44 protein-coding genes are annotated in these 43,547 nt (G+C 76.9%); 15 read left to right on the top strand and 29 right to left on the bottom strand.

Annotated features, from left to right (window positions below; translation table 11 throughout):
- Positions 1–69 precede the first annotated feature (69 nt).
- The 11 genes from WDZ17_RS00735 to WDZ17_RS00685 all read right to left on the bottom strand — a co-directional run bounded on the left by WDZ17_RS00735 (position 70) and on the right by WDZ17_RS00685 (position 6,187).
- On the bottom strand, positions 70–1,515 hold the full coding sequence (locus tag WDZ17_RS00735) for a sensor histidine kinase (RefSeq protein WP_339573211.1): 1,446 nt from the start codon (positions 1,513–1,515) through the stop codon (positions 70–72).
- Positions 1,512–2,183 (bottom strand): response regulator transcription factor, encoded by a 672-nt coding sequence (locus WDZ17_RS00730; RefSeq protein WP_339573210.1) that lies wholly within the window; start codon positions 2,181–2,183, stop codon positions 1,512–1,514. The genes WDZ17_RS00735 and WDZ17_RS00730 overlap by 4 nt, the downstream gene beginning before the upstream one ends.
- Before the next feature lie 53 nt (positions 2,184–2,236).
- Positions 2,237–2,512, bottom strand: coding sequence for a hypothetical protein (locus tag WDZ17_RS00725; RefSeq protein WP_339573209.1), 276 nt, complete (start codon positions 2,510–2,512; stop codon positions 2,237–2,239).
- A gap of 188 nt (positions 2,513–2,700) precedes the next feature.
- A complete protein-coding gene (locus WDZ17_RS00720) occupies positions 2,701–2,961 on the bottom strand; it encodes a GlsB/YeaQ/YmgE family stress response membrane protein (RefSeq protein WP_339573208.1) in 261 nt (86 codons plus the stop codon).
- An 85-nt stretch (positions 2,962–3,046) separates the two neighbouring features.
- Positions 3,047–3,241: a hypothetical protein gene (locus tag WDZ17_RS00715; protein ID WP_339573207.1), complete on the bottom strand. Its 195-nt coding sequence runs from the start codon at positions 3,239–3,241 to the stop codon at positions 3,047–3,049.
- Between the two features lie 87 nt (positions 3,242–3,328).
- Positions 3,329–3,910, bottom strand: a complete 582-nt coding sequence (locus WDZ17_RS00710) for an Asp23/Gls24 family envelope stress response protein (RefSeq protein ID WP_339573206.1) — start codon at positions 3,908–3,910, stop codon at positions 3,329–3,331.
- On the bottom strand, positions 3,907–4,488 hold the full coding sequence (locus WDZ17_RS00705) for a DUF6286 domain-containing protein (RefSeq protein WP_339573205.1): 582 nt from the start codon (positions 4,486–4,488) through the stop codon (positions 3,907–3,909). The genes WDZ17_RS00710 and WDZ17_RS00705 overlap by 4 nt, the downstream gene beginning before the upstream one ends.
- Positions 4,485–4,925 (bottom strand): Asp23/Gls24 family envelope stress response protein, encoded by a 441-nt coding sequence (locus tag WDZ17_RS00700; RefSeq protein WP_339573204.1) that lies wholly within the window; start codon positions 4,923–4,925, stop codon positions 4,485–4,487. The genes WDZ17_RS00705 and WDZ17_RS00700 overlap by 4 nt, the downstream gene beginning before the upstream one ends.
- Complete coding sequence (locus WDZ17_RS00695; RefSeq protein WP_339573203.1) at positions 4,918–5,094, bottom strand: DUF2273 domain-containing protein; 177 nt, start codon at positions 5,092–5,094, stop codon at positions 4,918–4,920. Before WDZ17_RS00695 ends, WDZ17_RS00700 begins: the two co-directional genes overlap by 8 nt.
- A gap of 161 nt (positions 5,095–5,255) precedes the next feature.
- Positions 5,256–5,702 (bottom strand): hypothetical protein, encoded by a 447-nt coding sequence (locus WDZ17_RS00690; RefSeq protein WP_339573202.1) that lies wholly within the window; start codon positions 5,700–5,702, stop codon positions 5,256–5,258.
- A complete protein-coding gene (locus WDZ17_RS00685; protein ID WP_339573201.1) occupies positions 5,699–6,187 on the bottom strand; it encodes an Asp23/Gls24 family envelope stress response protein in 489 nt (162 codons plus the stop codon). Before WDZ17_RS00685 ends, WDZ17_RS00690 begins: the two co-directional genes overlap by 4 nt.
- Positions 6,188–6,421: 234 nt before the next feature.
- Here WDZ17_RS00685 and WDZ17_RS00680 point away from each other — a divergent pair, with 234 nt between their 5' ends.
- The 4 genes from WDZ17_RS00680 to WDZ17_RS00665 all read left to right on the top strand — a co-directional run bounded on the left by WDZ17_RS00680 (position 6,422) and on the right by WDZ17_RS00665 (position 9,043).
- Positions 6,422–7,015: an RNA polymerase sigma factor gene (locus WDZ17_RS00680; RefSeq protein ID WP_339573200.1), complete on the top strand. Its 594-nt coding sequence runs from the start codon at positions 6,422–6,424 to the stop codon at positions 7,013–7,015.
- Positions 7,012–7,632 (top strand): Asp23/Gls24 family envelope stress response protein, encoded by a 621-nt coding sequence (locus WDZ17_RS00675; RefSeq protein ID WP_339573199.1) that lies wholly within the window; start codon positions 7,012–7,014, stop codon positions 7,630–7,632. The genes WDZ17_RS00680 and WDZ17_RS00675 overlap by 4 nt, the downstream gene beginning before the upstream one ends.
- 166 nt (positions 7,633–7,798) lie before the next feature.
- On the top strand, positions 7,799–8,443 hold the full coding sequence (locus WDZ17_RS00670; RefSeq protein ID WP_339573198.1) for a hypothetical protein: 645 nt from the start codon (positions 7,799–7,801) through the stop codon (positions 8,441–8,443).
- Between the two features lie 27 nt (positions 8,444–8,470).
- Positions 8,471–9,043 (top strand): CvpA family protein, encoded by a 573-nt coding sequence (locus WDZ17_RS00665; RefSeq protein WP_339573197.1) that lies wholly within the window; start codon positions 8,471–8,473, stop codon positions 9,041–9,043.
- A 64-nt stretch (positions 9,044–9,107) separates the two neighbouring features.
- Here WDZ17_RS00665 and WDZ17_RS00660 read toward each other — a convergent pair whose 3' ends face one another.
- On the bottom strand, positions 9,108–9,839 hold the full coding sequence (locus WDZ17_RS00660; protein WP_339573196.1) for a CHRD domain-containing protein: 732 nt from the start codon (positions 9,837–9,839) through the stop codon (positions 9,108–9,110).
- Between the two features lie 268 nt (positions 9,840–10,107).
- On the opposite strand from WDZ17_RS00660, the gene WDZ17_RS00655 reads away from it, so the two are divergent.
- Both WDZ17_RS00655 and WDZ17_RS00650 read left to right on the top strand, forming a co-directional pair.
- Positions 10,108–10,743, top strand: a complete 636-nt coding sequence (locus tag WDZ17_RS00655; protein WP_339573195.1) for a sigma-70 family RNA polymerase sigma factor — start codon at positions 10,108–10,110, stop codon at positions 10,741–10,743.
- Positions 10,736–11,443 (top strand): anti-sigma factor, encoded by a 708-nt coding sequence (locus tag WDZ17_RS00650; RefSeq protein WP_339573194.1) that lies wholly within the window; start codon positions 10,736–10,738, stop codon positions 11,441–11,443. Before WDZ17_RS00655 ends, WDZ17_RS00650 begins: the two co-directional genes overlap by 8 nt.
- A 51-nt stretch (positions 11,444–11,494) precedes the next feature.
- On the opposite strand, the gene WDZ17_RS00645 is transcribed toward WDZ17_RS00650, so the two are convergent.
- On the bottom strand, positions 11,495–12,151 hold the full coding sequence (locus WDZ17_RS00645) for a nucleoside/nucleotide kinase family protein (protein ID WP_339573193.1): 657 nt from the start codon (positions 12,149–12,151) through the stop codon (positions 11,495–11,497).
- A 142-nt stretch (positions 12,152–12,293) separates the two neighbouring features.
- On the opposite strand from WDZ17_RS00645, the gene WDZ17_RS00640 reads away from it, so the two are divergent.
- Complete coding sequence (locus tag WDZ17_RS00640) at positions 12,294–13,073, top strand: SDR family NAD(P)-dependent oxidoreductase (RefSeq protein ID WP_339573192.1); 780 nt, start codon at positions 12,294–12,296, stop codon at positions 13,071–13,073.
- Between the two features lie 184 nt (positions 13,074–13,257).
- On the opposite strand, the gene WDZ17_RS00635 is transcribed toward WDZ17_RS00640, so the two are convergent.
- From WDZ17_RS00635 to WDZ17_RS00625, 3 genes are all read right to left on the bottom strand, one after another.
- Positions 13,258–14,082, bottom strand: coding sequence for an SDR family NAD(P)-dependent oxidoreductase (locus tag WDZ17_RS00635; RefSeq protein ID WP_339573191.1), 825 nt, complete (start codon positions 14,080–14,082; stop codon positions 13,258–13,260).
- A gap of 20 nt (positions 14,083–14,102) precedes the next feature.
- Positions 14,103–15,122 carry an NAD(P)-dependent alcohol dehydrogenase gene (locus WDZ17_RS00630; RefSeq protein WP_422631768.1) on the bottom strand — a complete coding sequence of 340 codons (1,020 nt, stop codon included), beginning with the start codon at positions 15,120–15,122 and terminating at the stop codon, positions 14,103–14,105.
- A gap of 129 nt (positions 15,123–15,251) precedes the next feature.
- Positions 15,252–17,525 carry a putative bifunctional diguanylate cyclase/phosphodiesterase gene (locus tag WDZ17_RS00625; protein WP_339573189.1) on the bottom strand — a complete coding sequence of 758 codons (2,274 nt, stop codon included), beginning with the start codon at positions 17,523–17,525 and terminating at the stop codon, positions 15,252–15,254.
- Between the two features lie 192 nt (positions 17,526–17,717).
- On the opposite strand from WDZ17_RS00625, the gene WDZ17_RS00620 reads away from it, so the two are divergent.
- Positions 17,718–18,767, top strand: a complete 1,050-nt coding sequence (locus WDZ17_RS00620) for a D-2-hydroxyacid dehydrogenase (RefSeq protein WP_339573188.1) — start codon at positions 17,718–17,720, stop codon at positions 18,765–18,767.
- A gap of 58 nt (positions 18,768–18,825) precedes the next feature.
- On the opposite strand, the gene WDZ17_RS00615 is transcribed toward WDZ17_RS00620, so the two are convergent.
- On the bottom strand, positions 18,826–19,746 hold the full coding sequence (locus WDZ17_RS00615) for an aldo/keto reductase (RefSeq protein ID WP_339573187.1): 921 nt from the start codon (positions 19,744–19,746) through the stop codon (positions 18,826–18,828).
- Positions 19,747–19,862: 116 nt separating this feature from the next.
- On the opposite strand from WDZ17_RS00615, the gene larC reads away from it, so the two are divergent.
- Complete coding sequence (larC, locus tag WDZ17_RS00610; protein WP_339573186.1) at positions 19,863–21,140, top strand: nickel pincer cofactor biosynthesis protein LarC; 1,278 nt, start codon at positions 19,863–19,865, stop codon at positions 21,138–21,140.
- Positions 21,141–21,218: 78 nt separating this feature from the next.
- On the opposite strand, the gene larB is transcribed toward larC, so the two are convergent.
- The 3 genes from larB to WDZ17_RS00595 form a co-directional block, all read right to left on the bottom strand.
- Positions 21,219–21,926, bottom strand: coding sequence for a nickel pincer cofactor biosynthesis protein LarB (gene larB / locus WDZ17_RS00605; RefSeq protein ID WP_339573185.1), 708 nt, complete (start codon positions 21,924–21,926; stop codon positions 21,219–21,221).
- Positions 21,916–22,767: an ATP-dependent sacrificial sulfur transferase LarE gene (gene larE, locus WDZ17_RS00600; RefSeq protein ID WP_339573184.1), complete on the bottom strand. Its 852-nt coding sequence runs from the start codon at positions 22,765–22,767 to the stop codon at positions 21,916–21,918. Before larE ends, larB begins: the two co-directional genes overlap by 11 nt.
- A gap of 180 nt (positions 22,768–22,947) precedes the next feature.
- A complete protein-coding gene (locus tag WDZ17_RS00595; RefSeq protein WP_339573183.1) occupies positions 22,948–24,603 on the bottom strand; it encodes a beta-N-acetylhexosaminidase in 1,656 nt (551 codons plus the stop codon).
- A gap of 174 nt (positions 24,604–24,777) precedes the next feature.
- On the opposite strand from WDZ17_RS00595, the gene WDZ17_RS00590 reads away from it, so the two are divergent.
- Entirely contained in the window at positions 24,778–25,512 is a 735-nt protein-coding gene (locus tag WDZ17_RS00590) for a Pr6Pr family membrane protein (protein ID WP_339573182.1), read from the top strand.
- A 27-nt stretch (positions 25,513–25,539) separates the two neighbouring features.
- On the opposite strand, the gene WDZ17_RS00585 is transcribed toward WDZ17_RS00590, so the two are convergent.
- Complete coding sequence (locus WDZ17_RS00585) at positions 25,540–25,932, bottom strand: PPOX class F420-dependent oxidoreductase (protein WP_339573181.1); 393 nt, start codon at positions 25,930–25,932, stop codon at positions 25,540–25,542.
- A 144-nt stretch (positions 25,933–26,076) separates the two neighbouring features.
- Between WDZ17_RS00585 and WDZ17_RS00580 the strand changes: the two genes are divergently transcribed.
- The gene (locus WDZ17_RS00580) at positions 26,077–26,688 is read left to right on the top strand and encodes a dihydrofolate reductase family protein (RefSeq protein ID WP_339573180.1); all 612 of its coding nucleotides are present in this window, start codon (positions 26,077–26,079) and stop codon (positions 26,686–26,688) included.
- A gap of 248 nt (positions 26,689–26,936) precedes the next feature.
- On the opposite strand, the gene WDZ17_RS00575 is transcribed toward WDZ17_RS00580, so the two are convergent.
- Positions 26,937–27,641 (bottom strand): MarR family winged helix-turn-helix transcriptional regulator, encoded by a 705-nt coding sequence (locus WDZ17_RS00575; protein WP_339573179.1) that lies wholly within the window; start codon positions 27,639–27,641, stop codon positions 26,937–26,939.
- On the opposite strand from WDZ17_RS00575, the gene WDZ17_RS00570 reads away from it, so the two are divergent.
- Entirely contained in the window at positions 27,627–29,591 is a 1,965-nt protein-coding gene (locus WDZ17_RS00570) for an ABC transporter ATP-binding protein (protein WP_339573178.1), read from the top strand. The two genes, WDZ17_RS00575 and WDZ17_RS00570, sit on opposite strands and share 15 nt — an antisense overlap.
- A 103-nt stretch (positions 29,592–29,694) precedes the next feature.
- On the opposite strand, the gene WDZ17_RS00565 is transcribed toward WDZ17_RS00570, so the two are convergent.
- Positions 29,695–30,534, bottom strand: coding sequence for a PhzF family phenazine biosynthesis protein (locus tag WDZ17_RS00565; protein WP_339573177.1), 840 nt, complete (start codon positions 30,532–30,534; stop codon positions 29,695–29,697).
- 145 nt (positions 30,535–30,679) lie between these two features.
- Between WDZ17_RS00565 and WDZ17_RS00560 the strand changes: the two genes are divergently transcribed.
- A complete protein-coding gene (locus WDZ17_RS00560) occupies positions 30,680–30,937 on the top strand; it encodes a hypothetical protein (RefSeq protein WP_339573176.1) in 258 nt (85 codons plus the stop codon).
- A gap of 22 nt (positions 30,938–30,959) precedes the next feature.
- Here the strand turns inward: WDZ17_RS00560 and WDZ17_RS00555 are convergent, their stop codons facing one another.
- The 4 genes from WDZ17_RS00555 to WDZ17_RS00540 form a co-directional block, all read right to left on the bottom strand.
- Complete coding sequence (locus tag WDZ17_RS00555; RefSeq protein WP_339573175.1) at positions 30,960–31,790, bottom strand: ABC transporter permease; 831 nt, start codon at positions 31,788–31,790, stop codon at positions 30,960–30,962.
- Positions 31,787–32,821 (bottom strand): ABC transporter ATP-binding protein, encoded by a 1,035-nt coding sequence (locus WDZ17_RS00550; RefSeq protein WP_339573174.1) that lies wholly within the window; start codon positions 32,819–32,821, stop codon positions 31,787–31,789. The genes WDZ17_RS00555 and WDZ17_RS00550 overlap by 4 nt, the downstream gene beginning before the upstream one ends.
- Positions 32,822–33,044: 223 nt before the next feature.
- The gene (locus WDZ17_RS00545) at positions 33,045–33,782 is read right to left on the bottom strand and encodes a class I SAM-dependent methyltransferase (protein ID WP_339573173.1); all 738 of its coding nucleotides are present in this window, start codon (positions 33,780–33,782) and stop codon (positions 33,045–33,047) included.
- Complete coding sequence (locus WDZ17_RS00540; RefSeq protein ID WP_339573172.1) at positions 33,779–34,825, bottom strand: NAD(P)/FAD-dependent oxidoreductase; 1,047 nt, start codon at positions 34,823–34,825, stop codon at positions 33,779–33,781. Before WDZ17_RS00540 ends, WDZ17_RS00545 begins: the two co-directional genes overlap by 4 nt.
- A gap of 102 nt (positions 34,826–34,927) precedes the next feature.
- Between WDZ17_RS00540 and WDZ17_RS00535 the strand changes: the two genes are divergently transcribed.
- Entirely contained in the window at positions 34,928–35,518 is a 591-nt protein-coding gene (locus WDZ17_RS00535) for a helix-turn-helix domain-containing protein (RefSeq protein ID WP_339573171.1), read from the top strand.
- Between the two features lie 31 nt (positions 35,519–35,549).
- Here WDZ17_RS00535 and WDZ17_RS00530 read toward each other — a convergent pair whose 3' ends face one another.
- The gene (locus WDZ17_RS00530) at positions 35,550–37,328 is read right to left on the bottom strand and encodes a GGDEF domain-containing protein (RefSeq protein WP_339573170.1); all 1,779 of its coding nucleotides are present in this window, start codon (positions 37,326–37,328) and stop codon (positions 35,550–35,552) included.
- A gap of 116 nt (positions 37,329–37,444) precedes the next feature.
- Positions 37,445–38,473 (bottom strand): intradiol ring-cleavage dioxygenase, encoded by a 1,029-nt coding sequence (locus WDZ17_RS00525; protein WP_339573169.1) that lies wholly within the window; start codon positions 38,471–38,473, stop codon positions 37,445–37,447.
- A 210-nt stretch (positions 38,474–38,683) separates the two neighbouring features.
- Between WDZ17_RS00525 and WDZ17_RS00520 the strand changes: the two genes are divergently transcribed.
- Positions 38,684–43,543 (top strand): Ig-like domain-containing protein, encoded by a 4,860-nt coding sequence (locus tag WDZ17_RS00520; RefSeq protein ID WP_339573168.1) that lies wholly within the window; start codon positions 38,684–38,686, stop codon positions 43,541–43,543.
- Positions 43,544–43,547: the final 4 nt, after the last annotated feature.

Genomic DNA, 43,547 nt, shown 5'->3' with positions numbered 1-43,547 from the left:
CCAGCACCACCGCCGAGGGCGGGACGGCCATCGCCGTCCCGCCCTCGTCGCACCTCGGGACGAGACGGCTCAGCCGCCGGTGCGCAGCGGCAGCCGCAGGACGGCGGCGGCGCCGCGCGCACCGTCGGGCCGCTCGCGCAGGACGACGTCACCGCCGTGCGCGCGGGCGATGCCGCGGGCGATCGGGAGCCCCAGGCCGGCGCCGCCGGCGTCGCGGGAGCGCGCCTCGTCCAGGCGCACGAGGCGCTCGAAGACGCGCTCGCGGTCCTGCGGCGCCACGCCGGGGCCGTCGTCGAGCACCGTGACGACCGCCCCGTCCACCTCCCGACCGACGAGGACGTCGACCCGGCCGCCCGGTCCCGCCGCCCGGACCGCGTTGTCGAGGAGGTTGGCGAGGACCTGCCCGACCCGGTCGGGGTCCGCGCGCACCGGCGCGGGACCGCTCGCCCCGACGTCCAGGACCGCCGGTCCGGGGCGCAGACGTCGGTCCTCGACGGCCGTGCGCGCGAGGTCGACCAGGTCGGCGTCCTGGGGGGACAGCTCGAGGCCGCGGTCGATCCGCGCCATCGTGAGGAGGTCCTCGACGAGCCGGGACGCGCGACGCGACTCGCGCACCACCGAGACCGCCAGCCGCTCCACCTCCGCGCGGGGCCGTTCGGCGCGCACGAGGAGGTCGGCCGCGGCCTGGACGCCCGCGAGCGGCGTCCGCAGCTCGTGCGCCGCCTCGTCGAGCAGGTCCCGCATCCGATGCTCCGAGGCCCGGGCGCGCGCCTCCGCGCCCTCGACCGCGTCGAGCATGTCGTCGAAGGCGGCGGCGGTGCGGCCCAGCTCGGTCCCCGGGCGGTCGGGCCGCAGCCGGCGCCCCCGGTCGCCGGCCCCGATGGAGCGCGCCGTGGCGGTGATGCGGTCCAGCGGCGCGAGCACCCGGCCCACGACGGCGAGCAGCGCCAGGGCGGCGACGGCGAGCGCGACGACGCAGCTGACCGCGATGACGGCCCGCACCTGCGCCAGCGTGCTCCGCAGCTCCGAGGCGTCGGCCTGCAGGACCAGCGCGCCGTCGTCGAGCTCGGTCGTCGTCGACAGCACGTCGCCGCGCTGGACGACGCCCTCCCCCGCGGGCGGCGCGGGCGGCTCCGGGCCGGGCCCGTCGTCCCGGGACGGCCGGGCGGCCCCGGGCGCGACGGGCGACGTCCCCGTCCCGAGCGGCGGGCCGGCCGTGAGCACCTCGCCGTCCTCGGTGACCAGACGCACCGAGACCCCCTGCCCGGCCAGCCGGTCGACGAGCTCCTCGTCGTCGACCTGGTCCTCGAGCGCGACGGCGACGGCCGCGCGGTCGAGGAGCCGCTGCTCCAGCTGCCCCTCGAGGCGCTGGCGCAGCACCTGGTCGACGGTGACGGACAGGACGAGCAGGAGGACGGCGAGCAGGAGCAGCACCGCGACGACCACGCGCCGGCGCAGCGAGCCGGTGCGCAGCCGCTCGCGAGGACGGGCGAGGGGCGCGCCGGGTGCGCTCACGCCGCCCTCAGGACGTACCCGACGCCCCGCACCGTGTGGATGAGCCGCGGCCCGTGCGCCTCGATCTTCCTCCGCAGCGCGCTGACGTGCACCTGCACGAGGTTGTCCGCGTAGTCGTCGTAGCCCCACACCTGCGTGAGGATCTGCGTCGTCGAGGCCGTCCGCCCGCGGTGGGCGACGAGGAAGGCGAGGAGCCGGCGCTCCGTGGCCGTCAGGTCGAGGGGGTGCCCGGCGCGCGTGACGACGCCGGCGCCCTCGTCGAGGACGAGGTCCCCGACCTCGACGGTGCTGGGCAGGCGCCCCAGCCGCCGGAGCAGGGCCTGCAGCCGCAGCACGAGCTCGGCCATCGCGAAGGGCTTGACGACGTAGTCGTCGACCCCGGCGCCGAAGGCGCTGACCCGGTCGGCGAGGGCGTCCAGCGCCGTGAGCATGACGACGCCCGCGTCGGTGCGCGCCCGCACCACCCGCACGAGCGCGCTGCCGGGCCGTCCGGGGAGCATCCAGTCGAGGACGACGAGGTCCGGCCGGAACGTGTCGAGCTCGGCCTCGAGCGCTCCTCCGTCCACGAGACCTCGGACCACGAGTCCCGCGTCCTCCAGCGCCCCGACGACCGCGGTCCGGATGGCGTCGTCGTCCTCGACGAGCAGGACGCGGGCGACGGCGGGCACGACGGGAGTCTGGCGCCGGGTCCTCAAGGACGGCTGAAGACGGGCGGGCCCCGTCAGCCGGTGGCGTGCGTCTCGGGGTCGGGCTCGGCGTGCTCGAGGTAGTCGGGGATGTGGGCCGTGTTGAGCACGAGCAGGCGGCCGACGGCGATCTCGGCGGCCGCCGTGCGCATCCACGGGGCGGGCTGGTCGGGGATGCCCGCGTCGGCCAGGGCCCGCGCGAGCAGCTCGCCGACCTGCCGTCGCGGCAGGCCGAAGCCGCCGACCATGACCGAGATGACCGCCTGCTGGATGCGGTGCTGGAGGGAGGCGATCTCGCCCGTGCTGCTCACCGCAGCCCTGCGGGCACGCGGCCGACGGTGCAGGGGCGGTGCCGGTCGGTGATGGGCATGGGGTCGGCCTCTCGTCGTGCCTCGCGGAGCGGGTCGAGCCGGACGGGGCCGGGCGGCCGGCCGGGACGGCAGCCGGCCGCCGTCGGGTCGACGGCGGCCGGTCGGCGAGGCCGGTGCTGCGGCCGCGGTCAGCGGCGGCCGCGGGTGCCGGCGACGACCGAGACGCCGATGGCCGCGAGGACGACCTGGATGAGCAGCTCGATCCAGTCGATGCCGGGGGTGATCGCGACACCGATGGCGCCGGCGATGGCGGTCCCGATCAGGGCTGCGACGATCCCGATGCCCACGGTCCAGAGGAAGCCGATCTTCTGCTTGCCGGGCAGGACGAGGCGGGCGAGGACGCCGACGATGGCGCCGACGACGATGGCGCTGATGATGCTGCCGATCACGGTGATCTCCTGACGGTCGGTGGGACGAGAGGACTCGCGGTGCGGGGCCCCGGTGCGTGCCGCGGGGTCCGTGCTTGCCGTGGGGTCAGTGCTTGCCGCGCTTCTCGTCGTCCTTGCGGCGCGAGATGAGCCGGCTGCCGCCCTGCAGGGCGGAGGAGAGCTTCCCCTCGCCGCGGGAGGCCTCGACGCGGCGGCCGAGGGCGGCGAGGCCCTTGGCGGCCAGCGGCAGGGCGACCGCGACCAGGACGTAGCGGCGGACCATGGTCACGAGGACGGGCACGGGAGGCCTCCGGAGGTGGCGTGAGGAGGTGCGGGGCCGGCAGGCCGCGCGCCGTGGAGCCGGTGCGGGGCCTGCCGGTGGTGGCGGTCAGCTGACGCGGGACTGCTGGCGCGCCGAGCGGGCGACGTCGAGGGTGACGCGGGAGCGGACGTCGGAGCGGCCGAGGACGACGGCGAGGTCGGCCATCGCGGCGTCGGTGGCCTCGGCGACGCCGCGCAGGTCCGCGTCCGGCTCGACGGTGACGTGCAGGTCGGCGACCAGCTGGCCGCGGTCGGCGATGGTCTTCCCCTTGGCCGAATGGACGCCTCGGGTCCGGGCGATGACGTCGGCCGCGACGTCCGCGGCGGCGGAGCCGTCCAAGGTCAGGCGACCCTGGGAGCCGGTGCCCGGCAGGCGCAGCGGGCCGATCGAGTGGTGGGTGCGGTGCGCGACGAGCCACCACACCGCGAGGAGGCCGAGGACGACGCCGCCGGCCAGGGCCGCCCAGCCCCACCAGGACGCGGACAGCACGTCGGTGGCGGGGGTGGTGGACAGCTCGTCCGGGGCACCGGACCACACGGTGCTGAGGTAGCCGAGACCCCAGGCACCGACCGCGACGCCCGAGACGAGCAGGACCAGGCCGAGCAGGAGGATCAGGAACCGGTCCAGGCCGAGGACGCTGCGCTTCACGAGGAGCTCCCGTTCGAGGTGGTGCGCACGCGCACCTTCGGGGTGGGGTCGAGCACGGACAGGCGGTCGGTCACGGCGGCGCGCACGGCCTCGGCCACCGCGGCGTCACCGGTGGTGGTCACCTGCACGGTCACGGACCGGCGGCCGGCGCTGCTGCTCGCGTCCATGACCCCGTCGACGTCGCGCGCCGCACCGGTGGACAGCCGGGCGACGTCGCGGGTGGTGACGAACAGCCCGCAGGCGGACTCCACGGCGACGGTCTTGCGGCTGCGCCGGTGGAACGCCTGGACCACGAGCCACAGGCCGACCAGGGCGGCGACGACGCCGACGACGACCACGAGGGCCGAGGGGGCGGTGCCGTCCAGCCCCTGCACCGGGACGGGCAGCCAGGGGGTGCCGCCGACCCAGCCGAGGGCGACCAGGCCGTCGCGGACCAGGAGGGCGGCCAGCGCGAGCAGCAGCACCGCCAGGACGATCGCGATCACCGGGACGGGCCCGGTCCCGGTCTTGGCCTTGGCCGCACCGAGCGGGTCGCTGCCGCTGCTGGTCTCGTGCGGGCGGGTGTCGGTCTGGCTCATCGGACCCTCTCCTGCTGACGGGGGGGCGGGGCCTGGACCACGGCGGCGACGTGGACGGCGACCGAGTCGGCGTCGACGGCCGCGAGCTCGCGCAGGCGCCGGGTGACGGAGTCCCGCACGGAGGCCGCGACCTGCGGGGCGGGGTGCGGCCAGGTCGTGGCGATCTCGAGCGTGACGCTGGCGCGGGTGCCGGCGTGCTCGACGTCGGCGTCCGGGTAGCCGCGGCCGAGCATCCCGCCGAGGCGGCCCGTGGCCGCGCCCGCGGGGGCGACGCCGACGACCTCCAGGGCCGCGCGCTGGGCGATCTTGACCAGGACCTTGTCCGCCAGCTCCAGCGAGCCCCGCGAGCCCTGCTCCTGCTCACGGGCCGCGTCGGACCAGGACGCGGAGGGGGCCCCGCTCGTACGACCTCCCCGGGTGGCGGTGGCCTCAGCCACGGCTGCGGCCGGGCACGAGCGCCTTGAGGTCCAGCGACCCGTCGAGCTGGGCACCGACCCCGAGGCCGACGACGCCGAAGACGACGGCGAGGAGGAAGGCGCCGAAGCCGGCGGTGGCGGCGATGGCGAGCAGGAGACCGGCGAGCAGACCGACGACAGCCTTTGACATGGGGGTCCTCCGAGAGGGTGGGGAGAAGAAGGGGTGGGGCCGCAGACGGTCGTCCGGGCCCCGGGCGGGTGACCGGCCGCACCGCGCAGGAGCAGGCGGTCACCGCGCCGAGCGGGAGGACCGGCGGTGGGCCGGGCCGGCGCCTGGGTCGAGGGAGGCGGCTACGCGCCTGGGGCCGGTGCGGGTTCGGCAGGGCCGGCCTGCTCGGCCGGCGTGGCCACGTCGCCGACGACGACGTGGACAGGACCGTCGACGACGGCACCCACCGCGGCCCGCACCGCCTGCGCGGTCGTCGGGATCGGCGTGGTGGTCGTGGCGACGACGTGGACCTGGGTCCCGCCGTCCGGCCCGTCCAGGCGGACGCCCCGGACCCGTCGACCGGGCAGGAGCGTCGCGACCTCGCCGAGGCTGCCGCCGTGCAGCGAGACCACGCCCGGGGCGGCGAGCGCCGCCGCCGCCACCCGGTCCGCGAGGTCGGCCGCCTCGGACGTCGTCCGGGACGTGTCGGGGCCGTCACCGAGGACGGCGACCCCGCGCCCGGACGGCGCCGGGGCGCCGTCCGGGTCGGCGGAGGTGCCGCCGGGCCAGCCCGTGGGGCTGGACGTCACTGGACCCGCGAGGGGCGCTCGTCCGCGGAGTCGTCGTCGGAGTCGTCGTCCTGGCCGGGGATGAAGACGTCCGTGACCTCGACGTTGACCTCGGTGACCTTCAGGCCGGTCATCCGCTCCACCGAGGAGATGATGTTGCGGCGCACGCCCGAGGCGAGGTCCGCGATGGCCACGCCGTACTCGGCGATGAGGCTCACGTCGGCGGCGGCCTCCTTCTCGCCGACCTCGACCGTCACGCCCTGGCTGTGGTTGGTGCTGGCGCCCGGGATGCGCTCGCGGATCGAGCCGAACGCGCGGGCCGCCCCGCCGCCGAGGGCGTGGACACCGGCGACGTCCTTGGCCGCGATGCCGGCGATCTTGGAGACCACCTGGTCGGCGATCGTGGTGGTGCCGCGGGAGGTCTGCAGCGCGGAGTCGCCGCCCTGCGCGGAGCCGCCCTTGCCCTGCTGGGCGGGGCTCTGGCTGCGGGTGCTCTGCTCGCTCATGCGTTCCCTGCTTCCGCCCCTGGTGGGGCCGTCGTCGTCGACCGGCACCTCGCCGGTCGCTCACCCAGGTCAGACGCGTCCGGGTGACGACCGTCACTCGACTTGAGTGTGATCTGCGTCACACCTTTCCACGTCGAGCTGCGGTGCGCCCGGCGAGCGCCGTCGGCGGGCGCTGGCAGCATGGTGCAGCCGTGACGAGCCCTCGAGACCACGGGGACGGCCGAGAGGGACGTGATGACGGACGGACGAGGCGGCGACCCCGGCTCCGCTCCCGTCGTGCGCCGGGTCGAGGCCCTCGGCGCCGCGGGCGAGGACTACCTCCTGGCCCGCGCCCGCGAGGGCTACCCGCAGGCGTTCGAAGAGATGGTGCGCCGGCACCAGGTGCGCGCCTACACGCTCGCCGTCCGGATGGTGGACGACCGGGGGCAGGCGCAGGACGTCGTGCAGGAGGCCTTCGTCCGGGCCTGGCTGAACCTCCACCGCTTCGACGGCCGGGCGCAGTTCTCGACCTGGCTGCACCGGATCGTCGTGAACGAGTGCCTGTCGCAGCTGCGGCGACGACGCCCCGTCCCGGCCGCCGTCGACGTCGACCGGCCCGACCCGCACCGCACCGACGAGCGCGTCGAGAAGGTCGCGCGTGACGAGGCGCTCCACCGGAGCGTCCAACAGCTGCCGGCGGACCAACGGGCCGCCCTCGTGCTCACCGCCTTCATGGACTGCACCTACGAGGAGGCGGCCGAGCTCCTCGGCACGAGCGCCAGCACGGTCCGCGGGCGCACGGCCCGCGCGCGACGAGCACTGCTGCAGCAGATGAGGGAGTGGGCATGAGCGAGGACGCCGGGGAGCGGCTGCCTTGCGGGCGCCCCGTCGACCCGCTGCTGGACCTCGTCACCCGGGGCCGGGCGCAGCCGCCGCACGACGACCGGGACGAGCACGAGCGCGCGTGCGTGCACTGCCGCGCCCTGGTCGCCGAGGCCGAGGACGTGTGGGCGCCGGTCCGCTCGCTGGCGGCCCGGCGCGAGGTGCCGCCCCCCGACCTCGTCGAGTCGGTGATGGCGGCCGTCCGCCGCCTGGGCCGCGAGCCGCTGCACCTCGTGATCCCGGGACGCCGGGGTGCCACCCGGGTCTCCGTCGACGCCCTCGGCCGGCTGGCCGAGGAGGCGGCGTGGGGCGTGCCCGACGTCCGGGTCGTGCTGTCGCGCCGCTCGCGCGCGCGGGTGGACGGCGCGACAGCCGAGCCCACGGGCGCCGCCGCGGCCGTGGGGGTGCCCGGCGGGCCCGACGGCGGACGGGTCCTCGTCGACCTCGCCGTCGTCGTCAGCCACGGGGTCTCCATCCCGCGCACCGCCGACCTCGTGCGCGCGGCGGTCCGACGGCAGCTGGACGCGCTCGCGTCGGCGCCGGACGTCGTCGTCGACATCTACGTCGACGACGTCGTCGTGTGAGGAGCCTGGCCGGCGGCGCACCCGCTGAAGAACGCCTCAAGACCCGCCGCGGGGCGCGCTCCTTGAGGAGGGCTTGAGGAAGCGGACCGACGCTCGTGGAGCACGAGGGGACAGCCCCCACCGGCCGGCCGTCGCGGCCCGGCCGCACCACGACGAAGGAGCCCTCATGGACCCGATGGAGCAGATGCGTCGCCTCCGGCAACGCCACGCGGCCGACGACCTGGACGCCGCGGAGCAGGACCGCCGTCACGACGACCACGCCCTGGCGGAGGCCGCCCGGGCGGGCGGCGCCCGCAGCCGGTGGCGCCGGCGGCGCTCCGGCGTCGTCGCCGGCCTCGGCGTCGCGGCGGTCGCCGCGCTCGGCCTCGGGGCGGTCGCGGCCTCGGCCGACAGCCCGTCCTCGGGCGACGACGTCGCCGCGGTGGCGACGACGGACGCCGCCCAGGGCGCCGGGACGGCCGACGGGAGCGTTGGGTCGTCGTCCACGGGCCAGGACGGCACGTCGTCGTCCGGCGACGACGCGACGGCCAGCGCCGACGGGTCCCCCGCCGGACCCGCCGAGGGCGGACCGGCGGCAGGCGGACCGGCCGCGGGCGGACCGGCGGGCTCGGGCGACTGCGGCCCGGGCGCCGACGGCGCTGCCCCGACGCCCCCGGCCCCGCCCGCCGACGGCGAGACCCCCACGCCCCCGGCCCCGCCCGCCGACGGCGAGACCCCCACGCCCCCGGCCCCGCCCACGGGCGACGAGACGCCGACCCCGCCCGCCGCGCCCACGGACGGCGAGACCGCGACGCCGTCCACCACGGGCTGACGCCCGGTGCCGGTGATGGTCATGTCCGTGGGGCAGCTGTCCCCGACGGGGACGTCGGTGCAGGAGCTGCTCTCCCGGGCGACCGTCGTCGACCTCGTGGCGCTCGTGGTCGTCGTCCTCGCGGCGCTCGGCGGCTGGCGGTCCGGCGGAGGCACCGTCCTCGGCCGGCTCGTCGGCGGCGGAGCCGGCCTCGTGCTCGGCTTGCGGGCGCCGGCGGTGGTCGGCCCGCTGCTGCCGTCGGTCGAGCCGGGCTGGGTGGTCCCGGTCGGCTGCCTCGTGGTCGGCGTCCTGCTGGGTCTCGCGCTCGGCGGTGCCGTCGGCGGCCTCGTCTCCGGTCTGCTGGCACGGCTCCACGTGGGCGTCCTCGACCGGCTCCTCGGGGCGCTGGCCTCGGGCGCGGTCGCCGCGCTCGTCTGCGTGGGCCTCGTCTCGGCGGCCGCCGCCTGGGGCGGGCCGTCCTTGCGCGGCTACGTCACGGACGGCGTCGTCGCCTCGGCGGGCACCGACCTCCTGGGAGACCTCCCGAGCGGGTCCGGTGCAGGCCACCAGCTCGCGGACCGGGCGGGCGACGTCCTCCCCGGCGCTCCGGCGGGTCGCTGACCCGCGACGACGGGCCGCACCACCCCCCTGCGGTGGTGCGGCCCGTCGTCGTACGAGGGGAGGCTCAGCCCTGCTGGGCCACCGCGCGACGGCGCAGCAGGACGGCGCCGACGGCGCCCGCGGCCACGAGACCGGCACCACCGACGAGCGCAGCGGTCGGCGCGCCGTCGTCGGCGACGCCGCCGGCACCGGTGTCGGCACCGCCGACGGGCACCTGCACGAGCTGGCCGCGCACCGCGCCGGGGACGGCCGAGGCCGTGTGCGTGTCGCCGAAGAAGGCCGCCGGGTCCGCCTCGATCTCCGCGAGGGAGAAGGACGCGCCGGTGTCCTCGCCGTCGTCACCCTCGATGCCCGTGGTGAACGGGCCCTGCAGGCAGCCGGAGCTGGTCCGCGTGCTGCCCTCGCCCTCCGGGTTCGGGAACGCCAGGCGCGGCGGCCCGGGGCGGCCCTGCGGCGCCTCGTGCACGTGCGTCGCGGTCCTGGCCGGGCTCTCGTAGGGCGGCTCGACGTCCTGGGTCGTGATGTCGTAGCAGACGACCTCGTCGTCGGAGTTGATCCGCAGCTCCATGGTCCCGCTGCCGTCGGGGTCGCCGCCGGTGGCCTCGCCGTCGGCGTCGACGACCGCGCCCGGGGTCAGCTCGGCCGTGAAGGCGCTGGTGAAGGAGTCGGGCTCGTCCACCGACGTGGCGGACGCGGGCAGCGCGCTGCCGAGCGCCAGGAGGCCGCCCCCGGCGAGGAGGGCGGTCGTCGTGGCCAGGCTCCGGCCGACGGGGCGTCGGGCTGGGGTGGTGCGCATGGGGGCCTCCGTGCTCGGTGGGTGCGGCCCCTGCCGTGGTCGGCGGCGGCCGCGGGTCACCAGGAGGTACGTCGGGCTCTGGACGACCGTTCACCGTGACCTGCGTCACATCACGCCGGAGGCCGCCGGAGCGGTGCCGCCGACCCCGTCCGGGTGACGTGCCGCCCCCGCGGCAGGAGGGCGTGAACGCTGGTGCGGGCCGCGTCGTACCCCCCGGTGCACCGGTAGCCTCCGGGACCTCCCCCGGCAGCACCGGCGAGGAGGTGCGGTGGCGGCCGAGCAGGCGGCGGAGGGAGCCCACGGGGTGGTGCGGTGGTCCCCGCGGGCGCGCTCGCGCGACCACCTGCGCGCGATGCCCTCCACGGGCCCGACCGGCGGCGCGGCAGACCGCTTCGACGTGCAGACCGCCTACGAGGAGCACGCGGGTGCGGTCTTCGCCTTCGCCGTCAACAGCCTGGGGGACCGGGGAGCGGCGGAGGACGCGCTCCAGGAGGTCTTCGTCCGCGCGTGGCGGGCGGGCGACCGGTACGGCGCGGCACGGGGGTCCGTGCGCACCTGGCTCTTCGCCATCGCCCGCAACGTCGTCGTGGACGCGCACCGCGCCCGTGCACGACGGCCCCGACCGGTGGACGTGGCGCAGGAGCACGACTCCCCGGCCGCGGGCGACGCGCAGAGCACGAGCCTGGACCGGCTCGTCGTCGTCGAGGCGCTGGCGCGCCTGTCCGACGAGCACCGGGAGGTGGTCGTGCACGTGCACCTGCTCGGCGGCTCGTACGCCGAGCTGTCCGCGCGCACCGGCGTGCCCGCGGCGACGCTGCGCACACGGATGTACTACGGGCTGCGCGCGCTGCGCGCGAGCCTGCGGGACGACGAGGACGGGATAGGAGGTGGCGGTCGTGGCTGACGCGCAGGGGGACGACCCGGGCGGCCGCGACCGGCGGGCCGAGCTGCTCGGCGGCGCCGCGACCGACGACCTCGACGTCGCCGAGCGCGCGGAGCTCGAGCGTCTCCTCGCCGACGACCCCTCCGCGGCGCGCGAGCTCGAGGAGCTGCGCTCCGTGCTCGCCGCGCTGCCCCCGCGGGGCTCGGGGTGGGTCGAGGCGCCCGCGCCGCCCGCGGGGGACCTCGACGTCGGCGGCCGTCGCGGCACCGGGCCGCACGTCGACCGGGCGACGCGACGACGCCGCCCCTGGGCGCTCGGCGCCGCCGCCGCGGCCCTCGTCGTCGGGGGCGCGGGCGCCGCCCTGGGGGTCGAGTCCCTCGTCGAGCGCCCACCCGCCGGCCCCGCGGGGACGCTCGGGGCGGTCGAGCAGGTGGAGCTGTCCGGCGGGCCGACGGGCGTGGACGCCGACCTCGCCGTCGTGGCCCACACCTGGGGCACGGAGACCGTCCTCGACGTCGCGGGGCTCGAGGCGGGGGTCGACTACCGCCTCGTCCTCCTCGACCGGACCGGACGGCAGGTCTCCTCCGGCGGCTTCGTCGGGGCCGACGCGGTGGTCGAGTGCCGGCTCAACGCACCGGTGCTGCGCGAGGACGCCCGTCGGCTGGCGGTCCTGGGCACGGGCGGGGAGACGGTCCTGGCCGCCGACCTCCCCCCGGTCTGACCCCGCGACCCGAGGCCGCGACCAGCCGTGCGGCCCCGGCGGCCGGGCGGGTCAGGCGGTCGTGACGACGAGGTCGGCCGCGCTGCGCCCCGCGGCGGCGAGGGCGGCGTCCGGGTCGTCGACGGCGGCCATCCACGCCCGGGCCGCCTCGGGCGTCTTGCCGAACTCGACGTGCCGCGCCAGCAGCCGCGCCACGCGCTCGTCCTCCGGCGCGCCGACGAACCACACCTCGTCCAGCAGCGGACGGACGGCGTCCCAGGGCGCCTCGTCGAGCAGGAGGTAGTTGCCCTCCGTGACGACGAGGCGGGTCGACCTCGGCACCGCGACGGCGCCGGCGAGCGCCTGCTCGAGGTCGCGCTCGAACGCGGGCGCGTAGACGACCTCCTCGTCCGCGGCCCGCAGCCGCCGCAGCAGCGCCACGTAGCCACCGGCGTCGAAGCTGGCGGGCACGCCCTTGCGGTCGGAGAGCCCCAGCCGGGCGAGCTCGACGTCGGCGAGGTGGAACCCGTCCATCGGCACCTGGACGGCGACCGGCGGCTCCCCGGGCCCGTGCGCCCCCCGCCCGGCGAGAGCGGCCCCCACCCCGTCGACGACGGCGCGCGCGAGCGTGGTCTTGCCCGCCGCGGGCGCCCCGGCGACGCCCAGCAGCACGCGGTCGCGCCCCTCCAGCAGCGAGAGGGCGCGGTCGACGAGGTCCTCCAGGCGCATGCCCGCAGGCTGCCACGGGAGGTTCGCGCGAGGTGACCTGCAGAAGTCCTGCGGCGCGACGGGCAGAGGGCTCCGACCTGCGGTGGCGCCTTGGCGCCGTGACTTCTGCAGGTCGCCTCGCGACCACGGGCAGGATGGCGGGGTGGACGACGGGTCGGGACGGGAGCACGCGGGGAGCACGGCCGTCGTGACGGGCGGGGCACGCGGTATCGGGTACGCCTGCGCGGCCGAGCTCGCGGCACGCGGGGCGGACGTCGCCCTGCTCGACGTGCTCGACGAGGCCGGAGCGAGCGCGCAGCGGATCGCCGCCGAGCACGGCGTGCGCGCCGTCGCCGTGCCCGCCGACGTCACGGACGCGGCGTCCGTCGCCGCGGCGCTCGCAGAGGTCGGCGCGCGGCTCGGGACGCCGTCCCTGCTCGTGCACGCGGCCGGGACGGCGCTCGTCGCCGACGCCCTGGACACGACGCCCGAGCAGTGGGACCGGGTGCTGCGGGTCAACCTCACCGGCACGTTCCTCGTGTGCCAGGCCTTCGCCCGGGCCTGCGTCGCCGCGGGGGCCGGCGGCACCGTCGTCGCCATCGCGTCGATGTCGGCCCGCGTCGTCAACGTGCCCCAGCGCCAGAGCGCCTACAACGCCAGCAAGGCGGGGGTCGAGGGCCTCGTGCGCTCGCTCGCCGTCGAGTGGGCGCCGCTCGGGATCCGCGTCAACGCCGTCTCCCCCGGCTACGTCGCCACCGACCAGACCCGCGGGGTCCTCGAGGACGACCCGGAGACCGCCGCCGCCTGGCGCTCCCGCATCCCCACCGGCGACGTCGGGCAGCCGGAGGACGTCGCCCACGCCGTGGCGCACCTCGCCTCGCCCCGCTCGCGCTACGTCGTCGGCCAGTGCGTCACCGTCGACGGGGGCTACACCGCCCTCTGACCCGCCCCTGTCCCCCGCCCCCTCCCCGCTCCTCCCCTTCTCGCTCCTCCCCTCTTCTCGCACTTCGACGACTTCCTGTCGTCCAGGGACGTCCCTAACGACGAGAAGTCGTCGAAGTGCGGGAGACGAGCGCGAGGGAGGGGGGTGAGGAGAGGGAGGGTGGGGAGAGGGAGGGCGAGGAGGGTCAGTAGAGCGTGTAGCCGCCGTCGGTGACGAGCACGGTGCCGGTGCAGAAGGACGAGGCGTCGCTCGCGAGGTAGACGACGGACGCGGCCACCTCCTCGGGGGTCGCGTAGCGCTGCATGGGGGCGTCCTCGATCCACATCCGACGGAAGCGGGGCTCGTCGACGGGCGCCATCTCCGTCTTGACGTACCCCGGGGCGAGGGCGTTGACGCGGATGCCCTGCGGCGCCCACTCCGCGGCGAGCGACTTCGTGAGCTGGTGCACCGCAGCCTTGCTCGCGTTGTAGACGGGCTGCATCTGCGGGCGGTTGACGATCATCGCGCTGATCGAGCCGATGTTGACGACGGAGCCCCGGACGCCGTCCGGCCCCTGCTGCGCCAGGTGCGGCGCGGCCACCTGCGTGGGCAGCCAGACGCCGCGGACGTTGGTCGTCAGCACCTGCTCGAAGTGGTCGTCGCTGACCTCCAGCGCCGGCTCGTGGATGCACGTGCCGGCGTTGTTGACGAGGACCTCCAGGCTGCCGAGCTCGCGGACGACCCGGGCGACGCCGGCCTCGACCTCGGGCCGCGACGTCACGTCCATCCGCAGCCCGAGCGTCCGGCGCCCGGTGGACGCGGCGATCTCCTCCGCCGCCTCCACGCTGCGGGCCTCGTCCCGGGCGGCCACCGCGACGTCGGCACCCGCCTCGGCGAGCGCCTGCGCGAAGGCCCGTCCGAGCCCGCGGTAGCCGCCGGTGACGAGCGCCACGCGCCCCTCCAGCGAGAAGCGGTCGAGCACACCGCTGCCCCGGCGGCCCCCGTCGCCACCGCTCGTCGGGTCGCTCACCGGGACACTCGTCGCATCACTCATCGGGGACCTCCGAAGACGTCGACGACCGCCTTCATGCTCGTGGGGTCGGAGTCGGCGAGCAGCGCCTCCTCGACCGAGTCGAGGTCGTAGCGCGCGGTGACCATCCCGTCGAGGTCCACGGTGCCCGTGCGCGCGAGCTCGATCGCCCGGGGCCAGGTGTCGACGTAGCGGAAGACGCCGGTGAGACGGATCTCCCGGGTGGCGACCAGCTGCACCGGGATCGGCATCGTCTCCGCCCCGAGGCCGACGAGCACGACCGTCCCGCCGCCGCGCACCGCCTCGATCCCCGAGAGCACCGCCGGGGTGGCACCGGTGCAGTCGACGAAGGCGTCCGCCTCGAGGGCGGCGATCTCGGCCGCCGACTCGCGCGGGTCGAGCGCCCGTGTGGCGCCGAAGGAGAGGATGCGCTCCCGGCGGGACTCGACGAGGTCGGTGACGACGACGTCCGTGGCGCCCTGGGCACGGGCCGCCTGGGCGACCATCGCGCCGATCGGGCCCGCGCCGGCGACGAGGACGCGGTCGCCGAGGCCGACGTCGGTCTTGCGCATGGCCCAGATGCCCACGGACAGCGGCTCGAGCAGGCCGACCGCCGCGTCGGACAGGGAGTCGGGCACCGGGTAGGCGAAGTCCGCGGGCGCCGTCACGTACTCGCAGAAGGCGCCGTCCACCGGCGGCGTGGCGTAGAAGACCATGTGGGGGCAGAGGTTCATCCGGCCCGCGTGGCACTGGCGGCACCGCCGGCACGGCTTCTGCGGCTCGAGCGCGACGCGCTCCCCGACCCGGCTCTCCGGCACGTCACGCCCGACGCCGACGACCGTCCCGCCGACCTCGTGGCCGAGGACGAGCGGCCCGTCGACGACCATGTCGCCGATCCGCCCCTCCGTGAAGTAGTGGACGTCGCTGCCGCACACGCCGACCGAGCCGACGCGGACGAGCACCTCGTCGTCCGCGGGCACCGGGACGGGGCGCTCCTGCACCTCGACCGCCCGTACCCCCGTCATGACGCTCGCGCGCATGGTGCGGGGGACGTCCCCGACGTCCGTCGTGGTCCCGGCCGTGGTGCTCACGCTCGATCGCCTCCTCGTCGTCGCGGCGCACCGCTGCGCCGCCGCGGGCGATCATGCCGCCTCCTCCGGCCGTCGACGTCACACGGCCGCCCCCCGGTGCTCCGGCCCGGCGGCCCGGCGGACGGCGGCGTCGGCGGGGGCGCCGAGCGGCAGGCGCGGGGCGGGGACCCCGTTCACCGGGAGGCACTCGTGCGGGCGGCCGAGCACCCGCTCGGCGTAGACGGTCGCGGGCAGGGGGTAGGAGAACAACCACCCCTGGCCCAGCCGGACGCCCTGCGCGAGCAGCCGGCGTCGCTGCTCCTCGGTCTCGACGCCCTCGGCCAGCAGGTCCAGGCGCAGGGTCCTCGACATGGCGCCGAGGCCGGCGACGAGCTGGCTGCCGCCCGCCCCGACGCCGGAGACGACCGAGCGGTCGACCTTGAGCACCCGCACGGGGAAGCGCCGCAGGTAGTCCAGCGACGTGTAGCCGGTGCCGTAGTCGTCCAGGTGGATCTCGACGCCCAGCGCCCGCAGCGCGTGCAGCGTGGCGAGCAGCCGGTCGTCGTCGGGCAAGGGCTCGTGCTCGGTGATCTCCACGTGCAGCTGGTCGCCCGGGACCCCGGCGCGCGCGAGGGCCTCCCGGACCCGGTCGGCCAGCGCCGGGTCGAGCAGGCTCGTGCGGGTGAGGTTGACGCTCACCGGCAGGGACCGGCGTCGCTGGTCGCGCCAGCGGCCCATCTGCTCGAGGACCTCGTGCAGGACGGCGGTGTCGAGCTCGGCGTCGAGGCCGCTGCTCGCCACGTGGCCGAGGAAGGCGTCGGGCGGGAGCAGCCCGTGCTCGGGGTGCCGCCAGCGCACGAGGGCCTCGGCGCCGACGACCTCGCCGCTCGCCAGCTCCACGAGCGGCTGGTAGTGCACCTCCAGGCGCCCCACGGACGCCGAGCGCCCGCCGAGGAGCTGGCGCACCTGGCTGGTGAGGGTGAACCGGCGCTGCACCTCGACCCGCTGCTCCGGGCGGTAGGAGCGCACGGTGTCGCGGCCGGCGCCCTTGGCGGCGTACAGGGCGACGTCGGCGCGCGTCAGCAGCTCGGACAGGCCGGCGGCGGGGTCGGCGGCGGCCAGCCCGACGCTGCCGCTCGTCCGCAGCGCCAGGCCTCGCACGAGCAGCGGCGGCCGGAGGTCCCGCAGCAGGCGGTCCGCCACCGCCTCCTCCCGGCCGGAGCGCACGAGCACGACGAACTCGTCCCCGCCGAAGCGGGCCACCACGCCGTCGCGCCCCACCGACCCCGCGAGCCGGTCGCGGACCCCGAGCAGGAGCAGGTCGCCGACGTCGTGCCCGTGCGCGTCGTTGACGTCCTTGAAGTCGTCGAGGTCGACGAGGAGCAGGGCCCAGCCCTCGCGCGGCGCGTCGTCGAAGAGCCGCGCCAGGCCCCGCCGGTTCGGCAGGTCCGTGAGGGGGTCGTGGCCGGCGAGGTGCTCGCTCTCCCGCAGGGCCACGCAGGCCCGCAGCACGCACAGGGCCGCCGTCGTCGTCCCGACGGCGAGGAAGGCCCACGACGGCAGGCCGTGGTCACCGGTGGCGAGGTCGAGGACGCGCAGCGCGACGGGCAGGAGGACGAGCGGCAGCAGCCCGACGAGGGCCGCCGAGGACGGGCGTCGGCGCAGCAGCACCTCGTGGTCGAAGGCTCCCGTCATCGCCGCGGGCAGCGCGGCGCAGCCGGTGACGAGGAGGACCAGCGCCTGCAGCGCGGCGACCTCCGGCGGCGCCACCGCGCCGAGGACCGCGGCGACGTCGGCGCCCACCAGGACGACGAGCGCTCCCGTGCCGAAGGCCCAGGAGGGGTGGCGCGACTCCCGCGAGGCGGCGAAGCGCAGCACGAAGCAGAGCAGGACGAGGTCGGCGGTCGGTCCGACGAGGGCGAGGGCCACCGCGTCGGTCGACCCGAGCAGGTGCAGCAGCTGCACGCCGGCGAGGACGACGACGAGCACGCTCACGAGCGTCTCGAGCACGTGCTCGCGCCGTCCGCCCCGGCGGGCCGCGACCGCCAGGCACAGCAGGACGACGCCGGCGCCGGCGCGGCCGAGGAGCGCCAGCGCCCCGCCCGAGCCGTCGCCGGAGCCCTGGGCCCCGATGAGCTGCAGGCTCAGCGCGCCCGCCGCGAGGACGGCGGCGAGCACCAGCCACGGCAGGGGCGTGCGGGGGCGGTGGACGAGGACGCCCGCGAGGACGAGGACGACGCCGGCCCAGGGGACGACGAGGACGTAGACGGGCAGCAGCGCGGGCACGGCCAGGGCGATCGCGCACGTCAGCGCGGCCAGCAGCGGCACCACCGCGGCGGGCGGCGGCCGCCGCACCGTCGGGGGAGTCCTCACGCCCCTCCATCGGCGGTGGGGGTCCGCGCCGCAGCCGCCGCACCGGCCCCCGCCCCGCGCGCGGCCCGACGTCACACGGACGGCGGCACGGCCCGCCCCGCCGTCTCCTGGTAGAACCGGACGCACCGGCACGACCCGCACCGCCCTCCGCGACCGACGGCCGCGGACGGGCCCACGACCGAGGAGCAGCCCGTGGCCGAGAGCCTGCGCGTGGCCGTCGCCACGCCCTTCGACGAGCCCAGCCGGCAGGTCGTCGTCGAGCAGGAGCCGCGGGTGGACCTGGTCGTCGGCCCCGACCTGCTGGCGCCCGTGCGCTGGCCCGGGGACCAGGACGGCGACCCGTCGTTCTCGCGCGACGAGCAGCAGCAGCGCGACCTCGAGGAGCTCCTGGACGGCGCCGACGCCCTGCTCGGGATCCCGGACGAGGACCCGGCGGCGCTGGCCCGGGTCGTGCGCGCCAACCCCCGGCTGCGGTGGGTGCACACGATGGCCGCCGGCGGCGGGCAGTCCGTGCGCGCGGCGCGCCTCACCGAGGAGGAGCTGGACCGGGTCGCCTTCACGACGTCGGCGGGCGTCCACGGGACCCCGCTCGCGGAGTTCGCCCTGCTGGGCCTGCTCGCCGGGGCCAAGCGCGTGCCGCGGCTGCAGGCGGACTCGGCGGCGCACCGCTGGCCCGACAAGTGGTTCATGGGCCAGCTCTCGGGGCAGACCGTCCTCGTCGTCGGCCTCGGCGGCATCGGCTCCGAGGTGGCGCGGCTGCTCTCGGCGGTCGGCACGACCGTCGTCGGCACCAGCCGGCACGGGCGGCCCGTCGACGGCGTCGACGAGCTCGTGCGGCCCGAGGACCTCGCGGACGTCGCCGGTCGGGTCGACGGCGTCGTCGTCACGCTGCCGGGCACGCCGTCGACGAAGGGCCTCCTCGACCGGCGGTTCTTCGCGGCGCTGCGGGAGGGAGCGACCTTCGTCAACGTGGGCCGCGGCACGGTCGTCGACGAGCAGGCTCTCGTCGCGGCCCTCGACGACGGCACGGTGGGCTACGCCGCGCTCGACGTCGTCGCCTCCGAGCCGCTGGACGCCGCGAGCCCGCTGTGGGACCGCCCGGAGGTGCTGATCAGCCCGCACACGGCCGCCGGGGACCCGACGATCACCCACCGCATCGCGGCGCTCTTCGCGGACAACGCCACGCGCCTGCTCGACGGGCGCGAGCTGCGCAACCGGGTGGACGTCGTCGAGTTCTACTGAGCCGACCGGGCCGGTCCCGGGGGCCGGCCACGACCGGCGGCGGGGCCGGCCGGACGGGTCAGAAGGGCATGCTGACGAAGGGCGAGGAGTACAGCGGGTCCCCGGCGAGCACGCGCTCGGCCTCCTCGACGGGCATCCGGTCGGCCTCGGCGGCGACGACCATGCCCAGCAGCCGGACGTCGCCGGGCGTGGGGATGCCGGTCATCTCGTCGTGGGCCAGGACCCAGGAGACGGCGGCCCGGATGCGCTCGGCGTCGTCGTAGGGCTCGTACCAGGTGGCGTAGCGGCCCTCGTCGCCCTCGGGCCAGTTGCGGCGCGAGACCGTCTTGATGGTCATGAGCGCCGCGTCCTGGCGCTGCACCTCGTCCACGAGCGCGCCGTAGGCGCCGCGGAAGACCGGGTCCCGTGACAGCACCGGGTTGAGCGGGGTGAGCACGGACGCGAAGGGGTGGCGCCGCAGCGCCTCGAGGTGGGTCTGCGCCGCCTCCGGCCCGTGGCCGGTGATGCCGACCGCGCCGACGAGGCCCTCCTCCTGCGCGCGCACCGCCGAGGCGAGCGCGCCGTCGTCCGCGGTGACCCGGTCGAGCGTCGCGGCGTCGCCGACGGCGTGCAGCTGCAGGAGGTCCACGCGGTCGGTGCCGAGCCGCTCGAGCGACTCCCCGATCGAGCGCCAGGCGTCCTCGCGGCCGCGCTCCTCCACCTTCGTGGCGAGGAAGCCGACGTCCGTGATGCGGGAGACCCACGGCGCGAGGCGGACCTCCGCCTCGCCGTAGCTGCGGGCGACGTCGAAGTGGTTGATCCCGGCGTCCAGCGCCTCCTGCACCGACCGGTCCGCCGTGTCCTGGTCCACGTCGCTGAGCGCCGCCGCGCCGTAGATGAGCACCGAGCTCTCGTGGCCGAGCCTGCCGAGCCGTCGTCGTTCCACCGGGGCCTCCTCGTCGAGGGACGGGCGGCGCGCGCCGCCCGCGTCCGCGGGCATCCTGCCAGCGGAGCGCCGCGAGGGCGGCCGAGAGCCCCGCTACCGTCCGCGGGGCCGCCCGCGGGGCGGCCGCGCCCGGCGCGGACGAGGGCGCTGCGGCGCGAGAGGGAGCGGTGGTGGCGGTGCGGGCCTGGGTGGACGCCTCCGCGGGCGTGGCGGGGGACATGCTGCTGGGGGCGCTGGTCGACGCCGGCGCCGACCCGGCCGTGCTCCAGCGCGCCGTCGACGCCGTCGTGCCCGGCGCCGTGCGGCTGCGCGTCGAGGAGGTCGTGCGGGGCGGGCTGCGCGCGGTGAAGGCCCACGTCGACGTCCTCGTGGACGACCCGCCGCACCGCACGTGGCGCGACGTGCGCGCCCTGCTCGAGGGGGCCGGCGAGGGGCTCTCGCCCGGCGCCGGGGAGCGTGCGCTGGCGGTCTTCGGCCGCCTCGCCGACGCCGAGGGCCGGGTCCACGGCGTCCCCGCGCAGGACGTGCACTTCCACGAGGTGGGCGCCCTCGACGCCGTCGCCGACGTCGTCGGCACCGCGGCGGCGCTGGACCTGCTCGGCGTCGACGACCTCGTCGTCTCCGCCGTCGCGACCGGGGCCGGACGGGTACGGGCGGCGCACGGGGCGCTGCCGGTCCCCGGACCGGCGGTGCTCGCGATGACGGTCGGCTGGGACGTCGTCGCCGGCGTGCGGCCCGGCGAGGAGGGCGAGCTCGCCACGCCCACCGGCGTGGCGCTCGTCACGGCGCTGGCCTCGGCGTCCGGGCCGCTGCCGGCGCTGCGCGTCGTCGCCACGGGGACCGGCGCCGGCACGCGCGACGTCCCCGGTCGGGCCAACGTCGTCCGCGTCGTGCTGGGGACGCCCACGGCGCCCTCCGCGGCCGCGGGACGGGAGGGGGACCGGGACCTCGAGGACGCGTTGCTGCTCGAGGCGACCGTCGACGACCTCGACCCGCGCGTGTGGCCGGAGGTCGTCGCCGACCTGCTGTCCCGCGGCGCCCTGGACGCCTGGCTCGTGCCGGTGCTCGGCAAGAAGGGGCGTCCTGCGCACGTGCTCACCGTCCTGGCCGACCCCGGGCACGCCGAGGCGCTGTCGTGGGCGGTCATGACGGGCACGAGCACCCTCGGGGTGCGCCGGAGCGCCGTGCGCCGCGACGTCCTCGACCGCGCGTGGTCGCCCGTCGCGGTGCCGGGGCGCCCCGGTACGGGGCGCTCCGGTGGCGAGGTCCGCGTGAAGGTCGGCCACCGAGGCGGGGTCGTCGTCCAGGCCATGCCGGAGTTCACCGACGTCGTCGCCCTCGCCGAGCGGACGGGCGAGCCCGTGGCCACGGCCCTCGTGCGCGCCCGGGCGGCGGCGGTGGACGCCGGGCTCGTCGCCGGCGCCCCGTGGCCGCCCGCCCGGGGCTGAGCCCGGGACAGAGGCAGAACCCGTGGCTCAAGGCGGTGCAGGTTCGCGGCCGGGTCCCGGGCCGGGCGCCGGCACCCCTCAGGAGGCGGCGATCTGCGCGGCGAGGTGCCCTGCGCCGTAGCCGTTGTCGATGCCGACCACGCCGACCCCCGGCGCGCAGGCGGTGAGCATCGTCAGCAGCGGGGCGACGCCCGCGAAGGAGGCGCCGTAGCCGACCGACGTCGGCAGGGCGACGACGGGGCAGGGCACGAGCCCGGCGACGACACCCGGCAGGGCGCCGTCCATCCCGGCGGCGACGACGACGACGCGCGCGCTGCGCAGCAGGTCGAGGTGGCCCAGCACGCGGTGCAGCCCGGCGACCCCGACGTCGACGACCTCGCGGACCTCCCGGCCGAGGTGCGCGGCGGTGACGGCGGCCTCCCGGGCCACGGGCAGGTCGCTCGTCCCGGCGGCCACGACGACGACGAGGCCGCCGCTGCGCGCCGGCGGCTCGGCGGGCCAGGCCACGAGCCGCGCCTCGGGGACGTGGAGCGCGGCCGGGTCCTCCCCCAGGGCGGCCAGCAGCGGGGCCACCTGCTCCGGGCGCAGGCGGGTGAAGAGCGTGCGCGCGCCCCGCTCCCGCACCGCGGCGGCGATGGCGGCCACCTGCTCGACGGTCTTGCCCTCGCAGAAGACCGCCTCCGCGTAGCCGCGCCGGGCCCCGCGGTCGTCGTCCAGCTGCGCGAAGGAGGCGAGCGCCTCCGGCGGGCTCCAGGACCCGCCGGGACGCTCCTCGTCAGCCGGCACGCACGCCCACCAGCGGCAGCGTGAACGCGCCGGACTGCACGCCCGAGAGGTCGAGGGCCACGAAGCGGAACCCTGCCGCCCGCACCGCGCGCACCGCCTCCTCGCGCAGGGGTGCGCTCACGAGCGCGGGGAGGTCGGCCTCGGGCACCTCGAGGCGGGCGACGTCGCCGTGGTGGCGCACGCGCAGGTCCCCGAGCCCGAGGTCGCGCAGGGCCGCCTCGGCGGCCTCCACCTGGGCCAGCTTCTCCGGCGAGACCTCGCTGTGGTGCGGGATGCGCGAGGCCAGGCACGGCGCCGCGGGCTTGTCCGCCGACGGCAGCCCGAGCGCACGGGCCACGCGGCGCACGGCGGCCTTGTCGAGCCCGGCGTCGGCGAGCGGGCGCAGCACGGCGTGCTCGGTGGCGGCGCGCGACCCCGGGCGGTCGGGGCGCCGGGCGTCGTCGGCGTTCTCGCCGTAGGCCACCGCGGTGAGGTCGTGGGCGGCGACGACCTCGTCGTCGATGCGGCTGAACAGCTCGTCCTTGCAGTGGAAGCAGCGGTCGGGCCCGTTGCGGCGGTAGGCCTCGCGGTCCCCCTCGTAGGTGCGCACCTCGACCACGCGCGCGCCGACCACCTCGGCGACGCGGTGGGCGGCCGCGCGCTCGTCGGCCGCCAGGCTGGGCGACACGCCGAGGACCGCCACGACGCGCTGGGGGCCGAGGGCCAGGACGCCGAGGGCGAGCACCAGGGAGGAGTCGACACCGCCGGAGAAGGCCACGCCCAGTCGCCGGACGCCGGCGAGGCCCGCGACCGCGGCGTCGACGGCGGGACGGTCCTGCGGGGGGACGGCGGAGCGCTGCACGGGGCACCTCGTGGTCTCGGCGTCCCGGGCGGCGGCGCCCGGGCGACCCCATGCTGCCGCCCGCGCCCGCGGCCGGTCGAGCCGGCCCTGCGCCGCACCGGCCCCGGCCCCCCACCGGCGCGGCCCTCACCGGCGCGGGGCGACGCCCGGCTCGTGCGCCGAGGACGTGGCCGTGCCGGCTCACCCCGCCCAGGGCACCTCGGGCGAGCGGTAGTAGTCGACGCCCCGCCGCTCCCACCGCGGCCCCTGCAGCGCGAGGCGCTCGCGGTAGGTGGCCCAGTCGTGCGTCGCCCGCGGTGACCAGCCGATCTCCGCGATGCCGGGCAGCCGCGGGAACGCCATGGTCTCGACGTCGTCGAGGTCCTCGAGCGTCTCGCTGAAGATCGCCGCCTCGACGCCGAGCACGTCCTGCTCGCCGATCCCCTCGGCGTACGTCGCGGGGTCCCAGGCGAAGGCGTCCTCGACGCCCGTGAACCCGGCCCACTGCAGGCCGAGCGGGAAGCCCTCGGCGTACTTCATGTCGAGGTAGGCGTGGTCGGCCGGGGACATGACCACCCGGTTCCCGCGGGCGAGGGAGTCCAGGAGCGGCTGCTCGGGCGCACCGGGGACCCAGTACTGCCCGACGGTCACGGGCCCGCCCCCGGCCGGCCCGGCGGCGAGGGGCAGGAGCTCCTGCCAGCCGACGGCCGTCTTGCCGGTCGCCTCGACCAGGGGCAGGACGCGGCGCATGAAGCGGGCGTACTCCTCCTCGGTCGTGACGAGCGCCTCGTCGCCGCCGATGTGCAGGTACTCACCGGGCGTCGCCGCCGCGAGCGCCCGCACGACGTCACCGACGAAGTCGTACGTCACCTCCTTGTCGACGCACAGGGTCGAGAAGCCGACCTCGATGCCGGTGTACGGCTCCGGCGCGACGCCGTCGCACGTGAGCTCGGGGTAGGCGACGAGCGCCGCGTTGGCGTGGCCGGGCAGGTCGACCTCGGGCACCACGGTGACGCCGCGCTCGGCGGCGTAGGCGACGATCGCCGCGTAGTCCTCCTGCGTGTAGGAGCCGCCGGGCCCACCGCCGACCTCGGTGGCGGCGCCGACCTCGGTGAGGCGCGGCCAGCCCGGGATCTCGATCCGCCAGCCCTGGTCGTCCGTGAGGTGCAGGTGCAGGTGGTTGACCTTGTACGCGGCGAGCGAGTCGACGTACCCCTGCACCTCCTCCACCGTCATGAAGTGCCGGGCGACGTCGAGCATGGCCCCGCGGTAGGCGAAGCGCGGGCGGTCCTCGACCCGCCCGCCGGGCACCAGCCAGGGCCCCGGCTGCGCGTCACGGGCCTCGACGGCCGGGGGGAGCAGCTGGCGCAGCGTCTGGACGGCGTGGAGCAGCCCCTCGCGCGTCGCCGCACGCAGGACGACGGACCGACCGCTCGCCTCGAGGACGTAGCCCTCGTCGCCGAGCGCGGGGTCGGCGCCGTCGGTGAGGAGGCTGATGCCGGACAGCGGGCGGGAGGCGTCGTCGGGTCCGTCCGTCGGCACGACGGGCAGCCGGAAGCCGGTCGAGGGCCGCAGCAGGTCGACGAGCAGCTGCGCGGCGGCCGCGGCCTCCGGGGAGCCGGCCTGGACGCGCACGAGCGTCCCGGGCCCCAGCTCGACGGGGCGGCCGGACGGCGCGACGGACGCCGGCAGGGGGATGACGTCGGAGAGGTCGGCCACGGCCGCCGATCCTCCCCGCCCCGGCGCCGCCGCGCCGCCCGGCGCGGCGGTGGCCGGGACGGCCGGGGCCGCCAGCAGACCGGCGACGGCGACCGCGGCGAGCGCGGCGCGGGGGAAGGTCTTGGGACGTGGGCGCACGGTCGACCTCCGGTCGTCGGCGGGCGGCCTCGCTGCCGTCCGGGCAGGCGCGCCGGATGCGCCCGTTTCGTGACCGTACGCCCGTCCGAGGGGCCGCGGAAGACAGGCGCGGGGCGTCCGCGCGAGACTGCAGGCCCGCGGCCCGCCGAGGGCTCGGTGAGGGGGGTGTGACGGATGGACCGCACGACCGCCGGGACGTCGCGCCCCCCGGCCCGGACGACGCACGGCCTCTCGCGGGCCTGGCACCTCGGCCTCGCCGTCGTCGTCGGGGCCTCGCTCCTCCTGCAGCTGGTGCTCGTCCTGGCCGGAGGGACCGACGCGAGCTCCACGAGCGGCGACGAGGGCGCCCCGCTCGGCGTCCGGCTCGTGCGCCTCGCCTCCTACTTCACGATCCAGAGCAACGTCCTCGTGCTCGTCGCCGCCGTCTCCCTCGCCCGCGACCCGGCGCGCGACGGCCCGGTGTGGCGCGTGCTGCGGCTGGACGCCCTCCTCGGGATCAGCGTCACCGGTCTGGTCTTCGGTGCGGTGCTCTCCGCGCAGGTCGACCCCACCGGGGCGGCGTGGTGGGCGAACGCCGGGCTGCACCGCGTCTCCCCCGTCGCCTGCGTGGTCGGGTGGCTCCTGCTCGGCCCCCGGCCGCGCGTGGACGGGCGGACGCTGCTGGGCGCCGCGGCCTGGCCGGTGGCGTGGATCGCGTACACCTTCGGCCACGGCGCGCTGACCGGGTGGTACCCCTACCCGTTCCTCGACGCGGGCGAGCGCGGCTACCCCGCCGCGCTCCTCGCCACCCTGCTCGTCGTCGTCCTGGCCGTCGTCCTCGGGGCGGCCGCGGCGCTGCTGGACGCCCGGCTGCGCCCCCGGCCGGGCGCCGGGCGTGGCACCCGCTCCTCCGCGGCGACGGCGGGCTGACGGGGCCGTCGCGGGCAGGGCCGCGCCTCACCCCATGCCGTGCACCCGGTCGGCCTCGACGACGAGGACCACCCGCTGCTGGTCGCGGCCGCCGTACCAGGCGTAGGGCCCACCGGTGTAGCGCTGCGAGAGCGCCTCGATGTGGTCGGCGGCGCCGTCCGTCGTCGTCCGCACGACACGACCGCGGACGGCGACGTACCGGAAGGGGTTGTCCGGGTCCCCGACGGCGACGCTGACGCGCGGGTCGCGCTCGACGTTGCGCGTCTTCTGGTAGCCGACGACGGTGTTGACGAGCACGTGCTCGCCGTCGGTGTCCACCCACGTCTGCGTCGTCTGGGGGGAGCCGTCCGGCATGAGCGTCGTGACGTAGCAGGGGCTGGGGCGGCGCAGCAGGTCGAGCAGGTCCTCGGGCAGGTCCACGGCGGCGTTCCTCTCGGCGGGGCGGTCGACGGGCGACCGGGCGGCTCGGGCCGGCGCGGCCCGTCGAGGCACGAGCCTGGCGCCGTCCGGCCGTCACCGCGCGTCGCCGTGGCCGTCGTCGGTGCGGCGGGGCAGGCTGCTCCCATGACCTCCTCGGCGGAGACCACCGACGCCCCGCTCGACGCCCTCGGCGGCCACGACCAGTCGCGTGCCTCGCGCCGTGGGGTCCGAGGCTGCGTCTACATCGGCCTGTCGGTCGACGGCTTCATCGCCCGCCTCGACGGCGACCTGGACTGGCTCACCGAGCGCGGCGAGGCCGCGGGCGACGCCGGGTTCCGCGACTTCGTCTCGAGCGTCGACGCCGTCCTCATGGGCCGCGGCACCTACGAGGTCATCGCCGACTACGACAGCTGGCCCTACCTGGACAAGCCCGTCCACGTGCTCAGCTCGTCCATGAAGGACAGCGAGGACGCCCGGATCACCGTGCACGGCGACCTCGACGACGCCGTCGCGGCGCTGGCGGACGCCGGCTGCGGGCGCGTCTACGTCGACGGCGGCCGTGCCGTCCAGGCCTGCCTCGCGGCGGGCCTCGTCACCGAGCTGACGCTCTCGCGGGTCCCCGTCCTCATCGGCGCGGGCGCCCCGCTGTTCGGGCCGCTCCCCCACGACGTCGACCTCGTGCACCGCCGCACCGAGGTCCTCGGCGGCGGGATGGTCCAGACCACCTACGACGTGCGGACCACCACCGACGGCTGACCGCTCCTCGGCGACGGCTCGCCGCGGGAACCGTGCGCGGTCCTCGGGGGGCGGCACGCGGGGCCGCCCGACGGGCGAGGACGTCGAGGGGCGGCACACCGGGCCCGCACGACGGACGCGGACGTCGAGGGGCGGCACGCGGCGTGTCGGCCCTCGACGTCCGCAGACGGCGACGCGGGACGGCTACCTCCGCCAGCGGTACCTCACGCCGTGCCGTCGGCACGGCGACCGACGACGCGGGCACGCCCTCAGCGCCGTGGCTCCGGGCGACGGGGGTCGGCCTCCTCGTCGGCGAGGAGCAGGCGCAGCAGCCGCGCGAGCTCGACCCGGTCGTCGGCGCCCAGCCGGGCGAGCAGCGCCTCGCCGCCGCGCGCGCGGGCGACCTCCACGTCCCGGGACAGCGCGCGCCCGGCGTCGCTCGCCCGCAGGACGACGGCGCGGCGGTCGGCCGGGTCGCTCGCGCGGACGACGAGCCCTCGCTCCTCCAGGCCGTCGACCACCTCCGTGGCCGACCGGGGGGCGATGCGCAGCGCCGACGCGAGGTCGGAGACGCGCAGGCCGTCCCGCTGCTCGGTCCCGCCGGACCGGCGGCCCGGCCCGGTGCCCGCGTCGCCCGGACCCGCGTGACCGGTCCCTGCCCCTGGCCGGTCACCGCGCCACGGGCCGACGACCGCCCGCAGGGCCCGCGCCTGGTGCGGGCTGAGCCCGTGCGGCTCGAGCGCCCCGACCCACGCCCGGCGCAGCGACCGGGCGGCGCCGACCAGCAGCTCGGGCAGCTCGGCGGTCCCGGGCCGCCCGGCAGGCCCGGCCTCCTCGGCGGCTCCGGTCTCCCCCGTGGTCCCGGCGGCCCCGGACGGCGGCACCGGCGTCACCGTCGGGCAGGACGCCGGGTGCGACGGAGGGTCCTCGGCCATGGCGGGAACACTAGGCGCCGGCGCATGCTTGAGCCTCATCGTGAGGCAACCTCCGTAACCGACCCGAGAGGACGTGGCACCACGTCGATCCCCACCCCCCGTACCCGCGACGCCGCGCCCGGCGGCGCCGGCCCGTCCCGGCCGGACGGGCGCCCCGGCGGCCGTGGCGGCCGCCGCCCGGACCCCGCCGACCGGGCGCAGCTGCAGCACTCCCCCGTCTCGCTCCGCCGCGTCGCCGGCCTGTTCGCCGCCCACCGCGCGCAGATCGCGGTCGTCGTCGCCCTCATCGTCACCTCGTCGGCCGTCGCCCTGGCCACGCCGTTCCTCGTCCGCCTCGTCATCGACGACGCGCTCCCGCAGCAGGACCTCGGCCTCCTCGGGTGGGCGGTCGCCGGGATGGTCGGCGTCGCCGTCGTCACCGCGCTGCTCGGCGTCGGCCAGACGTGGCTGTCGACCACCGTGGGGCAGGCCGTCATGCACGACCTGCGGACGTCGGTGTTCGGCCACCTGCAGCGCCAGTCGATCGGGTTCTTCACCCGCACCCGCGGCGGGGAGGTGCAGTCACGCCTGACCAACGACATCGGCGGCATGCAGTCCGTCGTCACCTCGACGGCGACGTCGCTGGCCTCCAACGTCACGACCGTCGTGGGCACGGCGGTGGCCATGGCCGCGCTGTCCTGGCGGCTGTCGCTGCTCTCGCTCGTCGTCGTCCCGCCGTCGGTGTGGCTGACGCGGCAGGTCGCCGTCATGCGCCGCTCCGTCACGGCCGCGCGGCAGAGCCGCCTGGCGGACCTGCAGACGCAGGTCGAGGAGGGCCTCTCGGTCAGCGGCGCCCAGCTCAGCCGCACGCTCGGCACGGGCCCGGCGCAGAGCGCCCGTTTCCGCGAGACGTCGGCCGACCTCGTGGGCCTGGAGGTCCGCAGCCAGCTCGCGGGCCGCTGGCGCTGGGCGACCATGGGCGTCGTCTTCGCCGCCGTCCCCGCGGCCGTGTACCTCGCCGCCGGCCTGCCGGTGACCTCGAGTGGCATGACCATCGGCACGCTCGTCGCCTTCACCGGCCTGCAGGGCGCGCTGTTCCGCCCGCTGCTCGGGCTGCTCGACGTAGGCGTCCAGGTCACCTCCTCCATGGCCCTGTTCAGCCGGATCTTCGAGTACCTCGACCTGCCCGTCGACGTCGACGACCCCCCGCACCCGGTGGACCTCGACCCCGCCGACGTCCGCGGCGAGGTCCGTCTGGAGGGCGTCGGCCTGACCTACCCGTCCGCCGACGGCGCCACCCCGGCCGGTCGGGCCCCGGCCCTGACCGGCGTCGACCTCGTCGTCCCCGCCGGCGGCTCGCTGGCGCTCGTCGGCGCCACCGGGTCGGGCAAGTCGACGCTCGCCTCGCTCGTCCCCCGGCTCCAGGACCCGACCGAGGGCCGGGTCCTGCTCGACGGCGTGGACCTGCGCGACCTGCGCCTCACCACCGTCTCGGAGGTCGTCGGCGTCGTCTCGCAGGAGACGTACCTGCTGCACACGACGGTCCGGGAGAACCTCCGGCAGGCCCGGCCCGGAGCCACCGACGCCCAGGTCGAGGACGCCGCCCGCCGGGCGCAGGTGCACGACCTGCTCGTCGCCCTGCCCGACGGCTACGACACGGTCGTCGGCTCGCGGGGGCACCGCTTCTCCGGCGGCGAGCGCCAGCGCCTGGCCATCGCGCGGACCCTGCTGCGCGACCCGCGGGTGCTCGTCCTCGACGAGGCGACGAGCGCGCTCGACACCCGCACCGAGCGGGCCGTCCAGGCGGCCGTCGACGAGGCGAGCCGCGGCCGCACGACGATCACCATCGCCCACCGGCTCTCGACGGTCCGCTCCGCCGACGTCATCGCCGTCCTCGACGGCGGGCGCGTCGTCGAGCAGGGCTCGCACGCCGAGCTGCTCGCGCTCGGCGGCCGCTACGCGGACCTCGTCGCGGCGGACGGCCGCGAGGACGCGCTCGTCCCCGCCTGACCGCGCGAGGCGACCTGCAGAAGTCCCGACGTCGCCGCGTCGTCGCAGGTCAGCGGGTCGGCCTGCCCGCCCGGACGGAGTTCTGCAGGTCGCCTCGCGGGCGTCAGACCGCGACGGTGCCGCTGACGCCGACGACGGTGCCCCCTCCGACCCAGACGTCGTCCCCGAGCCGCTCGACGTGGACCCGCCCGCGCCGCCCGAGCGCCGTGCCCTGCGCCGCGACGTAGGCGTCGGGGACCCGGCCGGTGGCCATGAGCCACTGGGCGAGACCGGCGTTGAGGCTGCCGGTCACCGGGTCCTCGGCGGCCACGGAGACGACGGCGAAGGCGCGCACCTCGAGCGCGACCTCCGACCCCGGCGGGTAGGCGCCGGCGACGCCGACGTCCAGGCCCGTCAGCGCGGGCAGGTCCGGCTCGAGGGCCAGGACGGCGCCCGCGTCGCGCAGCAGGAGCGAGACCCAGCCGGGCCCGTTGTCCGTCCACGCGGCGTCGACGACGTCCTCCTCCGCCAGGTGCAGCCCCGCGCGCAGCCGCGCCTGCAGGTCTGCGTCCACCGGCCCGCTGCGCACGAGCGGTGGGGCGGCGAAGGCGAGACGGCCGGAGGCCGCGTCCCGCCGCACGCGCACGAGCCCGGCGCCGCACTCCTGGACGAGGCCCTCGCCCCGCGCGACCCCACCGGCCTCCAGCCACGCGCGCGCGGAGCCGAGCGTCGGGTGCCCGGCGAAGGGCAGCTCCCGGGACGGCGTGAAGATCCGGAGCCGGTAGTCGGCGGCCGGATCGGTCGGCGGGAGCAGGAACGTGGTCTCGGAGAGGTTGGTCCACCGCGCGAGGCGCTGCATCGTCGTGTCGTCGAGGCCCTCGGCGTCGTGGACGACCGCCACCGGGTTCCCGAGGCCCGGCGCGGGCTCCTCGGTGAAGACGTCGACCTGGGTGAAGGGGCGCACGCCGCCGACCCTGCCAGGCGCGGCGCGGGCCCCGGTGCGACGGGCCGGACGACCCGCGCGAGCCACGGCGTCCACCCCAGGGATGACGTCACCTCCCGACCCCAGGAGGACGACGCCGACCCCCCGCCCGAGGTGGGGTGGTCCCGTGACGACGTCTCCCGCCAGCAGCCGGGTCCTGCCGCCGCACGACCGGGCGGTCCGTGTCGTCCTGCCCGAGCACCCCAGCGGGCCCGCCCTCGCCGCGTGCGTGCGGGCGCTGCGGCTGGCGCTGGCCCGCGGCGACGTCGTCGTCGACGCCGGCGCGGCACGCGGGTGGCCGCCCGGCCCGCAGCTCGTGCTGGAGCGCCTGCGCGAGAGCGCTCGGCGACGGGGCCGCCGGTGGGACGAGCGGACGGACGGCTGACGCGCCGTCCGACCGCTGCGGGTCAGTCCAGCGCGCGCCGCAGGAAGCCGCGGATGCCCGTCGCCGTGAGCAGGGCCAGGAAGCCGACCAGCACGAGCGCGCAGAGCCAGACGGGGATGTGCGGGGTGCCCGGGACGAGCGTGCCGCGCAGCCCCTCCGAGACGTAGGTCAGCGGGTTGACGGCGGTGACGACCTGGAACCAGCGCAGGACGTCGAGCGAGGCCCACGGGTACTGCGAGGCGCCCGTGAACAGCAACGGGGTGAGCACGAGGGCGAAGACGATGTTGATCTTGCTCGGCGGCACCAGCGTGCCCAGCGTCAGGCCCGCGGCGGACCCCGTGAGCGCGCCGAGGACGACGAGCAGCACGACCCAGCCGAGCCCCTCCGTGCGCCAGGGGATCTCGCCGAGGATCCACACGCCGAGGGGGAACATCGCCGCCGAGGCGACGACCGCCCGCAGGGTCGCGAAGACCATCTTCTCGAGCGCCACGGCCGTCGTGGGGGTCGGCGCGAGCAGCCGGTCCTCGATCTCCTTGCTGAAGGAGAAGTCGATGACGAGCGGCAGGGCGGTGTTCTGCAGGGACGTCAGGAAGGCCGTCAGCGCGACGATCCCGGGGAAGAGCAGCTGCGCGTAGCCGTCGGCCAGGAAGCCGAGGCTCCCGAGCACCTGCCCGAAGACGAAGAGCAGGAACACGGGCTGCAGCAGCACCTGGGCGAGGAAGGACGGCAGCTCGCGCCACGTGACGAACAGGTCCCGCCGCAGGATGGCGAGGACGGGGGTGAGCCGGCCCGTGGCGCGGTCGCCCGCGCCGCCCGTCCCGGACGTGGTGGTCGCGTCGTCCGTCGTGCTCATCGCAGCTCCCTGCCGGTCAGGCTGATGAAGACGTCCTCGAGGTCGGGGCGGCCGAGCCGGACGTCGGTGACGACGGCGCCGGTGGAGTCCACGGCCTCGGCCACCGGGGCCAACGAGGACGCGGGGTCGCCGTCGACGCTCGCCCGGACGCGCACCGACGGCGCGTCCGCGGGCATCTCGTCGGTGCCGGTGACCCCTCGGACGGCGTCGAGCGCCCGGCGCACCCGGCCGGCGAGGTCGCCGTCGTCGCCCTCGCCCGGCGTGAGCACCACCTCGATGCTCCCGCCGCCGCTGTGCCGGGCGACGAGGGCGGCGGGCGTGTCGAGCGCGAGGACCTTGCCGTGGTCGACGATGCCGACCCGGTCGGCGAGCTCCTCGGCCTCGTCCATGTCGTGCGTGGTGAGGACGACGGTCGTGCCCCGGTCGCGCAGCTCCCGCACCCGGTCCCAGACGAACAGGCGCGCCTGCGGGTCCAGGCCCGTGCTCGGCTCGTCGAGGAAGAGCACCTGGGGGTCGTGCATGAGCGCCCGCGCGATCATCAACCGCTGCGCCTGCCCGCCGGAGACCTTGTCCACCTTCGCGTCGGCGCGCTCGGCCAGGCCGAACCGGTCGAGCAGCTCGTCCGCCCGACGGGTCCGCTCCGCCTTCCCGACGCCGTGGTAGGCGGCGTGGAAGAGCAGGTTCTGGCGGGCCGTCAGCGACTGGTCGAGGTTCGTCCGCTGGGGGACGACCGCCAGACGGGCCCGCGCGGCGGACGGGTCCGCCGCGACGTCCGCGCCGGCGACGACGGCGCGCCCGCTCGTCGCCCGCACGCGCGTCGTGAGGACGCCCACGGTCGTGGTCTTGCCGGCGCCGTTCGGTCCCAGCAGCCCGAAGACCTCCCCACGGCGGACGGCGAAGCTGATGCCGTCGACGGCGTTGGACGAGGCCTTCGGGTACCGCTTGACGAGGTCGACGACCTCGACGGCGGGCGGGCCGCCGTCCGGCCGCCGCGCGCCCGCGTCCCGGTCGGTGGGAGGTGCTGAGGTCATCTGCCCCACTGTGGCCGCGGGCACCGGCCTGCGCAGCCCGGGCCTCCTCCCACCACGACGTCGTCGCCGACGTCGGCAGCAGGTCGCCACCAGACCCGACGTCGTCGCCGACGTCGGAGATGCAGCGCCACCACGCCCGACGTCGCCGCCGACGTCGGGACAGGGCGCCACCACGCACCACGTCGCCGCCGACGTCGGGAGGGAGACACCCGGGAGCAGGCGCTCAGGCGCGACGGCGCACCATGACGACGAGGTCGCTGACCTGCGCGACCTGGCCCTGCGGGCCGACGGCCTCGCGGGTCGGGGCGTCCACCCGCAGCGCCTCGAACTGCTCCTCCGGCAGCGCCAGCCCGGCGTGCACCTGCTCGGGCGTCGGGAAGTCGTGGTCGCCGTGCCAGCTCCACGGCGGCGCGGAGCCGTGGTCGACGAGGAGCAGCACCCCGCCCGGCGCGAGGAGCCCCGCCGCGCGGCGCAGGACGGCGGCGCGGTCCCACTCGACGGGTGACTGGAGGAAGAAGGCGCTGACGAGGTCGAAGGGTCCCGCGGGCAGCGACCGCTCCAGGTCGTGCTGCTCGGTGGCCACCTCGACGCCCGCCGCGGCCGCCGCCTCCCGCGTGCGCCCCAGCGCGGTCGGGGCGACGTCGACGGCCGTCGTCGTCCAGCCGTGGGAGGCCAGCCACACCGAGTCCCCGCCCTCACCGCAGCCGAGGTCGAGCGCCCGGCCGGGGGCGAGCGGGCCCGCCACCTCCACGAGAAGCGCGTTCGGCCGCCCGCTCCAGATCCGCCCGCGACCGACGTAGAAGCCTTCCCACCGCTCCTCGACGCCGAGGGTCTCGTCCTCCAGGGCGGCGCGGCCGGCGTCGGACGTGCCCGCCGCCCGCTGCTGCCCCGACGGCCCGTGCCCGTGCCCCCCGTGCCCGTGCCCCCCGGACCCGTGCCCCCCGTGCTGGTGCCCGCTCATGCCGGCACCCTCTCGCGGACCGCCCGGGCGGCGACGACCGCCGCGGTCGTGTCGTCGTCGACGAGGTCCTTGGTGATCATCGACCCTGCCGTCATGCCCGCGGCGGCGGCGCTGAGCACCGGCGCCATGGGCGCCGTGACGTTGCCCGCCGCCCAGGCGCCGGGCACCGCGGTCGCCCCCGTCGGGTCGGCGACGACGTGCTCGCCGAGCACGAGCCCGCCCATCTCGAGGTCGGTCGGCGCGAGGCCGAGGTCGGCGAGCAGCCCGGCGCGCGCGACGGCGCGGGACATGGTGACGAGCGCCTGCAGGGCGACGACGCGACCGTCGGCCAGCCGCACGCCGGTGAGGTGGTCGTCCGAGACCTCGACGCCGACGACCTCGCCGGTCACCACCTCGACCCCCCGCGCGTCCATCCGCTCGGCCTGCTCGGGGGACGGCTCCGGCCCGGTGTGCTGCAGGAGGACGACCCGGTCGCTCCACCCCCGCCACAGGAGCGCCTGGTCGAGCCCGACCGCGCTGGTCGCGAGGACGCCGACGACGCGGTCGGCGACCTCCCTGCCGTGGCAGAAGGGGCAGTGCAGGAGGTCCGTGCCCCAGCGCTCCGCGAGGCCGGGGACGTCGGGCAGCACGTCGGCCGCACCGGTCGTGACGAGCAGCCGGCGCGCCAGCACCGACCGGCCGTCGTCGAGGCCGACGCGGAAGCGCGCGGCCCCGGGCCCTTCCTCGTGGTCGTCCGGGCCCTCCCCCGCCCGCAGGCGCTCCGCGGAGACCGCCGTCCCGGAGACCACCCGGCCCCCGTACGCCTCCACCTCGGCACGGCCCAGCGCCGCCAGCTCGCGCGGCGGCACCCCCTCGCGGCCGAGGTAGTTGTGCACCCCCTCGGCCGGGGCGTTGCGGGGCTCGCCCGCGTCCACCACCAGCGTGCTGCGCAGCGCGCGCGCCGTCGTCAGCGCACCCGCGAGGCCGGCCGCCCCACCGCCGACCACCACCACGTCGTACTGCTGCTGCAGGCTCCCCGCGCCCGTCGCCACGTCCGTCCTCATCACCGCTCCTCACGTCCGCGGCCTCTCCGACCGCCCGCCGGAAGACTGCGCCGGACCGCCTCGGGGTAGCAAGGATCCTTGCCGGAACGGCAACATGGGTGCGTGGACGACGCCGACCTCACCCCCGTGCTCGACGCCGTGGGCCCGCGCCTGCGCGCGCTGCGGCGAGAGCGCGACCGGACGCTCGCGGACCTGGCCGCCGAGACCGGGATCTCCGTGAGCACGCTGTCCCGCCTGGAGTCCGGGCGGCGGCGCCCGACGCTGGAGCTGCTGCTGCCGCTGGCCCGCGCGCACCAGGTGCCCCTCGACGAGCTCGTCGACGCCCCGGAGACCGGGGACCCGCGGGTCCGCGCGAGGCCGGTCGTCCGTGGCGGCATGACCTTCGTGCCGCTGACGCGACGCCCCGGGGGCATCCAGGCGACGAAGCTCCTCCTGGCCGTCGGCTACGGCGGGGGGCACGAGCAGCGCAGCCACGAGGGCTACGAGTGGCTCTACGTCCTCGACGGGCGCCTGCGGCTGCGGCTCGGTCCGCACGACATGGTGCTCGTGCCCGGCGAGGCCGCCGAGTTCGACACCCGCACGCCGCACGCCATGGCCAACGCGGGTGACGACGTGTGCGAGCTGCTGGCGCTCATGGGTCCCCAGGGCGAGCGCGCGCACCTGCGGGCGCGACCGGCGGCGGGCCGGCCGTGACCGGCGCACGGCGCGGCGGACGACGAGGGGCTCAGGTGGCCACCGCGGGGGCGAGGTCGTCGGCGTGCACGGCGCGGCCGCGCCCGGCGGCCTTGGCGGCGTAGAGGGCCTCGTCCGCCCGCTCGAGCAGCGCCGACGGCGGCAGCGGCCGCGCGAGCCCCGCGAGGGCGGGGACCACGCCGGCGTCCGGCCGACGGCCGCCGTCCGAGAGCCAGGTGGCCGCGCCGACGCTGACGGTGACCCGCCCGCCCGGGCCCAGCCCGCCGTGCTCGAGACCCGCCTCGCGCACCGCCCGCACGAGCCGCTCGGCGACGACGGCCGCTCCCGCGGCGCCGGTGTCCGCCAGCACGACGGCGAACTCCTCCCCGCCGTAGCGGGCCACGAGGTCGCCGCCGCGCTCGACGGCGCCGGCCAGCAGCCCCGCGACGCGGCGCAGGCACTCGTCGCCGGCGAGGTGGCCGTGGGTGTCGTTGAAGCGCTTGAAGTGGTCGACGTCGACCATGAGCACGCTCAGCGGCTCGCCGCGACGCCGGGCCGCGCGCCAGGAGCGCTCGAGGTGCTCGTCGAGGCTCGGCCGGTTGGCCAGCCCGGTCAGCCCGTCGACGAGCAGCAGCCGGCGCAGCTCGTCGTTGAGGGCGCCGAGCTGGTCCTGCGCGGCACGCCGCGTCGACACCTCGCGCTCGAGCTGGTCCTGCCGCTGGGCCAGCGCCCGGTGCGCGTCGGTGAGGGCCCGGTGCGCGTCGGTGAGGGCCCGGCGGGCCGCGCGGTCGGCCGTGACGTCGGCCATGACGACGACGGCGCCGAGGACGCCGCCGTCCCCGCGCGCCATCGCGCGCCCGGACGAGAGGACGCGGCGCGAGGGCTGCCCCTGCGGTGCGATGACGATCTCGACGTCCTCGACGGACCCCTCGGCGAGGGCGCGGCGCAGCGGCACGCGCTCGGGTGCGAGCGGCGTCACGCCGTCCGCCTCGAACAGGTCGTAGCGGCCCGCGAGCTGCTCGGGGTCCACGGTCGGGTCGGCGTCGAGCGCGTGCCAGCGCTGCGCCGCGCGGTTGAAGAGCGTGAGGCGGCCGTCCGGCCCGCAGGCGACGACGCCGACGTCGATCGTCGCCAGCACCGTCTCGATGAGCTCGGAGCGCTCCTCCATCTCCTCGCTGCGCGAGGCGAGCTCGCCGATGACGAGCTCCGCGAGCTCCCGCTGCTCGTCGGCCTCGTCCGCGAGACGTCCGCTCACGAGGGCCTCGCGACGGCGCTCGAGGAGGGCCGTGAGCACGACGGCGAGGTCCTCCAGGCGGGCGAGCGCCTCCGCGCCGATCTCGCCGGGCCGCTCGTCGAAGACGCAGAGCGTGCCGACGGGCGACCCGCCGGGCCCGGCTCCCGCGGCACCACCCTCCGGGCCGGGCGGCACGAGCGGGACGGAGGCGTACAGGCGCACGCGTCCACGACGGCCGTCGACCCACGCGTTGGCGGAGTAGTCGGGGTCGCGACGGGCGTCCGGTACGTGGACGGTGCGCCCCTCGGCGAGGCGGACGGCGCACATCGACTCGGCCGCCGGCGACCGCCCGCCCTCGAAGCCGGAGGAGCCGAGCTGGCACTGCACCCGGCCGTCGAGGAGGTTCACCGTGGCGAAGGGGGTCCCGGCGACCGCCGCCGCGACGCGGACGAGGGCGCCCACCTCCGGGTCGTCGCCCGCGGTCAGCCACGCACCCGCCGTGACCGGGTCCGCCGGGCGCCGCGGCGCGGGCACACCCGCGGCAGCGGGCCGGTGGGGCGGCGGGGCGTGGTCGGACGACGTCGCGGTCTGCGGCATGGGCGGAGCATCGGCAGCGCACCCGCTCGGGCTCACCCCTGCGGCGCAACCGGTGTCGCACTCCTCACCCGCTCGGAGCACCGCGCTCCCGTCGGGGGCCGGGCGCCGACCCCCGGTCACGAGGGAGCACCGGGGGGCGGGCCGCCGCGGCCGCCGGCCGGGCCGTCCGAGCCGCCCGCCATGCCGCCGCCGGTCGGCTCCGTCGTCGTGTCGACACCGACGGCGAGCGACACCGCGTACCCGCTGCCGACGTCGCCGGAGGTGGTGGCGAGCTGGCTCGCACCGCCGTCGTCCCCGAAGACGCCGTCGCTCGTGAGGCTGACCTGCGCCAGGTTCGCCGCGGACCCCTCGTAGCCGGTCGTGGCGTACACGGCGTCGCAGAGGTCCTGCGGGAGGGCGACCTGCGAGGTCGCGACGGCGTTGCCGACGTCCGTGATGCTGTCGACGTCCGGGTAGACCTCGAGGTGGACGTGCGGCCACCGCCCGGCGTAGCAGGCCGGGACGATGCTCGTGAAGCGCACGACGCCCTCGTCGTCGGCCACCTGGACGCCCCGGAGGTAGTTCTGCTCCGTGACGCCGTCGGAGTAGAGGGAGTAGCGGCCCTGCGCGTCGCAGTGCCAGACGTAGACGGCCGCACCGGCGAAGGGGACGCCGCCGCCGGCGATGTCGGTGACGGTCAGCGAGAGCTCCATCGGCACCCCGGCCGCCGTGCCGGTGGCGCCGCCGAAGCTGCTCGTGAGGTCGCTGCGGACGACGCCGCTCTGCTCGAGGACGTCGGGGCCGTTGGACCCGTCGCCCGGGTACGGCCCGGCCGTCTCGTCGGGGATCTCCCCGCTCGACCCCCCGGCGGACGAGGACGACGTCGTGCCGCTGCCGGTGCTCGCGGCGGTCGTGCCGCAGGCGGCGAGGCCGAGGCCGACCGCCCCCAGCCCGAGGCCGCGCAGCACCTGGCGGCGCTGCAGCAGCGTCTGCACGTCGAAGGCGAGGCCCTGGTCCTCGACGTCCTCGGCCGGGCGGGGCAGCGGCCGCCCCTCGAAGGTGGGCACGGCCGGCGCGAGCGGCGGCCGGCGCAGGCGGCGCAGCAGGGGCGGCCGCGTGCCGCCCTCCGAGGAGCGGCGCGGCGGGGGCGGGGTCGGGTGCGTCATGCCGAGGACTGTCGGCGTCTGGTCCAGGAGGACGCCCTGGGCGACCTGTGGCGAGGCTGTGGGACCCGCCGTGTCCCGGAGGCCACCAGGACCGGCCCCGCTCTCGCGCTCACCCGGACCACCAGACCCGGAAAGTCCGAAACCCCTTGCGGACGTTTCGTCCGGTGTGGTGCGCTCCTGCGGTCCTGCCCTCGACGTCGAGGAGACGACGTGACCCCCTCCGAGCCCCCCCGCCCCACCGGCGCACCGCCGGACCGCCGTGCACACCCCCTCCGTCGACGGAGCCGCGTCACCGCCGCCGTCCCCCTCGGCCTGTCGGCGCTCCTGGTGATGTCGACGCTGGCCGGGGGGACCGCCGCGGCCTCCTCGACCGCCGACGAGCCCGAGCACCCCAACGCGGGCATCGGCTACCCCGTCTTCGGCGGCGAGGACCACCCCGTCCCGCCGCTGCCCGGCGGCGCCGTCGTCGGGGACCAGATGCGGTCGGCCTTCGAGGCGGACGTCGAGGCCGGCGCGGGGACGTCGACGGACCAGGACTTCTGGGTCGACGACATGCTCGCGCGCTACGGGGACGACGGCGGCTTCGGCGACACCAACAACTGGCTCTTCAGCCGCGGACGAGCCGCGTACATGTACGCGCACTCCCCAGGGCAGCTGGGCTTCGTCGGGAACCCCGCCTACGCCGACGCGACCGGACTCGACTCCTTCTTCCGCGTCGACGTCCTCGTCGACGGGTCGCAGGTCGCCCTCACCGAGGACGTCGGGGCCCGCAAGCAGACGCCCAGCTACTGGACGAGCACCCACGTCGGCGGCGGTGTCCGCATCGTCCAGACCAAGTTCATCACCGAGGCGGACGTCGCCGTCGCGCTCCTCGAGGTGACGGCCGACGACGGCGACGCCCACGACGTCCGCCTCGTCGCGACGTCGCCCATGGCCGGCACGGCGGAGGGCGACGAGCTCACCGGCGCGCTGTCGGCGCCCCGGGACCTCACGGAGCTCCGCCCACGTCTGTCCGGCGACGGCTTCGGCGTCGACGGCGGGACGCTCGTACGGGACGTGGCCCTCCCGGCCGACGGTGCGACGACCACGAAGGTCCAGCTCGGCGTCGTCGCCGACGAGATCGAGGCGTCGCGGCCCGAGTACGACGCCTACCGCGCGATGGCGCCGCAGGAGGCGTACACCCGGCACGTCACCGACTACAACCGGTGGTGGGCCGAGCAGATCCCCTACCTCGACACGCCCGAGGACAGCATCGACAAGACGCTCTTCTACCGCTGGTGGCTGATGCGCTTCAACTACCTCGACGCGGACATCCCCGGCAACGACTACCAGTTCCCGACGTCGATGGAGGGTGTGCTCGGCTACAACAACTCCATCGTCCTGACCGCGGGGATGTTCATCGACGACCTCAAGTACCTGCAGGACCCGTCGTACTCCTACGGGCCGTGGGTCTCCGCCGGAGAGGTCTCCCGCAGCAGCGAGTACGTCGACAACCCGGGCGACCCGGCGAACTGGAGCAACAGCTACACGCAGTACATCACCGAGGCCGCGTGGCGCTCCTACCAGCTCCACGGAGGTCCCCCGGCCGTCGCGGAGAACCTCGGGCGCTACGGCGAGGAGGACGTGCGGGGCCTGCTCGAACGATTCGACGGCAACGGCAACGACCTGATCGAGTACGACTGGGGCGCCCTCACGGGCAACGACGCCGACGCGGTCTCCTTCGACTGGGCGCGCGAGCACGGCGAGGCCACCATGGACCGCACCGAGAGCGCCTACCTGTACTCCAACGCGCTCGCCGCCGCGGAGGCCTACGACGTCGCCGGCCGGCCGGCCGACGCCCGTGAGATGCGCGACCTCGCGCAGCGGGTCAAGACCTCCGTCATGGACGTGCTGTGGAATGCCGAGGACGACCTGCTGGAGCACCGCCAGGCCGGCGGGCCCGGTCTCCTCGTCGACTGGAAGGAGATCAACAACTACTACCCCTTCTCCGTCGGCCTGGTGCCGAAGCCGGGCGACGAGGACTACGACGACGACTACACCGAGGCCCTGCGGCTGTGGCAGGACGCCGACGAGTTCCCGATCTTCCCCTTCTACACGGCCAACCAGGCGGACGCCGCCGAGCGCGGGTCCGGTGGCAGCAACAACTTCTCCGTCATCAACTCCACGGTGACGTTCCGGATGCTGTCCTCGGTGCTGCGGGACTACCCCACCGACTACCTGGGCGCCGAGGACTACAAGAAGCTCCTCTACTGGAACGCCTGGGCGCACTACATCGACGGGGACAACCGACTGCCCGACCAGAACGAGTTCTGGGCCGAGGGCTCGGCGAACACCTCGTGGGGCGAGGAGCAGGACGTCGGCTACCGCTCGTGGATCCACCACACGATCCTCGGGGCCACGAACTTCACGATGATCGAGGACGCGATGGGCCTGCGCCCGCGCTCTGACGCGAAGGTGGAGCTCGACCCGGTCGACGTCGACTGGCCGTACTTCCGGGCCGACGGCATCCCCTACCGCGACCGCCAGCTCTCGGTCGTCTGGGACGAGCCCGGCGACGGGGAGCGGCCCTACGGCGACGACGTCCCGGAGGGCTACTCGGTCTACCTCGACGGCGACCTCGCGTTCACGGTCGACGACCTGGGTCGCGCCGTGTACGACCCGGCCACCGGGACGGTCGAGACCGAGGAGGGCGTGTCCGTCGTGACGGCGGCATCGGCCGAGCTGGCTGCGCCGCAGGACGTCCGCTTCGCGGACGACGCCCGCGTCGTCGACGTCATGGCCAAGGCGGGCGCCGACGTGCGCACGGCGAGCACCGGCGCGCCCGACCTCGCCGAGGGCCGCCCGGTGGCAGCGACGTACAGCTCCGAGGACCCGTGGAGCAGCCCGGAGGCCGCCGTCGACGGCAGCACCGTGAACGAGCCCTTCTGGGGCACGGTCGGCTCGCCGAACGCCGAGGACGCGCTCGAGGTGGAGCTGGACGGCGAGCAGACCTTCGACGAGGTGCGCGTGCACTTCTACCGGACCTCGACGTCCGACGCGCCGCAGGGCGGTCGCACGGCGGGGACCCGACCGGGCTACGCCGCGCCGGAGACCTTCCGCGTCGAGGCCCGCACGGACGAGGGGTGGCAGCCCGTGCAGGGCGTGGCGGCCGAGCCGGCGGCGCCCCGGGCAAACCTCAACACGCTGCGCTTCCCGCCGGTGACCGCCTCGGCGGTGCGGCTCGTGGTGGCCCACCACCCGGGCTTCGCGACGGGTGTCAAGGAGGTGCTCGTCCGCAGCACCGGCCTCGAGGCGCCCCCGGCGGAGAACTCCGCCCCGGTCGTCAGCGCCCGCACGCAGGGCGCCGTGACCGGAGGGTCGGTGGACCTGCGCGGCCGCGTCCGCGACGACGGGCTGCCCGCCGGCGAGCTGACGTCCCGGTGGGCCGTGGTCGAGGCACCGGCGGGCGGCACGGCCCTCTTCGCCGACCCGTCGACCCCGAGCACCCGGGCCCGGGTGACCGAGCCCGGGCGGTACGTGCTGCGGCTCACGGGGTCCGACGGCGAGCGCAGCACCTCGACCGACGTCGTCGTCCAGGTGGACGAGATCAGCGCCGGCGGGCTGGACCTGGCCGCGACGGGCACGCCGAGCGCGTCCTACACGGCCGGGTGGAACAGCGTCGACGCCGTCAACGACGGCCAGGCGCCCACCTCCGGCGGGGACCAGCAGCTCGTCTGGGGCACGTGGTCGGGGGACCGCCCGGCGTCGCAGTGGCTGCAGTACACGTGGGACACCCCGGTCCGGCCGGCCAGCTCGGAGCTGGTCTTCTGGTCCGACAGCCCGCAGGGCACGGGTCAGGGCGTCGCGGTCCCCGACTCCTGGACGGTCCAGTACCGCGCCGGGGACGGCTCGTGGGTGGACCTGGCGAGCGGTGAGGGCGAGGACGGCGGGTCCGCCGACTTCCCCGCCGTCACGACGACGGCTCTGCGGGCGGTGCTGCAGGCGTCGCCGGCCGAGGACGACTCCTCGTACTCCGCGGTCGCCGTGTCCGAGTGGCGCGTGCGCGCGGACGCGCCCGAGTCGGTCGAGCGGGTGGACGTCCGCACGTCGGTCGGCGAGCTGCCCGACCTGCCGGACCAGGTGGACGTCGTCTACGCCGACGGCACCCGCCAGCGCACCGACGTGCTCTGGCAGGAGGTGACGGCCGACCAGGTGGCCTCGGAGGGCTCCTTCGAGGTGACCGGCATCGTCGAGGGAACGGCCCTGACCGCCACCGCGACGGTCTGGGTGCGCGCCACGCCGCCCGGGCAGATCAACACCGTCGACCCCGTGGAGGTCACGACGATCGCCGGCAACGCCCCGCAGCTGCCCGGCCAGGTGGCCGTGCAGTACAACGACGGCTCTCGCGAGCTGCTGCCCGTGACGTGGGCGGACGTCGACGAGGGCTCCTACGACGAGCCGGGCATCTTCCAGGTGCGGGGCCGGGTCGAGGGCGCGGGCACGACGACGGCCGTGGCGACCGTCACGGTCGTCGAGGGCTCCGGTGACCCGGGGACGCCCCCGGCGCCCGGCACCGACGTCTCGCTCGTCGAGGCGCTGACCGCCGCCAGCGGGCAGCCGGACGAGGACGGCACCGACCACGACGTCCTCGTCGGCACCGTCTCCGCGCTGCTCGAACGGTCGCCCGACTCGCCGGTGGGCGTGCTGACGCAGCCGGACCAGCCGCTGACCGCGTTCCTGCCGGACGACGACGCGATGCTCGCCCTCGCCGACGAGCTGCTGCCGGGCCGCACCCCCCCGGAGCGCGTGGCGGGCGAGCGCCTGGTCCGGCTCCTGCGCCCCGCGGTGGTGGAGCAGCTGCTCCTGGAGCACGTCGTCCTCGGGGAGTCGCTCACCGCGGCCGACGTGGTCGCCACGGGCGGCGCCACGCTCGAGACGGCGGCCGGGACCGAGCTCGTCGTCGAGGTCGCGGACGACGGCACCGTCACCGTGCGGGAGGGGCAGCGGGAGGCGCAGGTCGTCGTGCCCGACGTCAACGGCGCCCAGGTGCAGGTCGGCCACGGCGTCGACGCCCCGCTGGGGCCGCAGTAGCGGC

The organism is Pseudokineococcus basanitobsidens (genome assembly GCF_037482545.1).
Taxonomy (GTDB): domain Bacteria; phylum Actinomycetota; class Actinomycetes; order Actinomycetales; family Quadrisphaeraceae; genus Pseudokineococcus; species Pseudokineococcus basanitobsidens.
This window is presented reverse-complemented; position numbering and strand designations above follow the sequence as displayed.

Bases quoted from the DNA above. Each gene is read 5' to 3' on its own strand.
- WDZ17_RS00705 (WP_339573205.1), bottom strand. From the start codon at position 4,488: ATGAGCCAGACCGACACCCGCCCGCACGAGACCAGCAGCGGCAGCGAC.
- WDZ17_RS00695 (WP_339573203.1), bottom strand. From the start codon at position 5,094: ATGTCAAAGGCTGTCGTCGGTCTGCTCGCCGGTCTCCTGCTCGCCATC.
- WDZ17_RS00685 (WP_339573201.1), bottom strand. From the start codon at position 6,187: ATGAGCGAGCAGAGCACCCGCAGCCAGAGCCCCGCCCAGCAGGGCAAG.
- WDZ17_RS00680 (WP_339573200.1), top strand. From the start codon at position 6,422: ATGACGGACGGACGAGGCGGCGACCCCGGCTCCGCTCCCGTCGTGCGC.
- WDZ17_RS00675 (WP_339573199.1), top strand. From the start codon at position 7,012: ATGAGCGAGGACGCCGGGGAGCGGCTGCCTTGCGGGCGCCCCGTCGAC.
- WDZ17_RS00670 (WP_339573198.1), top strand. From the start codon at position 7,799: ATGGACCCGATGGAGCAGATGCGTCGCCTCCGGCAACGCCACGCGGCC.
- WDZ17_RS00660 (WP_339573196.1), bottom strand. From the start codon at position 9,839: ATGCGCACCACCCCAGCCCGACGCCCCGTCGGCCGGAGCCTGGCCACG.
- WDZ17_RS00645 (WP_339573193.1), bottom strand. From the start codon at position 12,151: ATGCGCCTGGAGGACCTCGTCGACCGCGCCCTCTCGCTGCTGGAGGGG.
- WDZ17_RS00630 (WP_422631768.1), bottom strand. From the start codon at position 15,122: ATGCGCGCGAGCGTCATGACGGGGGTACGGGCGGTCGAGGTGCAGGAG.
- WDZ17_RS00615 (WP_339573187.1), bottom strand. From the start codon at position 19,746: ATGCCCGCGGACGCGGGCGGCGCGCGCCGCCCGTCCCTCGACGAGGAG.
- WDZ17_RS00590 (WP_339573182.1), top strand. From the start codon at position 24,778: ATGGACCGCACGACCGCCGGGACGTCGCGCCCCCCGGCCCGGACGACG.
- WDZ17_RS00580 (WP_339573180.1), top strand. From the start codon at position 26,077: ATGACCTCCTCGGCGGAGACCACCGACGCCCCGCTCGACGCCCTCGGC.
- WDZ17_RS00570 (WP_339573178.1), top strand. From the start codon at position 27,627: ATGCTTGAGCCTCATCGTGAGGCAACCTCCGTAACCGACCCGAGAGGA.
- WDZ17_RS00575 (WP_339573179.1), bottom strand. From the start codon at position 27,641: ATGAGGCTCAAGCATGCGCCGGCGCCTAGTGTTCCCGCCATGGCCGAG.
- WDZ17_RS00555 (WP_339573175.1), bottom strand. From the start codon at position 31,790: ATGAGCACGACGGACGACGCGACCACCACGTCCGGGACGGGCGGCGCG.
- WDZ17_RS00550 (WP_339573174.1), bottom strand. From the start codon at position 32,821: ATGACCTCAGCACCTCCCACCGACCGGGACGCGGGCGCGCGGCGGCCG.
- WDZ17_RS00545 (WP_339573173.1), bottom strand. From the start codon at position 33,782: ATGAGCGGGCACCAGCACGGGGGGCACGGGTCCGGGGGGCACGGGCAC.
- WDZ17_RS00540 (WP_339573172.1), bottom strand. From the start codon at position 34,825: ATGAGGACGGACGTGGCGACGGGCGCGGGGAGCCTGCAGCAGCAGTAC.
- WDZ17_RS00530 (WP_339573170.1), bottom strand. From the start codon at position 37,328: ATGCCGCAGACCGCGACGTCGTCCGACCACGCCCCGCCGCCCCACCGG.
- WDZ17_RS00525 (WP_339573169.1), bottom strand. From the start codon at position 38,473: ATGACGCACCCGACCCCGCCCCCGCCGCGCCGCTCCTCGGAGGGCGGC.